This is a genomic window from Oceanicola sp. S124 (genome assembly GCF_000220565.1).
Taxonomy (GTDB): domain Bacteria; phylum Pseudomonadota; class Alphaproteobacteria; order Rhodobacterales; family Rhodobacteraceae; genus Pseudooceanicola.
This window is the reverse complement of the sequence record NZ_AFPM01000034.1, coordinates 1-47,267: the sequence shown is the minus strand read 5'-3', so window position 1 is coordinate 47,267 and position 47,267 is coordinate 1. Positions and strand designations below refer to the sequence as shown.

General features: G+C 67.4%; 48 protein-coding genes and 1 pseudogene. 27 read left to right on the top strand and 22 right to left on the bottom strand.

The window, feature by feature from the left end:
• Positions 1-399: 399 nt before the first annotated feature.
• The 4 genes from lepB (at position 400) to era (ending at position 3,903) form a co-directional block, all read left to right on the top strand.
• Positions 400-1,242: a signal peptidase I gene (gene lepB, locus OS124_RS0103090; RefSeq protein ID WP_010137866.1), complete on the top strand. Its 843-nt coding sequence runs from the start codon at positions 400-402 to the stop codon at positions 1,240-1,242.
• A 97-nt stretch (positions 1,243-1,339) separates the two neighbouring features.
• Positions 1,340-2,026, top strand: coding sequence for a ribonuclease III (gene rnc, locus OS124_RS0103085; RefSeq protein WP_010137865.1), 687 nt, complete (start codon positions 1,340-1,342; stop codon positions 2,024-2,026).
• Between the two features lie 27 nt (positions 2,027-2,053).
• Positions 2,054-2,929 (top strand): DMT family transporter, encoded by an 876-nt coding sequence (locus tag OS124_RS0103080; RefSeq protein WP_010137864.1) that lies wholly within the window; start codon positions 2,054-2,056, stop codon positions 2,927-2,929.
• Between the two features lie 65 nt (positions 2,930-2,994).
• The gene (era, locus tag OS124_RS0103075; RefSeq protein WP_010137862.1) at positions 2,995-3,903 is read left to right on the top strand and encodes a GTPase Era; all 909 of its coding nucleotides are present in this window, start codon (positions 2,995-2,997) and stop codon (positions 3,901-3,903) included.
• Between the two features lie 7 nt (positions 3,904-3,910).
• Here the strand turns inward: era and OS124_RS0103070 are convergent, their stop codons facing one another.
• The gene (locus OS124_RS0103070; RefSeq protein WP_010137860.1) at positions 3,911-4,093 is read right to left on the bottom strand and encodes a hypothetical protein; all 183 of its coding nucleotides are present in this window, start codon (positions 4,091-4,093) and stop codon (positions 3,911-3,913) included.
• A gap of 147 nt (positions 4,094-4,240) precedes the next feature.
• Between OS124_RS0103070 and OS124_RS0103065 the strand changes: the two genes are divergently transcribed.
• Complete coding sequence (locus OS124_RS0103065; protein WP_010137859.1) at positions 4,241-4,570, top strand: DUF1491 family protein; 330 nt, start codon at positions 4,241-4,243, stop codon at positions 4,568-4,570.
• Between the two features lie 10 nt (positions 4,571-4,580).
• Here the strand turns inward: OS124_RS0103065 and OS124_RS0103060 are convergent, their stop codons facing one another.
• Positions 4,581-5,219, bottom strand: a complete 639-nt coding sequence (locus OS124_RS0103060) for a Pr6Pr family membrane protein (protein ID WP_138919406.1) — start codon at positions 5,217-5,219, stop codon at positions 4,581-4,583.
• Between the two features lie 38 nt (positions 5,220-5,257).
• Here OS124_RS0103060 and recO point away from each other — a divergent pair, with 38 nt between their 5' ends.
• Positions 5,258-5,998: a DNA repair protein RecO gene (gene recO / locus OS124_RS0103055; protein ID WP_010137857.1), complete on the top strand. Its 741-nt coding sequence runs from the start codon at positions 5,258-5,260 to the stop codon at positions 5,996-5,998.
• A 27-nt stretch (positions 5,999-6,025) separates the two neighbouring features.
• Here recO and OS124_RS0103050 read toward each other — a convergent pair whose 3' ends face one another.
• Positions 6,026-6,559 (bottom strand): TetR/AcrR family transcriptional regulator, encoded by a 534-nt coding sequence (locus OS124_RS0103050; protein WP_010137856.1) that lies wholly within the window; start codon positions 6,557-6,559, stop codon positions 6,026-6,028.
• A 215-nt stretch (positions 6,560-6,774) separates the two neighbouring features.
• Entirely contained in the window at positions 6,775-7,464 is a 690-nt protein-coding gene (locus OS124_RS0103045; protein ID WP_010137855.1) for a fumarylacetoacetate hydrolase family protein, read from the bottom strand.
• Positions 7,465-7,579: 115 nt separating this feature from the next.
• On the opposite strand from OS124_RS0103045, the gene ade reads away from it, so the two are divergent.
• The 4 genes from ade to OS124_RS0103025 all read left to right on the top strand — a co-directional run bounded on the left by ade (position 7,580) and on the right by OS124_RS0103025 (position 13,734).
• Entirely contained in the window at positions 7,580-9,280 is a 1,701-nt protein-coding gene (ade, locus tag OS124_RS0103040) for an adenine deaminase (RefSeq protein ID WP_010137854.1), read from the top strand.
• 108 nt (positions 9,281-9,388) lie between these two features.
• Entirely contained in the window at positions 9,389-11,482 is a 2,094-nt protein-coding gene (locus OS124_RS0103035; protein ID WP_010137853.1) for a 3-hydroxyacyl-CoA dehydrogenase NAD-binding domain-containing protein, read from the top strand.
• Positions 11,483-11,485: 3 nt separating this feature from the next.
• A complete protein-coding gene (locus OS124_RS0103030; RefSeq protein ID WP_010137852.1) occupies positions 11,486-12,670 on the top strand; it encodes an acyl-CoA dehydrogenase family protein in 1,185 nt (394 codons plus the stop codon).
• A 2-nt stretch (positions 12,671-12,672) separates the two neighbouring features.
• On the top strand, positions 12,673-13,734 hold the full coding sequence (locus tag OS124_RS0103025) for an acyl-CoA dehydrogenase family protein (RefSeq protein WP_010137850.1): 1,062 nt from the start codon (positions 12,673-12,675) through the stop codon (positions 13,732-13,734).
• A gap of 156 nt (positions 13,735-13,890) precedes the next feature.
• On the opposite strand, the gene OS124_RS0103020 is transcribed toward OS124_RS0103025, so the two are convergent.
• Together OS124_RS0103020 and mutY are read right to left on the bottom strand one after the other, a co-directional pair.
• Positions 13,891-15,030 (bottom strand): alkane 1-monooxygenase, encoded by a 1,140-nt coding sequence (locus OS124_RS0103020; protein ID WP_010137849.1) that lies wholly within the window; start codon positions 15,028-15,030, stop codon positions 13,891-13,893.
• A gap of 24 nt (positions 15,031-15,054) precedes the next feature.
• Positions 15,055-16,119: an A/G-specific adenine glycosylase gene (mutY, locus tag OS124_RS0103015; protein WP_010137848.1), complete on the bottom strand. Its 1,065-nt coding sequence runs from the start codon at positions 16,117-16,119 to the stop codon at positions 15,055-15,057.
• 114 nt (positions 16,120-16,233) lie between these two features.
• On the opposite strand from mutY, the gene OS124_RS0103010 reads away from it, so the two are divergent.
• The 4 genes from OS124_RS0103010 to OS124_RS25905 all read left to right on the top strand — a co-directional run bounded on the left by OS124_RS0103010 (position 16,234) and on the right by OS124_RS25905 (position 18,561).
• Complete coding sequence (locus OS124_RS0103010) at positions 16,234-16,746, top strand: DUF721 domain-containing protein (protein WP_010137847.1); 513 nt, start codon at positions 16,234-16,236, stop codon at positions 16,744-16,746.
• Positions 16,747-16,763: 17 nt separating this feature from the next.
• Positions 16,764-17,435: a DsbA family protein gene (locus OS124_RS0103005; protein ID WP_010137846.1), complete on the top strand. Its 672-nt coding sequence runs from the start codon at positions 16,764-16,766 to the stop codon at positions 17,433-17,435.
• 164 nt (positions 17,436-17,599) lie between these two features.
• A complete protein-coding gene (locus OS124_RS0103000) occupies positions 17,600-17,962 on the top strand; it encodes a hypothetical protein (RefSeq protein ID WP_010137845.1) in 363 nt (120 codons plus the stop codon).
• Positions 17,959-18,561, top strand: a complete 603-nt coding sequence (locus OS124_RS25905; protein WP_010137844.1) for a DedA family protein — start codon at positions 17,959-17,961, stop codon at positions 18,559-18,561. The genes OS124_RS0103000 and OS124_RS25905 overlap by 4 nt, the downstream gene beginning before the upstream one ends.
• 29 nt (positions 18,562-18,590) lie before the next feature.
• Here OS124_RS25905 and OS124_RS0102990 read toward each other — a convergent pair whose 3' ends face one another.
• Positions 18,591-19,613: an NADP-dependent oxidoreductase gene (locus OS124_RS0102990; protein WP_029375123.1), complete on the bottom strand. Its 1,023-nt coding sequence runs from the start codon at positions 19,611-19,613 to the stop codon at positions 18,591-18,593.
• 100 nt (positions 19,614-19,713) lie between these two features.
• Between OS124_RS0102990 and smpB the strand changes: the two genes are divergently transcribed.
• The 4 genes from smpB (at position 19,714) to OS124_RS0102970 (ending at position 23,095) form a co-directional block, all read left to right on the top strand.
• Positions 19,714-20,187 (top strand): SsrA-binding protein SmpB, encoded by a 474-nt coding sequence (gene smpB, locus OS124_RS0102985; protein WP_010137841.1) that lies wholly within the window; start codon positions 19,714-19,716, stop codon positions 20,185-20,187.
• Between the two features lie 78 nt (positions 20,188-20,265).
• A complete protein-coding gene (sseA, locus tag OS124_RS0102980; protein WP_010137840.1) occupies positions 20,266-21,138 on the top strand; it encodes a 3-mercaptopyruvate sulfurtransferase in 873 nt (290 codons plus the stop codon).
• Positions 21,139-21,226: 88 nt separating this feature from the next.
• Positions 21,227-22,411: an amino acid aminotransferase gene (locus OS124_RS0102975; protein ID WP_010137839.1), complete on the top strand. Its 1,185-nt coding sequence runs from the start codon at positions 21,227-21,229 to the stop codon at positions 22,409-22,411.
• Between the two features lie 96 nt (positions 22,412-22,507).
• On the top strand, positions 22,508-23,095 hold the full coding sequence (locus OS124_RS0102970) for a VOC family protein (RefSeq protein ID WP_010137838.1): 588 nt from the start codon (positions 22,508-22,510) through the stop codon (positions 23,093-23,095).
• Here the strand turns inward: OS124_RS0102970 and OS124_RS0102965 are convergent, their stop codons facing one another.
• Both OS124_RS0102965 and dapA read right to left on the bottom strand, forming a co-directional pair.
• Positions 23,096-23,914, bottom strand: coding sequence for a zinc-dependent peptidase (locus OS124_RS0102965; protein WP_010137837.1), 819 nt, complete (start codon positions 23,912-23,914; stop codon positions 23,096-23,098).
• A 192-nt stretch (positions 23,915-24,106) separates the two neighbouring features.
• A complete protein-coding gene (dapA, locus tag OS124_RS0102960; protein WP_010137836.1) occupies positions 24,107-24,994 on the bottom strand; it encodes a 4-hydroxy-tetrahydrodipicolinate synthase in 888 nt (295 codons plus the stop codon).
• A gap of 160 nt (positions 24,995-25,154) precedes the next feature.
• On the opposite strand from dapA, the gene OS124_RS0102955 reads away from it, so the two are divergent.
• The gene (locus OS124_RS0102955) at positions 25,155-27,134 is read left to right on the top strand and encodes a lytic transglycosylase domain-containing protein (RefSeq protein ID WP_010137835.1); all 1,980 of its coding nucleotides are present in this window, start codon (positions 25,155-25,157) and stop codon (positions 27,132-27,134) included.
• Here the strand turns inward: OS124_RS0102955 and OS124_RS0102950 are convergent.
• Entirely contained in the window at positions 27,099-27,965 is an 867-nt protein-coding gene (locus OS124_RS0102950) for a DMT family transporter (RefSeq protein WP_010137833.1), read from the bottom strand. The genes OS124_RS0102955 and OS124_RS0102950 overlap by 36 nt on opposite strands.
• Positions 27,962-28,642: a tRNA (5-methylaminomethyl-2-thiouridine)(34)-methyltransferase MnmD gene (gene mnmD / locus OS124_RS0102945; protein ID WP_010137832.1), complete on the bottom strand. Its 681-nt coding sequence runs from the start codon at positions 28,640-28,642 to the stop codon at positions 27,962-27,964. Before mnmD ends, OS124_RS0102950 begins: the two co-directional genes overlap by 4 nt.
• Positions 28,643-28,691: 49 nt before the next feature.
• On the opposite strand from mnmD, the gene OS124_RS0102940 reads away from it, so the two are divergent.
• Positions 28,692-29,726 carry an NAD(P)/FAD-dependent oxidoreductase gene (locus OS124_RS0102940; RefSeq protein ID WP_010137831.1) on the top strand — a complete coding sequence of 345 codons (1,035 nt, stop codon included), beginning with the start codon at positions 28,692-28,694 and terminating at the stop codon, positions 29,724-29,726.
• A 168-nt stretch (positions 29,727-29,894) separates the two neighbouring features.
• On the opposite strand, the gene OS124_RS0102935 is transcribed toward OS124_RS0102940, so the two are convergent.
• From OS124_RS0102935 to OS124_RS0102895, 9 genes are read right to left on the bottom strand one after another with little or no spacing between them, the layout of a single operon-like run.
• Positions 29,895-30,296: a PaaI family thioesterase gene (locus OS124_RS0102935; RefSeq protein WP_010137830.1), complete on the bottom strand. Its 402-nt coding sequence runs from the start codon at positions 30,294-30,296 to the stop codon at positions 29,895-29,897.
• 8 nt (positions 30,297-30,304) lie between these two features.
• Positions 30,305-31,336: a phosphotransferase family protein gene (locus tag OS124_RS0102930; protein ID WP_029375121.1), complete on the bottom strand. Its 1,032-nt coding sequence runs from the start codon at positions 31,334-31,336 to the stop codon at positions 30,305-30,307.
• 9 nt (positions 31,337-31,345) lie between these two features.
• Positions 31,346-32,008, bottom strand: coding sequence for a histidine phosphatase family protein (locus tag OS124_RS0102925; RefSeq protein WP_010137828.1), 663 nt, complete (start codon positions 32,006-32,008; stop codon positions 31,346-31,348).
• Between the two features lie 8 nt (positions 32,009-32,016).
• Complete coding sequence (locus OS124_RS0102920) at positions 32,017-33,219, bottom strand: acetyl-CoA C-acyltransferase (protein WP_010137827.1); 1,203 nt, start codon at positions 33,217-33,219, stop codon at positions 32,017-32,019.
• 21 nt (positions 33,220-33,240) lie between these two features.
• Positions 33,241-34,167 carry an SDR family NAD(P)-dependent oxidoreductase gene (locus tag OS124_RS0102915; protein WP_010137826.1) on the bottom strand — a complete coding sequence of 309 codons (927 nt, stop codon included), beginning with the start codon at positions 34,165-34,167 and terminating at the stop codon, positions 33,241-33,243.
• Entirely contained in the window at positions 34,164-34,628 is a 465-nt protein-coding gene (locus OS124_RS0102910; RefSeq protein ID WP_010137825.1) for a MaoC family dehydratase, read from the bottom strand. Before OS124_RS0102910 ends, OS124_RS0102915 begins: the two co-directional genes overlap by 4 nt.
• A complete protein-coding gene (locus tag OS124_RS0102905) occupies positions 34,625-35,452 on the bottom strand; it encodes an SDR family NAD(P)-dependent oxidoreductase (protein WP_010137824.1) in 828 nt (275 codons plus the stop codon). The genes OS124_RS0102910 and OS124_RS0102905 overlap by 4 nt, the downstream gene beginning before the upstream one ends.
• On the bottom strand, positions 35,452-36,576 hold the full coding sequence (locus tag OS124_RS0102900) for an acyl-CoA dehydrogenase family protein (RefSeq protein ID WP_010137823.1): 1,125 nt from the start codon (positions 36,574-36,576) through the stop codon (positions 35,452-35,454). The genes OS124_RS0102905 and OS124_RS0102900 overlap by 1 nt, the downstream gene beginning before the upstream one ends.
• A 9-nt stretch (positions 36,577-36,585) precedes the next feature.
• Positions 36,586-37,779, bottom strand: a complete 1,194-nt coding sequence (locus OS124_RS0102895; RefSeq protein ID WP_010137822.1) for an acyl-CoA dehydrogenase family protein — start codon at positions 37,777-37,779, stop codon at positions 36,586-36,588.
• 141 nt (positions 37,780-37,920) lie between these two features.
• Here OS124_RS0102895 and OS124_RS0102890 point away from each other — a divergent pair, with 141 nt between their 5' ends.
• The 6 genes from OS124_RS0102890 (at position 37,921) to OS124_RS0102865 (ending at position 43,928) form a co-directional block, all read left to right on the top strand.
• Positions 37,921-39,159, top strand: a complete 1,239-nt coding sequence (locus OS124_RS0102890) for a branched-chain amino acid ABC transporter substrate-binding protein (protein ID WP_010137820.1) — start codon at positions 37,921-37,923, stop codon at positions 39,157-39,159.
• Positions 39,160-39,243: 84 nt separating this feature from the next.
• Positions 39,244-40,176 carry a branched-chain amino acid ABC transporter permease gene (locus tag OS124_RS0102885; protein WP_010137819.1) on the top strand — a complete coding sequence of 311 codons (933 nt, stop codon included), beginning with the start codon at positions 39,244-39,246 and terminating at the stop codon, positions 40,174-40,176.
• The gene (locus OS124_RS0102880; RefSeq protein ID WP_010137818.1) at positions 40,173-41,432 is read left to right on the top strand and encodes a branched-chain amino acid ABC transporter permease; all 1,260 of its coding nucleotides are present in this window, start codon (positions 40,173-40,175) and stop codon (positions 41,430-41,432) included. The genes OS124_RS0102885 and OS124_RS0102880 overlap by 4 nt, the downstream gene beginning before the upstream one ends.
• Positions 41,429-42,187 carry an ABC transporter ATP-binding protein gene (locus OS124_RS0102875; RefSeq protein ID WP_010137817.1) on the top strand — a complete coding sequence of 253 codons (759 nt, stop codon included), beginning with the start codon at positions 41,429-41,431 and terminating at the stop codon, positions 42,185-42,187. The genes OS124_RS0102880 and OS124_RS0102875 overlap by 4 nt, the downstream gene beginning before the upstream one ends.
• A complete protein-coding gene (locus OS124_RS0102870; RefSeq protein WP_202799063.1) occupies positions 42,184-42,906 on the top strand; it encodes an ABC transporter ATP-binding protein in 723 nt (240 codons plus the stop codon). The genes OS124_RS0102875 and OS124_RS0102870 overlap by 4 nt, the downstream gene beginning before the upstream one ends.
• A gap of 224 nt (positions 42,907-43,130) precedes the next feature.
• Positions 43,131-43,928, top strand: a complete 798-nt coding sequence (locus OS124_RS0102865) for a hypothetical protein (protein ID WP_010137815.1) — start codon at positions 43,131-43,133, stop codon at positions 43,926-43,928.
• Positions 43,929-43,979: 51 nt separating this feature from the next.
• Here OS124_RS0102865 and OS124_RS0102860 read toward each other — a convergent pair whose 3' ends face one another.
• Complete coding sequence (locus OS124_RS0102860; RefSeq protein WP_010137814.1) at positions 43,980-45,620, bottom strand: long-chain-fatty-acid--CoA ligase; 1,641 nt, start codon at positions 45,618-45,620, stop codon at positions 43,980-43,982.
• Positions 45,621-45,875: 255 nt separating this feature from the next.
• Here OS124_RS0102860 and OS124_RS0102855 point away from each other — a divergent pair, with 255 nt between their 5' ends.
• Entirely contained in the window at positions 45,876-46,841 is a 966-nt protein-coding gene (locus OS124_RS0102855) for an NADPH:quinone oxidoreductase family protein (RefSeq protein ID WP_010137813.1), read from the top strand.
• Between the two features lie 234 nt (positions 46,842-47,075).
• On the opposite strand, the pseudogene OS124_RS27250 reads toward OS124_RS0102855, so the two are convergent.
• Positions 47,076-47,267, bottom strand: a pseudogene (locus OS124_RS27250) (hypothetical protein); the annotation flags it as partial.

The window sequence follows — 47,267 nt, the reverse complement described above, 5'->3', positions numbered from 1 at the left end:
TGATCGAGGCGCGCCCGGTCACGGGCTAGGCGTGCTGAGTTGTCGGATGCCTCCGGCGGCAGTGTGAGCGGCGTCCCGGAAACGCTCCGGGGAAGCGTTTCAGCCTCGAACGGGCGGAGCCCTGGGCCGTCGGATAGATGCAAGAGGTCCTTCCATCTATCCGATGGCTGAAAATACTGCGGGGGACTCCGCGAAGCGGAGGGGGGCCACGGACCGCCCTCCCCGGACCGCCCTCGTCGAGCGCCCTCCGACCGAGCCTGAGCCCATTGCAACACGTTCCCGAGACTGCCCGGCGGAAAACCCCGCCGCTCTGTTGACTTGATCCCGTCGCCCCCGCATGAAGCCAAGGCTGTCCCCGGGGATGGGGCAGGGGCGAAACAGCAGAAGGACCGGGTGGTCATGGCGCGTAGCAGCAGCGGCGAAAGCAGTTTCATCTGGGAAACCATCAAGACGGTCTTCTGGGCGCTGATCATTGCGGGGGTCTTCCGCAGCCTCTTCTTCCAGCCCTTCTGGATCCCCTCGGGCTCGATGAAGGACACCCTGCTGGTCGGAGACTTCCTCTTCGTCAACAAGATGTCCTACGGCTATTCCTACGCCTCCTGCCCGAACATCCGCATCCAGCGGATCGGGGTCGACCTCGACGCCCGCGACATCTGCTTCTTCCTCGACGGCGACAACACCCGGGTGCTCGGCTCCGAGCCCGAGCGCGGCGACGTGGTGGTGTTCCGCCATCCGGCGACCGGCGAGGACTACATCAAGCGCGTCATCGGCCTGCCCGGCGACAAGATCCAGATGATCGACTCGGTGCTGCACATCAACGGTGAGGCCGTGAAGATGGAAGAGGCCGGCATGTTCGTCGAGACCTACGAGCCGCAGGGCCCGCAGGGCCGTCCGCCGCGCTGCTTCAACGCCCCCGTCGGGCTGGGCGGCGAATGCCTGAAGGAGCGCTACACCGAGACCCTGCCGAATGGCGTCAGCCATGACGTGCTGAACGTCGGCTATTCCCCTTCGGCGGATGACACCGGCGTCTTCGAGGTGCCCGAGGGCGAGTATTTCATGATGGGTGACAACCGCGACAACTCGACCGACTCGCGCTTCCCGCGCTCGCGCGACGGCGTCGGCTTCGTCCCCTACGAGAACATCATCGGTCGCGCCGACCGGGTCGTCTTCTCGTCCGGCGGACGGTCGCTGCTGTACTTCTGGCAGTGGCGCAAGGACCGCTTCCTCGAAAAGATCTCCTGATCCCCGGATCGGAAGCAAATTGCCAGCCGCGGAGGGTGCCCTTGCACCTGCCGCGGCTTTGCGCTTTCTAGGACGGCATTGCAGACCCGAGGCGCCGATGAAGATTTCCGCAGAGATGAAGGCCTTTCAGGACCGGCTGGGCCATGAATTCGCCCGGCCCGAGCTGCTGCAGCGCGCCGTGACCCATTCCTCGGTCTCCTCGCCGACCCGGCCCGACAACCAGCGGCTCGAGTTCCTCGGAGACCGCGTGCTGGGGCTGGTCATGGCCGGGGCGCTGCTGAAAGAGGACCGGGGTGCCAGCGAAGGCCAGCTTGCGCCGCGCTTCAACGCCCTCGTGCGCAAGGAGACCTGCGCCGACATCGCCCGCGAGATCGAGCTGGGCGAGGTGCTGAAGCTGGGCCGGTCCGAGCAGATGTCGGGCGGGCGCCGCAAGCAGGCCCTGCTGGGCGACGCGATGGAGGCAGTGATCGCCGCCGTCTACATGGACGCCGGTTTCGACGCGGCGCAGGCGATGATCCTGCGGCTCTGGGGCAAACGCATCGCCGAGGTCGAGGACGACGCCCGCGATGCCAAGACCGCGCTGCAGGAATGGGCTCAGGCCCGTCGGATGCCGCCCCCCGCCTATGTCGAGACCGACCGCACTGGGCCGGATCACGCGCCGGTCTTCACGATCTCGGCCCGGCTGAAATCCGGCGAAGAGGCCAGCGCCACCGCCGCCTCGAAACGCGCCGCCGAACAGGCCGCCGCCGCCGCGCTGCTCGAGCGTCTCGAGGCTGGCAAGTGATCAGTGCCAAGGCATGAGCGACAGCGAATGAGCGGCAATCTCAGGGGCAGCCTGTTCATGGTGCTGGGCATGCTGGCCTTCGCCATCGAGGATGCGATCTTCAAGGGCCTGGCCCGGGACCTGCCGCCGGGCTTCACCACGCTGCTCTTCGGGCTGACCGGCGCGACGCTTTTCGCCGGGCTCTGCATCGCGCGGGGTGAGGCGCCGCTGACCCGCGAGGCCCTGCGGCCGCGGCTGCTGATCCGCTCGGCGATCGAGCTGGTCGGCCGGCTGTTCTTCGCCCTAGCCCTGGCCTTCACGCCGCTCAGCTCGACCTCGGCGATCCTGCAGGCCGCGCCGCTGGTGGTGACCTTCGGCGCCGCGATCCTGCTGGGCGAGAAGGTCGGCCCGCGACGCTGGACGGCCATGGCCGTCGGCTTCCTCGGGGTGCTGCTGATCATCAAGCCAACCCCCGCCGCCTTCGAGCCGGCCTCGATCTTCGCCCTGCTGGGAATGATAGGCTTCGCGGGCCGCGACCTGGCCACCCGGATGGCGCCGCCGACCGTCTCGGGCTGGCAGCTCGGCACGCTGGGGTTCCTGGTGGTCTTCGTCGCCGGGGTGATCTTCATGGGCTTCGACAGCGTCCCGCCCCGCCTGCCGCACCCGGACGAGGCCCTGCGGCTGCTGATGCTGGGCGTGATCGGCGTCTCGGGCTATGCGGCGCTGACCGTCGCCATGCGCTCGGGCGAGGTCTCGGTGGTGGCGCCCTTCCGCTATTCGCGGCTGCTGGCGGCGCTGGTGCTGGCCTATCTCTTCTTCGGCGAGCGGCCCGACCTCTGGACCCTCGCAGGCGGGGCGCTGGTCGTCGTCTCGGGCAGCTACACGCTGATCCGCTCGGGCAGGGTTGCGGCCAAAAGCCAGTAAAGACAGGGCTGGCGCGCTGCGGTAAAAGGCCGTAGAGAGCGCACTTCGCTTCAAGGATGCAGAACATGAACACCAAGGCCGGTTTCGTCGCCCTGATCGGGGAACCCAATGCGGGCAAGTCCACCCTGACCAACCGGATCGTCGGGGCCAAGGTCTCGATCGTGACGCACAAGGTGCAGACGACGCGGGCACGGATCCGGGGCGTGGCAATCGAGGGCGACAGCCAGATCGTGCTGGTCGACACCCCCGGCCTGTTCAAGCCGCGCCGGCGGCTGGATCGCGCCATGGTCGCCGCCGCCTGGGGCGGGGCGGCCGATGCCGACGTGATCGTCCTGCTGATCGAGGCGCATCGCGGCATCACCGATGGCGTCGGCAAGATCCTGGAAGGCCTGGCCGAACTGCCCAAGGGCCGCCGCGTGGCGCTGGCGATCAACAAGATCGACCGGGTCGAAGCCCGCGTGCTGCTGGCGCTGACCAGCGAGATGAACGAACGCTACGCCTTCGAGCGCACCTTCATGATCTCGGCCGAGAAGGGCCACGGCGTGCAGGACCTGCGCGAATGGCTGGCGGGCGAGATGCCGGAAAGCCCCTGGCTTTACCCCGAGGACCAGATCGCCGACCTGCCGATGCGCATGATCGCCGCCGAGATCACCCGCGAGAAGCTGACCCTGCGCCTGCACCAGGAACTGCCCTACCAGCTGACCGTCGAGACCGAGCACTGGACCGAACGCGAAGACGGCTCGGCCCGCATCGACCAGATGATCTACGTCGCCCGCGACGGCCACAAGGGCATCATCCTCGGCAAGAAGGGCGAGACGATCAAGGCGATCTCGAAGGCCGCCCGCGAAGAGCTGGAAGAGTTCCTCGGCCGCAAGGTGCACCTGTTCCTGCAGGTCAAGCTGCGCGAGAACTGGCTGGAAGAGGCTGAGCGCTATTCCGAGATGGGCCTGGATTTCAAGGACGGCAACCGCTGAGTCGGCTCTAGTCCTGGCGCTGGCGGGCCCGTTTGCGGCGCGCCATGCCGGACCAGAGCACCCCGAGGATCAGCAGCAGCGCGCCCGCGACGTTCAGCCCGGCGCCCTTCAGGCCCGGCACCATGCCGGTAAAGAAAGCGGCGCTGGCCGCGATGCCGAGGGCGATCAGGAAGAGGGCGGGCAGGGGCATGGGGGCTCCGTCGCGGGTCTGGACAGGTCTTGGCGCGGTCAGGCTAGGGCCTGACTTCGGCGAAAGAAAGGCATCGTTTTCGCGGGATTTTCCGGTAATCGTGACCACCTGGCCCCGTCACGGGGCAGCGAACCCGAGGAGCCGCAGATGCGCCTGACCACCCGTTTCTGGATCGATGCCTACCTGACCCGGCTGCGGCTCTACGATATCCCGGCCTTCGTCACCGCCCATGGCGATGACACTGCCGGCGCCGTGCTGATCAAGATGAACACGCTCGACGGCCAGGGGGCGCTCTATGAACGCCGCTTCGACCTGATGACCGGCGACCGCCGCTGGATGGTGCTGGCCGAGGGCGACGAGGCCGAGGTGGACGCGGCCGCCCGCCGTCAGCAGGGTTACGACCCGGATCTCTGGGTGGTCGAGGTCGAGGACCGCCAGGGCCGTCACCTGCTGGACGAGCCGGGCCTGTCCGACTGACGACGAAGGCTCAGCGCCGGATCAGCCGCGCCAGGAAGATCAGCACCAGCCCGCCGGCGAAGAAGGTCAGGCCGATGATGCCGGACCAGACCGCGACTCCGTCCCAACGAACCTGTGCGGGATCGAGGAAGAAATAGGGGTACTTGCCATCCGCATTGCCCCGCGCCAGCGCGTAGCCGATGTAGAGCGCCGGCCAGCACAGCCAGGCGATGGCCGCGCCCATGCGCAGCGGTGTCTTGCGCCCGAAGCAGGCCCACCACAGGAAGACCGAGACCGGCAGCGCCGTGTGCAGCCCATGGCTGGCCCAGAAGTCGATGCCGGTCAGGGGGCGCGCCAGCAGGGCGTGATAGATCACCCCGGTCATGGCCTGCCAGAGGGTCAGCCCTCCGATCCACAGCCGATGCACGCCGCTGCCGGTCATGCCCATGCCGAGGAAGGTCAGCAGGCTGAGCATCGCGGTCAGGTTGGTGAAGTAGCGCGCCCGGTTCCAGAGCACCTGTCCAAGGCTGTCATCCGGGTTCGCGGCCATGGTCGCCAGCACCTGTGCGACAAGAGCCGCGCAGGCCAGAAGGGCGATCAGGCGGGCGGTGGCCCTGGCAGGCGACGAGAGGGCGTTGCTGCGAAAATCCATGGGCGGAAGCTGCGCCATCTTGTCCCCCGTCGCAAGCCCGGTGATGATGCATCGGCATGGAATGGCGCGACGAGGGAATCCTGCTGGCGGTACGTCCGCACGGCGAAAGCGCGGTCATCGCCGAGGTCTTCACCCCGGCGCGGGGCCGCCATGCCGGACTCGTGCGTGGCGGGGCCTCGCGCCGGCTGGCGCCGGTGCTGCAGCCGGGGGCGCAGCTTGACATCAGCTGGCGCGCGCGGCTCGAGGATCACCTGGGCAATTTCACCGTCGAGCCGATCCGCTCGCGCGCCGCGGCCAGCCTTGGCGACCGGCTGGCCCTGGCCGGGCTGGGCGCGGTCTGTGCCCTGCTCAGCTTCAGCCTGCCCGAGCGCGAGGCCCATCCCCGTCTCTATCGGCAGACCGAACAGCTTCTGGACCTGCTGGAGCAGGGCGAGGTCTGGCCGCTGGCCTACCTGAGGTGGGAACAGGCACTGCTGGAGGATACGGGCTTCGGCCTCGACCTGAGTGCCTGCGCGGTGACCGGCGCGACCGAGGGGCTGGCCTATGTCTCTCCGCGCACGGGACGGGCGGTGACGGTGGCGGGGGCGGGGGAGTATGCCGACCGGCTGCTGCCGCTGCCGCCGGTGCTGCGCGGCGAGGGCGAGGCCCCCGATGCCGAGGTCTTCGAGGCGCTGCGGGTCACCGGGCATTTCCTCGAGAACCACCTGGCGCCCGATCTGGGCACCAGGCCGCTACCCGATGCGCGGGCGCGGCTGGTGCGGTTGATCGGCAAGCGGGTGGCGGTGGCGCCGGAGTGAACACCCGGCGCCGGTGGCGGCTGGCGCCTAGCGGAGGGCCAGCACCAGATCGACCAGCGTATCGAGCGCCGCGGGGCCCTCGGTCTGGTCATCGTCGCTGATCTGCCCCATGCCGATCTGCGCGGCATAGAGCAGCCGAGCGATGGCGGGATTGGTCACGCCGATCTTCACCAGCAGCTCTTGCAACTGGGCCAGTCGGGCGGCGTCGATCTCGGCCATGGTCTCGGCGGCGGCGGCATCCGTACGGGCCCAGGCCCGCATTGCGCCCTCGGCCGCGCGGTCTTCGCCGAAACCGTTGCGGACGATCTCATGCAGGCGACTGACCGCGGCCTGCCGGTCGTCAGGGGTCTCTTCAAGGTTTGCGGCCTCGCTGCCCCAGAACTGGAGCAGCGCCTTGCGGTAGGCGGGAACATCGGGGAAATGCCAGTAGAACGAGCCCTTGGTGGTCTCGAGATTACGGGCAAGGGCTTCGGCCTTCAGAGCCTCGGGACCGGAGGCTGAGAGGGCGTCCAGACCGGCGCGAAGCCAGTCATCTGGGGAAAGACGGGACCGTTTACTCATCCCCGAAGCCTAGCCGAGCCGCCGCAGCGCAGCAATCAAGACCAAGGATGCACTCGGCGCGAAACGGCGGTCCTGCGCCCATGCTACCTGAGATTGAGCGATTTGTTGCCGAATCAATGGGCAGTTCGGGCCTGAACGGGCGCCATGCACCTGCGCATGGCGCCCATTCGCGTCAGTTCGGGGAGCTGCCGGAGCGTCAGCCCCGGCGCGCGCGATCACTCGGCTTCGGTCAGGGTCAGTTCGACCGGGGCCAGCCCCTCAACCTCGCCGCGCAGGGTGGCGCCGGCGGTGACGGCGCCGATGCCCTCGGGGGTGCCGGTGAAGATCAGGTCGCCCGGTTGCAGGTGGTAAAAGCCCGACAGGTGCGCCAGCAGTTTCGGCACCGGGTGGACCATCTTGTCGATGGTCGAAGCCTGCCGTGTCCTGCCATCGACCGAGAGGCTGATCCGCTGCGCCGCAAGCGGGCCGAAGTCGGCGGCCCTGGTCATCGGGCCGACCACGGCGGCGTTCTCGACGTCCTTGGCGATATCCCAGGGCAGGCCGCCATCCTTGGCCACCGCCTGCAGGTCGCGGCGGGTCATGTCGAGGCCGGTGGCATAGCCGTAGACGGCAGCCATGGTTTGATCGGGAGTGGCCTTGAACAGCGGCGCGCCGAGGGCGACGACCAGCTCGATCTCGTGGTGGTAGTCGCCGGTGCCCGAGGGGTAGGGCACCGTCGCGCCCGAGAGGATCAGGTGGGCCGGAGCCTTGGTGAAGTAGAAGGGCACCGCCGGGGCTTCGTCGCCCATCTCGGCGGCATGGGCGGCATAGTTGCGTCCAACGCAGAAGATCCGGCGGACCGGGTAGCCTTCGGTTTCACCGGCGACGGGGATGTCGGGCACGGCGGGCAGATCGAAGAGAGGCATTGGGGGCTCCTGTTGGGGCGGGCTGTGTCTGGTTTGGCGGACGGTAGCCGGGGCGGCGTCGCTGGACAAGCGGCAGGGGATCGGGCCTTCTGGGGCAAAGCGAAAGAGGTGCCCGATGACCCAGCCCAGCCTGTCCGACCTGATTGCCGCCGGACGCGGCGATGCCCCCGCCGATATCGTCCTGCGTGGCGGGCGTGTCTGGGACATGGTGACGGGCCTCGAGATCCCCGGCGATGTGGCCATTCGCGGCAAGTGGATCGTCGGCATCGGCGCCGACTACGAGGGCACTCGGGTCATCGACGTCACGGGCAAGCTGCTGGTGCCGGGCTTCATCGACACCCACCTGCATATCGAAAGCTCGATGGTCACCCCCTACGAGTTCGACCGCTGCGTGGGCCCCCGCGGTATCACCACCGCCATTTGCGACCCGCACGAGATCGCCAACGTGATCGGCGTGCCGGGGATCGAGTACTTCCTGGCCTGCGCCAGCCGCACCCTGATGGATATTCGGGTGAACCTGTCGTCCTGCGTCCCCTCCAGCCACATGGAGACCGCAGGCGCTGAAATCAGCGCCGCCGACCTTGCCCCCCTGCGCGACCATCCGCAGGTGACCGGGCTGGCCGAGTTCATGAACTACCCCGGCGTGATCTTCCGCGACCCCGGCTGCCTCGAGAAACTCGAGCTGTTCCGCGGCGCCCATATCGACGGCCACTGCCCGCAGCTTCTGGGGCGCGACCTGAACGCCTATGTCTCTGCCGGCATCCGCACCGAGCACGAGGCGACCACCGCCGAAGAGGCGCGCGAGAAGCTGCAGAAGGGGATGCGGGTGCTGATCCGCGAGGGCTCGGTCTCCAAGGACATGGTGGCGCTGCAGCCGCTGCTCAACGACATCACCTCGGCCTACATGTGCCTCTGCACCGACGACCGGAACCCGCTGGACATCGGCGAGCACGGGCACCTGGATTTCATGATCCGCGAGCTGATCCGCATGGGCTGCCCGCCGCTGGCGGTCTACCGCGCCGCCTCGCTGTCTGCCGCCGAGGCCTTCGGGCTGAAGGATCGCGGCCAGATCGCCCCCGGCAAGCGCGCAGATATCGTGGTGATCGACGATCCCGCAACCTGCCAGGCCGAGATGGTGCTGGCGGGTGGTGTCGTCGTCGGCGACGCGGCCTTCGCCGCGCGCGAGGTCATCGAGCCCGTGGGCCGCAACTCGGTCAAGGCGCCGGTGGTGACGGGCGCCAGTTTCCGCAGCTCAGCCAACCGCGAAGAGACCGACGTGATCGGCATCATGGAAGGCAAGATCATCACGCAGCACCTGCACGAGGTGATCCCGATCGACAACGGCGACAAGCGCCCCGACCCCTCCCGCGATCTGGTCAAGATCGCCGTGGTCGAGCGGCATGGGCGCAACGGCAATATCGCCACCGGCTTCGTCAAGGGCTTCGGGTTGCAGCGCGGGGCCATCGCCTCGACCGTCTGCCATGATCACCACAACATCGCCTGCGTCGGCGTGGATTACGACGACATGGCCCTTGCCGCGACCCGGCTGGGAGAGATCGAGGGCGGTTTCGTCGTGGTCGAGGGCGGCCGCGTGCTGGCCGAGCTGGCCCTGCCCGTCGCCGGTCTGATGAGCCTTCAGCCCTTCGAGCGGGTCCGGGATGCGCTGGTGGACCTGCGCGCCGCCGCCAAGGGGTTGGGCGTGACGCTGGAAGAGCCCTTCCTGCAGCTCGCCTTTCTTGCCCTGCCGGTCATCCCGGCCCTGAAGATCACCGACCGTGGCATGGTGGATGTGACGAAGTTCGAGATTATCTCCTAGGGTCATTTCGCATTGCGAAAACAAATTCTGCATTCTTGACCCTCCCGGCCCGAGGGCATACCCTCTGGTCCGAACGGGCGCCCTGCGTCCGCAGCAAGGGAGGAATCCATGCCGGATGGCGTTGTGGGAGAGGTCGTCTCGACCGAGGTCGTGGGCGATGTGGCGCTGGTCTGCATCGACAATCCGCCGGTGAATGCCAGCGGTCACGCGGTACGCGTCGGGCTGGTCGGGGCCATCGAGGCGCTGAACGCAGAGGCGGCCGTCAAGGCCATCGCCATCTGGTGCGCCGGGCGCACCTTCATGGCGGGCGCCGATATCCGCGAGTTCGGCAAGCCCTCGAAAGAGCCGGTGCTGCCCGAGGTCTACAATATCCTCGAAGCCTCCCAGATCCCCGTGGTCGCCGTGATGCATGGCACCGCGCTTGGCGGCGGCTTCGAGTTGGGCCTGGCGGCCCACGCCCGCGTTGCCATCGCCGGATCGAAGGTTGGCCTGCCGGAAGTGCTGATCGGCCTGCTGCCCGGTGCCGGTGGCACGCAACGCCTGCCGCGACTTGCGGGGGTGGACTTCGCGCTCGACATGTCCCTGTCGGGACGCCAGGTCTCGGTCGAAGAGGCCCAGGCCGCGGGGGCCATCGACCGGGTGGTCGAAGGCGCGCCCCGTGACGTGGCGCTGGCCATGGCGCAGGAGGTCGTGGCGGGCACCCTGCCGACGCGCCGCACTTCCGAGATCACCATCGAGATCGACCATACGGCGCTGGACGGCATTCGCGCCGCAACGCAGAAAAAGTCTCCGCACCTGGTCAACCCGCTGAAGTGCATCGACGCCATCGCGGCGGCGGACCAGCCGATTGCCGAGGGCCTGAAGGTCGAACGCCAGTGCTTCCTCGACTGCATGGAGACCCCGCAACGCGCCGGTCTGATCCACGCCTTCTTCGGTGAACGCGCTGTCTCCAGCATCCCCGAGGCCAAGGGCGAAACCCGTGACATCCAGTCCGTCGGCGTGATCGGCGGCGGCACCATGGGATCGGGCATCGCCACCGCCTGCCTGTTGGCCGGTCTGCCGGTGACGCTGGTCGAAGTGGCGCAGGAGGGGCTGGATCGCGGCGTTGCCACGATCACGAAGAACCTCGAAGGCGCGGTGTCGCGCGGCAAGATGAGTGCGGCGAAGAAGGACGCCGCGCTGACCTCGCTGACCCCGGCGCTGCAACTCGACGCGCTGGCGGATGTCGACCTGGTGATCGAGGCGGTCTTCGAGGACATGGGCGTCAAGCGTGAGATCTTCGGCAAGCTTGATGCGATCTGCAAACCGGGCGCGGTTCTGGCCTCCAACACCTCCTACCTGGATGTGAACGAGATCGCCTCTTGCACCTCTCGGCCCGGCGATGTGCTGGGGCTGCACTTCTTCAGCCCGGCCCATGTGATGCGCCTGCTCGAGATCGTGCAGGGCGAACAGACGGCCCCGGATGTTCTGGCCACGGGCTTTGCCCTTGCGAAGCGCCTGAAGAAGGTCGGCGTGTTGGCCCAGGTCTGCGACGGCTTCATCGGCAACCGCATCCTGGCGCATTACGCCCTGTGCTCTGGCTACCTGGTGCTGGATGGCGCGAGCCCGGCGCAGGTGGACGCGGCACTCGAGGGTTTCGGCTTTGCCATGGGCCCGCACAAGGTCGGCGATCTGGCCGGGCTCGACATCGGCTGGATGACCCGCAAGCGCAAGGCCGCAACCCGCGATCCCGCCGAGCGCTACGCCGGCCAGATCCCCGATCGCATTTGCGAAAATGGCTGGTTCGGGCGCAAGGCGGGCAAGGGCTACTACCTCTACGAGGGGGGCGCCCCGGTGCCCAACCCCGAGGTCGCCACGATCATCGACGAGGTGCGCGCCGAGCAGGGCATCACGCCGAAAACATTCACCGATGACGAGATCGTCGAGCGCTACATGACCGCGATGATCTCCGAGGCCGCCCGCGTGGTCGAAGACGGCACCGCCAAGCGGCCGCTCGACGTCGATATGGTCTTCCTCTTCGGCTACGGCTTCCCGCGCTTCCGCGGCGGCCCGCTGCACTACGCCGATACGCTGGGTGCCGCCGAACTGGTGGCCCGCATCGAGCGCTACGCCGAGGAAGACCCGCACTACTGGCAGGTGCCTGACATCCTGCGCCGTATGGCTGCCGATGGCACCAGCTTCGCCGATTTGAACAAGGGGTAAGACATGGATCTGAGTTTCACGCCTGAAGAGCAGGCCTTCCGCGAGGAGGTCCGCACCTTCTTCGCCGAGAACCTGCCTAAGGAGATGTCCGATGCCGTCCGCGCAGGCGGCGAGCTGACCAAGGACATCATGGATCGTTACCATGCGCTGCTGAATGCAAAGGGTTGGCTGGCCAGCACCTGGCCGGAAGAGTTCGGCGGTCCGGGCTGGTCGCCTGTGCAAAGGCATATCTTCGAGGAAGAGGCCTGTCGCGCCTATGCCCCCCGGATCGTGCCCTTCGGCCTCGCCATGCTGGGGCCGGTGCTGCAGAAATTCGGCACGAAGGCGCAGCAGGACCACTACCTGCCGCGCATCCTGTCCGGCGAGGACTGGTGGTGCCAGGGCTATTCCGAACCCGGCGCGGGTTCCGACCTTGCCAGCCTGAAGACCCGCGCCGTGCGTGATGGCGATCACTACGTGATCAACGGCCAGAAGACCTGGACCACGCTGGGCCAGCACGCCAACTGGATCTTCTGCCTTGTCCGCACGGACCCGGACGTGAAGCAGCAGGAGGGCATCAGCTTCCTCCTCGTCGACCTTGCCACGCCGGGTATCGAGATGCGCCCGATCAAGCTGATCGAAGGCGGCCACGAGGTGAACGAGGTCTTCTTCACCGATGTCCGCGTCCCGGCGGAAAACCTCGTCGGCAAAGAGAACCAGGGTTGGACCATCGCCAAGTTCCTGCTGACGCATGAGCGCACCAATATCGCCGGCGTCGGCTTCTCGATGCAGTCGCTGGAAGAGGTCAAGGCGCTGGCCCGCAAGGTGATGCGCAATGGCCGCCCGCTGATCGAGGACCCGCTGTTCGCCGCCCGCGTGGCGCAGGTGGAAATCGACCTGGAGGCGATGAAGCTGACCAACCTGCGGATGCTCTACAAGGCGCAGAAACAGGGCGCTCCGGGGCCCGAGACCTCGATCCTCAAGATCAAGGGTACGGTCATCGGGCAGGAACTGAAGGATCTCGCCCGCCGGGCGCTCGGCCCCTCTGCCGCACCCTTCCCGGGGATGCTCTCGGCCAACCTCGACCCCGCGCCCGAGGATGCGGCGCACAATGCCGCGCGCTACTTCAACAACCGCAAGACCTCGATCTTCGGCGGATCGAACGAGATCCAGCGGAACATCCTGACCAAGACCATGCTGGAGCTGTGACCATGGATTTCGATCTGACCGAAGACCGGCAGATGCTGTCGGACAGCCTGACCCGCTACCTGCGCGAGAAATACCCCTTCGAGGCCCGCAACAAGGCGGCCTATGAGGCCCCATACCATTCGCAGGCGCATTGGGAAGCGCTCTCGGAGCTCGGCACCCTCTACGCACTGGCCCCGGAAGAGGCGGGTGGCTTCGGCGGCAGCGGCTTTGACATCTCGGTGGTCTTCGAGGCCATGGGCGGCGCCCTCTGCCCCGAGCCGGTGCTGGGCGCGCTTATGGCTTCCCGGCTGCTCTCGGCGGCGGGGGTGGACCAGGACGCACTGCTCTCGGGGGCCGAGAAATACGCGGTGGCGACCGGGGAGATCGACGCCTGGTACGGGCTGGATGCGATCGGAACGCAGGCCAAGCCCGCTGGCGACGGCTACACCCTCTCGGGCCGCAAGAGCGTCGTCTACGGCGGCCAGGCGGCAGATCAGCTGCTGGTGGCGGCAGAGCTCGACGGCAAGGTGGCGCTGTTCCAGGTCGCGGCCGATGCGGCCTCGGTCAACGGCTACGGCATGATCGACGGCGGCGGCGCTGCCGAGGTGATCCTCGAAGACACGCCCGCCACGCTCCTGCTGGCCGATGCCGCCGAGGCCCTGGCGGATGCGGCCAACGCCGGCATCGTCGCGCTCTGTGCCGAGGCCGTCGGCGCGATGGACGTCTTGCAACAGATGACCGTCGAATACCTGCGTACCCGCAAGCAGTTCGGCGTCGCCATCGGCAAGTTCCAGGCGCTTCAGCACCGCGCCGTCGACATGCTGACCGAGATCGAGCAGGCGCGCTCGATCACCATCAAGGCGGCGGCGGAGCTGGGTGGCCCCGAGGCCGCGCGCTATGCCTCGATGGCGAAGAACCTGATTGGCCGCGCCGGTCGGCTGGTGGCCGAAGAGGCGATCCAGATGCACGGCGGCATCGCGATGACCTGGGAGTATCCCGGCTCGCACTACGCCAAGCGGCTGGTGATGATCGACGCCCAGCTGGGCGATACGGATTACCACCTGTCCCGCGTCATGGCGGCCTGAAAGGGCGGGGGCTCTGCCCCCATCCACTTCGGAGAGTCCCCCGGCATATTTCCGGCAATCTGAAAGAACAGGGGCCCGCCAGATGCGCGGGCCCTTTCCTCTATCCGATGGCTGAAAATACTGCGGCGGGAGCCGCAGGCGGGGGGCAGCGCCCCCCTACCCGGCAAGCCCTTCGTGCCGACCCGTCTTGTAGGGCGCCCAGTCGGTGATCTCGGGGTAGTACATCTTGCGCCAGTTGCGCACGCGTGGGTTCATCTTGCGACGCCAGAGCGGCGGGATCATCGCCATGATGGTCATCGCCGGATAGCCGAAAGGCAGCTGCGGTGCTTCGCCGTTGCCGTAGGTCTGCAGCAGCGGGAAGCGGCGGTCGGGCTTGGTATGGTGGTCCGAGTGGCGCTGAAGGTTGATCAGCAGCCAGTTGGTCGCCGTATGGGCGGCATTCCAGCTGTGATGCGGCTTCACATGCTCGAACCTGCCGTTGCCGAGGTACTTTCGCGTCAGCCCGTAGTGCTCGACGTAATTGGTCAGCTCCAGCATCCAGACGGCGACGAAGGCCTGGTAGAGGAACAGCAGCAGCCCCGGCAGCCCGCCGAGGATCAGCGCCAGCAGCAGCATCCCGCCCTGCAGGGCGGCGTAGCGCCAGAAGGGGTTGCGCGGGTCGGTGGCGGGCATGTCCTTGCGCTTCAGCTTCGCCACCTCGGCATTCCAGGCCGAACGCGGGCAGTCGCGCAGCACGCGCCAGAAGAAATGCGGAAAGCTCTCGTTGTAGCGGGCGGTGACGGCGTCCTTCGGCGTGCCGACCGCGACGTGATGGACCAGCAGATGCTCGCTGCGGAAATGGCAATAAAGCGCCATCGACAGCAGGATATCCCCCAGCCAGCGTTCCTCGCGGTTCTTCTGGTGCATCAGTTCATGGGCGTAGACGATGCCGATGGCGCCGGTCATGGCGCCGACGCCGTAGAACAGGATGATGACCTCCAGCAGGCCCAGGGTGTCGGTATGGGTGGTGTACCAGATCACCCAGAACAGGGTGAGGAACTGCACCGGCGCCCAGATCAGCGTGACGGCGCGATACCAGAACAGGTCGGCCTCTTCGGTCTGGGGATCGGCGTTCTCGCTGTTCAGACCCAGCAGCCTGTCCAGCACCGAGAAAAGGCCGAAACCATAAAGCGGCACGAGCAGGACGGTCCAGCCGCCCACCGTGCCCCCGATGACGATCAGCGGCACCATCAGCAGCGACAGCCAGAAGGGCGCGGCGCGGGTGAAGCGGTTCAGATCGGCGGTGTCGGACATCATCTGCCCTCCCCTGCGGGACATGCGTTAGTCGAGTTCTACGAACTGCCCGCGCGCCAGGTCAAATGCCTTCCGCATCACCGTCGGCAGATCCGAGGGGCGAAAGGTCGCGGCAGGCAGGAAGGCGCCGCGTTCGGGATTGGCGCCCATGGGCAGGCGGGCCACGCGGATCGCCAGGCACAGGTGGAAGTGGGTGAAGGTATGGCGCGCCTCTTCGCCCAGATCCTGCCAGTCCGCCGCGACGGGCGGGGTATGCGCGGGCAGCGCCTCGGCCCAGTCCGAGCCGGGCCAGCCCAGCATGCCCCCCAGCAGGCCCTTGTCGGGACGGGTCTCCAGCAGCCAGGCGCCGTCCTCGCGCCGCGCCACATAGGCGACGCCGAGGCGTATGGGCTTGGGCTTCTTCGGGGTCTTCTTCGGCAGCTCGGGCGCGGTGCCGGCGGCGCGGGCGGCGCAGGGGGCCCGCCAGGGGCAGATGCCGCAGGCCGGATTGCGCGGAGTGCAGATCGTGGCGCCAAGGTCCATGACGGCCTGGGCATAGTCTCCGGGGCGCTCTTCGGGGGTCAGGGCAGCGGCGCGCTCGGTCAGCTCGGGCTTTGCGGCGGGCAGCGGAGTGTGGATGTCGTGCAGGCGCGCCATGACCCGCTCGACGTTGCCATCGACGACCACCTCGGGGCGGTCGAAGGCGATCGAGGCGATGGCCGCGGCGGTATAGGGCCCCACGCCGGGCAGCTTCAGCAACCCCTCGCGGGTGTCGGGGAACTGCCCGCCGTGGTCGCTGACCACCACCCGGGCGCATTTCAGCAGGTTGCGGGCGCGGGCGTAGTAGCCAAGGCCGGCCCATTCGCCCATGACGCGGGCGTCTTCCTCGGCGGCGAGGGCCCCGACCGTGGGCCAGAGCGTGGTGAACCGGGTGAAGTAGTCGCGCACGGCGGCGACGGTGGTCTGCTGCAGCATCACCTCGGACAGCCAGACGTGATAGGGGTCGGGCCGCTGGCCTGCGGCCCGCTCGGCCGGACCTGTCCGCCAGGGCATCTGGCGCGCATGCCGGTCGTACCAGGAAAGCAGATCTGCCGCTTGCGCCGTTTCACGCATTCTTTATGCCTCGTCACGATGGGTTGCCGCCTTTGGGCTGGCGTGCCTTGTTCCGGTGACTAGAATAGCGCTGCAAGACAGGTTGCAACCCTCCGGCCGGCGAAAGGCCCTTCCATGGCGCGACGCGCGACGACCACCTACGGCTTCAAGCGGACCTACGGCCTGCTGGAAACCCGCATCCGCAAGGCGGGTGAGGCGCGTGGCTTTGCGGTCTCGCGGTTGCTGACCCATTGGGACGAGGTGGCCGGCGCCGATATCGCCGCCATGGCCCGCCCGGTCGAGGTCAAGTACGGGCGCAGCGGCAACATGGGCGCGACCCTTGTGCTGCTGACCACCGGCGCCCACGCCCCCGTGCTGGAGATGGAGAAGGAGCGCCTGCGCGCCAAGGTGAACTCGGTCTACGGCTACAATGCCATTGCCAAGGTGCGGATCACCCAGACCGCGCCGACGGGCTTCTCGGACGGGCAGGTCGCCTTCCAGCGCAAGCCGCAACCGAAGGCCAAAGAAATCCCCGACCCCCAGACCCAGGCAAAGGCGCGCGACGTGGCCACCGGGATCCAGGACGGCGGGCTGCGCGAGGCGCTGGAGCGTCTCGGCCAGAACATCATGAAGACATCACGGACTTGAGAAAGGACAGGAACGACATGGATCGCAGGTTCCTCATCGGAGGCGGCGCGGCCGTCGTCATCGCGGCTGCAGGCGGCGGCTACTGGTACATGAAGAACCAGCAGCAGACCCCCATCGACCCGTCGGCCGGCGCGGCTGCGGCAGAAGAGATCGACACCTCCTCGGTGGTCGAGATGACCCTGGGCGCCGAGGATGCGCCGGTGACCCTGGTGGAATACGCCTCGTTCACCTGCCCGCATTGCGCCGATTTCCACGAGCGCGTCTTCGACCGCCTGAAGGCCGAGTACATCGACACCGGCAAGGTGCGGTTCGTCTACCGCGACGTCTACTTCGACCGCTATGGCCTCTGGGCGGCGATGCTGGCCCGCTGCGCCGGTCCCGAGAAGTTCTTCGGCATCGCGGGGATGTACTACGAGCAGCAGCAGAACTGGCTGCGCGGCGCCAGCTCCGAGGCGCAGATCGCCGACAACCTGCGCAAGATCAACCGCGTCGCGGGCATGGACGACGAGACCATCGAAGCCTGCCTGAACGACGTGCAGACCGCGCGGACCCTGACCGCCTGGTACCAGCAGAACGCCACCGCCGATGACGTGACCGGCACGCCGACCCTACTGATCAACGGCGAGAAGCACTCGAACATGACCTGGGCCGACCTGAAAGAGGTCCTGGACGCCAAGCTGGCGGGCTGAGGATCGTCCCCGGGGGGCTTGTCCCCTGCCTGCGTTGCGATCGCATCCGACACCCCCGCGGGCAACCGTGGGGGTGTTTGCATGTCGGCCGGGGCAGGCGCTTTCCTTGCGGGTGGATCGGGCGCTAGGATGGCGGTGATGGGCAGGACAGGCGCGGAACGGGCATGACGGGCTTTCTGAAATTCGTATGGCGCGAGCATCGCGTGCTGGGGCTGGTCACCGCCGCGGCGCTGGCCGCGTTGACCCTATTCTCGGCGCAATTCGTGGCCGAGGCGCTCTACTTCGCCAATCCCGCCAACCAGGAACGCCCGGTCGAGCCCTGGATGTCGCTGCGCTACGTCGAACGCTCTTGGGATCTGACCAAGCCAGACATGTTCGCCATCATCGGCTTTGACCCCGACACCCCGCCCGGCAAGGTGCCCCATTCGGTCGGAGAGTTCCTGCGGGAAAGTGGCATGAGCCTCGAGGCCTTCCAGGCCCGCGTCGAAGACGCCCAGGAACAGCGGCCGCGGAAGGGCGTCGAATGACCGAGGCCCTGCTGGCGCTCATCCCGACCTATGGTGTCTGGTTCATCCTCGTGTCGGTGGTGCTGTCCTGCCTGGCGCTGCCGGTGCCCTCGTCGATGATGGTCATGGTGGCCGGCGGGTTCGCCGCCACCGGCGACTTCGCCTTCTGGAGCCTCGCGGGCTTCGCCTTCGCCGGCTTCGTGATCGGCGACCAGATCGCCTTCTGGCTGTCGCGCCGCCTGGGCAAGCCGCTGCTGACCGGGCTGGAACGCCGCCCGCGCAGTGCGGGCGTGATCCACAAGGCGCGCGAGCTGCTGGAGCGGCGGGGTCTCTGGGCGGTGCTGCTGTCACGCACCGTGCTCAGCCCGCTGGGGCCCTACGTGGGCTATCTCTCGGGCGCGCTCGGGATGCCCTGGCTGCGCTTCACGGCCATGGCGGTGCTGGGGGCGATGACCTGGTCCATGGGCTATGCCTGGCTGGGCTTCACGTTCTCGGACCAGATCACCCAGATCGCCGACCTGATCAGCAATTCAGTCGGCATCATCATGGCCGGCGCCGTGGCCCTTGGCGGGCTGGCCTGGATGCGGCGGACCTATCGCAGGTCGCGCCGCAGGGGCTGAGTCCGCGCACCGGCCGGGCCAGTCCCGGTTCAGACCTTGACCACCTGCTTGCCGGTATTGCCGCCCTTCAGCATCGAGAAGAAGGCGGCGGGCATGGTCTCGAGCCCGTCCGAGACATCTTCGAGGTAGGCAATCTTGCCCTCTTTGACGAGGGGCGTGACCTCGGCCGCGAAGTCCCTGAAGCGGGCGACGTGATCGGTCTGCAGCAGGCCCTGGATGGTCAGCCGCTTGACCAGCGCCATGCGCCAGACCTTTTGCAGCGGGATCGCGCCCGTCTCGTCGCTTTCGCCCGAGTACCAGGCGATCATGCCGCAGACGATGATCCGGCCATGCAGGTTCATGTTCGGCAGCACCCCGCCGAGAACCGGGCCGCCGACATTCTCGAAATAGATGTCGATGCCATCGGGACAGGCTGCGGCCAGCGCCTCGCGCATCTCGGGGACGGACCGGTGGGCGCGGTGATCCACCGCCGCGTCGAAGCCGAAGCGCTCGCTCAGCAGGGCGCACTTTTCGGCCCCGCCCGCGATGCCGACCGCGCGCAGCCCCCTGCGCTGCGCCAGCTGCCCGACCATCGAGCCGACCGGCCCGGTGGCGGCGGCGACGGCCAGGGTTTCGCCTTCGGCCATGCGGCCATAGGCCTCGAGCCCGGACCAGGCGGTGAAGCCCGGCATCCCCAGCACCCCGAGCGAGGTCGAGGGCGGCAGCGCGGGGTCCAGCTTGCGGCACTGGTCGGCGGGCGCCACGCCGTGGCTGGCCCAGCCGAACATGCCGAAGGCCAGGTCGCCTTCGCGGAACTTGTCCGACCGCGAGGCGATGACCACGCCCGCCCCGCCGCCGCCCATGGTCTTGTCCAGCTCCTGCGGGGCGGTGTAGCTGGCCACATCGTCCATGCGGCCGCGCATGTAGGGATCCAGCGAGAGGTGGCTGCAGGCCACCAGGATCTCTCCCTCGCCCGGCTCGGGCAGGGGCACCTCTTCCAGCCGGAAGTCCTCGGCCACCGGGAAGCCGTTCGGGCGGCGGGCCAGGACCCAGCGTTTCATCATCTCTGTCATCTTGAAATCCTCCGTTCCAGCCACAGGTTAGGCCCTTCCGGCACAGGGGCAAGCGGCATCGGTGGACGGGGCTGCCGGAACGGATTAAAGAGACGCGATCATGGCCAAGAAACCAGAAAACCCGAACTACAAGGTGGTGGCAGAGAACCGCCGGGCGCGCTTCGACTACGCGATCGAGGACGATATCGAATGCGGCATCCAGCTGCATGGCTCCGAGGTCAAGTCGCTGCGCATAGGCCAGTCCAACGTCGCCGAGAGCTACGCGGCGGTCGAGGACGGAGAGCTCTGGCTGGTCAATTCCTACATCGCCCCCTACGAGCGCGCGATGTTCAGCCATGAACCGCGCCGTCGTCGCAAGTTGCTGGTTTCAAAGAAGGAACTGGCGAATCTCTGGAATGCGACGCAGCGCAAGGGCATGACCCTCGTGCCCATGGTGATGTATTTCAACCACCGCGGTATCGCCAAGATCAAGCTGGGCATCGCCAAGGGCAAGAAGAACCACGACAAGCGCGCCACCGAGGCCAAGCGCGACTGGGACCGGCAGAAGCAGCGGCTGCTGAAGGACCACGGCTGAGGCCCGCCCGGGCTTTTCCTTGCGCTTGCGGGGAGGGAAGGCTAGGGAAACGGCGGTTTTCCACGGAAAGGCGACCCCATGCAGGACGATCCAAGGGCACTGGTTTCGACCGACTGGCTGGCAAAGCACCTGAAGGATCCCGATCTGCGGGTGCTGGACGCCAGCTGGTATCTGCCCGCCATGGGACGCGATGCGAAGCGCGAATACGATGAGGCGCATATCCCCGGGGCGCGGTTCTTCGACATCGACGAGATCTCGGACCAGCGCTCGGACCTGCCGCACATGGCTCCGACGGTCGAGAAGTTCATGTCGCGGCTGCGCGCCATGGGCGTCGGCGACGGTCACCAGGTGGTGGTCTACGACGGTGCCGGGATCTTCTCGGCGGCGCGGGTCTGGTGGACGCTGCGCCTGATGGGCCAGTTCGACGTCGCCGTGCTGGACGGCGGCCTGCCGAAATGGCGGCAGGAGGGGCGCCCGCTGGATGACCTGGATCCGGTGATCCGCGATCGCCACATGACCGTGCGCCGGCAGCACCATCTGGTGAAGGACGTGACCCAGGTCAGCGCCGCCGCCAAGCTGGGCGACTACGAGATCGTCGACGCCCGTCCCGCCGAACGTTTCCGGGGCGAGGTGGCCGAGCCGCGGGCCGGCCTGCGCGCCGGTCACATTCCGGGATCGAAGAACGTGCCCTTCGGCGAGCTGCTGGTGCAGGGTCAGACGATGAAATCGCCCGACGAGATCCGCCGGGTCTTCGAGGGCGCCGGGGTCGACCTGTCGAAGCCGGTCATCGCCTCCTGCGGATCGGGCGTCACCGCCTGCATCCTCGCGCTGGCGCTTGAGCGGATGGGCAAGACCGACCACGCGATCTACGACGGCTCCTGGGCCGAGTGGGGGGCCTTCCTCACCCTGCCGGTGGCCAAGGGCCCGGCGAAGCAGGGTCCCATGACGTAGGGCCCCCATGAACAAGGCCCGCTGCGACAGGGCCTGAAGCGACAAGGTCCAGTGCAACAAGGCCCCGTGAACAAGGGAAAGTGAGAGAATGTTCGAGAACCTCAAGGAACAACCCGCCGACAAGATCCTCCAGCTGATGGAGTTCTACAAGGCCGATCCCCGGGCCGAGAAGATCGACCTGGGCGTGGGCGTCTACAAGAACGCCGAGGGCGTGACCCCGGTCATGCGCGCCGTGAAGGCCGCCGAGAAGAAGATCTGGGAAGAACAGTCGACCAAGTCCTACACCGGCCTGGCCGGTGATCCGGCCTTCGCCGACGGCATGGTCTCGCTGGTGCTGGGCGATGCGGTCGCGCGCGGCCAGGTGGCCGCCGCCGCCACGCCGGGCGGCACCGGCGCCGTGCGCCAGGCCTTCGAGATGATCCGCCTTGCCAACCCCGAGGCGCGTATCTTCGTCAGCGATCCGACCTGGCCGAACCACCTGTCTATCCTGAAGTTCATGGACATGCCCGTGGTGTCCTATCGTTACTTCGACAGTGCAACCGGCGGCGTGAACTTCGCCGGGATGCTGGAAGACCTTGGCCAGCTGAAGGCCGGCGATGTCGTCCTGCTGCATGGCTGCTGCCACAACCCGACCGGCGCAAACCTGACCATGGAGCAATGGCAAGAGGTCGTCGATTGCCTGAACAAGGCCGGCGCCATGCCGATGATCGACATTGCCTACCAAGGCTTCGGCGACGGGCTGGACGAGGACGCGGCGGGCACCCGCCTGGTTGCCTCTTCGGTGCCGGAATGCCTGATCGCGGCCTCCTGCTCGAAGAACTTCGGCATCTACCGCGAGCGCACCGGCCTCTTGATGGCGGTCTCTGCCGATGCGGCAAAGACCAAGGTGGCACAGGGCACGCTGAACTTCCTGAACCGTCAGAACTACTCGTTCCCGCCGGACCATGGCGCCCGCGTCGTGGCGACGATCCTCGGTGATCCCGCCCTGCGCGCCGACTGGGCCGCCGAGCTGGAAGAGGTCCGCCTGGGCATGCTGGAGCTGCGCAAGCAACTGGCCGGCGAGCTGGCACGCCTGACCAACTCGGACCGCTTCGCCTTCCTGGCCGAGCACCGCGGCATGTTCTCTCGCCTCGGCACCACGCCCGAGCTGGTCGAGAAGATGCGCGCCGACAGCGGCATCTATATGGTCGGCGACTCGCGGATGAACATCGCGGGCCTGAACACCCAGACCGTGCCGGTGCTGGCCCGGGCCATCGTCGACGCGGGCGTTTGATCTCTGCAGGGCTCCACAGTCTCTGTGGAGCCCTGATGCTTGACCGGCGCGCCCCGCTGGCCGACCATCCCCGCAACCAGCGGAGGAGAGGACGCAATGCGGAAACTACAGGTGCAGGGGGTGCATCATATCACCCTCACCGGCGCCGACCGGCAGACCAGCATCGACTTCTGGGAAGGGGTGCTGGGCATGCCCTTCATTTTCGACCAGCCCAACCTGGATGACCCGAACCAGGGGCATCTCTACTTCGATCCCGGCGACGGGCGGCTGATCACCATCTTCACCAACGAGGACCGCAAGCGCGTGCATGACCGCACGCCGATGGATCCCGGCTGCGTGCATCACATCGCCTTCAACGTCTCGGCCGCCACCTTCGCCCAGACCGTCAAGCGGCTGGACGAGCGCGACATCTACCACTCGGGCGTCAAGGACCGGGGCTTCATGGACTCGATCTACTTCAAGGATCCCCTCGGCCTGCTGATCGAGCTGGCCAGCTACAAGTTCTTCCCGCCCGAGGGCTCGACCCATGCCGAGGTGCTGCTGGAAGCGCACAGGATCCGCGTCGCCCGGGGCGATTACAACATCGCCGAAGAGCACCTGGCCGATGCGATCGAACTTATCGTCGAACGGCGCACCGGCACGCTGTCCGACAGCCGCGCGCCGGCCGATCCCTACAGGTCGTGACTACCGGGGCGGGGACCACTCGGCCGGATCGAGGGCGAAGAACCGGCTGAGTTGGGCATAGACCTCGGGCGCATGGTCGCGAATGCGGTGCGGCGTCTCGAAGAAGGCCTCGACGGCGACGGCGAAGAACTCCTGCGGGCCTTCGGCGCCATAGGGATCGAAGAGGGTCTGACGGTGGTTCTCGACCCGGTAGAGGTGCTGCCCATAGGCCTCGTCGAAGACATGCCGCCACGCGTCCGGGTCCTGCCCGGGGGCCAGCTCGGGCATCCCGTCGGTCGAGCCCGAGAGGTCGTCCAGCTGATGCGCGAACTCGTGGAACACCACGTTGTGCCCGTCGTGCGGCAGGTCGGCGCCGCGCTGCGTGTCCTCCCAGGACAGCACCACCGGTCCGCGTGACCAGCTCTCGCCGGTGCGCACGCTGGTATGTTCCGTCACCACGTAGCCGTTGTGGTCCTTCAGGCGGGACCGGAAGGCGCCGGGATAGACCAGCACGCTGCGCAGCGTGTCGTACCAGGCGCCGGAATTGGCCACCAGCAGGCAGGCCTGGGCGGCGATCGACAGGCGCATCTCTTCGGTCACTTCCAGCCCGTCGCAGCCGACGAAATCCACCTGGTCGAGAAAGTCGGTGATCCGCGCCTCGTAGCCGGCGCGCAGATGCTCGGGCAGGGCGCGTGACAGGGGCACCTCGGCCGCGACGATGGCGCGCTCCTCCTCGCTCAGACCTGCGCTGCGCCGTGCCTCCCGGGCCTTCTGGCGGGCGAAGCTCCAGCTGGCGAAGGCCGCGACAAGAAGCAGGACGACAAGCAGGAAGGGGATCATGAGGGCCTCGCGGTGGAACTGTTCCTACCTAATCACCCGCACCGCAAAGACAAAGGCGGACAAGCCGGGCGTCACGCCCCTGCCCATCACCAGGCGGAAAATACTCATGGCGACACCGGCCCCTGGGCGCGCAGTCAAACGAAAAGGGCCGCCCCGAAGGACGGCCCCGATCTGTCATGACGGCGCAGCCGCTCAGGCGGCAGCGGCCTCGTAGAGACCGGCATGGCGCATCGCGGCGCGGATCTTTTCCTTCACCGGGTCCGAGACCTCCAGCAGCGGCAGCCGGACCTCGCCCGAGCACAGGCCCAGCTCGGCCATGGCGAACTTGGCACCGCAGAGGCCGGGCTCGAGGAAGATCGCCTCGTGCAGGGGCAGCAGCAGGTCCTGGTATTCCAGCGCCTTGGCATAGTCGCCCGCCAGGGTCGCGGCCTGCATCTGGGCGCAGAGCTTCGGCGCGACGTTGGCAGTGACCGAGATGCAGCCGACGCCGCCCATGGCGTTGAAGCCGACCGCGGTCGCATCCTCGCCCGAGAGCTGGCAGAAGTCGGCGCCGCAGAGCATCCGGGTGAAGGCGACACGCTCGAGGCGACCGGTGGCATCCTTGACGCCGACGATGCGCGGCAGCTCGGCCAGCACTGCCATGGTCTCTGGCACCATGTCGACCACGGACCGACCGGGGATGTTGTAGATCACGATCGGCAGGTCCGCCGCATCGTGCATCGCCGTGTAATGGGCGATCAGCCCGGCCTGGGTCGGCTTGTTGTAATAGGGCGTCACCACCAGCGCGGCATCGGCCCCCACCTCGGCGGCGTGCTTGATCAGGCGGATGCCCTCGGCGGTGTTGTTGGCACCGGCGCCGGCGATCACCGGGATACGGCCGGCGGCATACTTGACCACCTCTTCCACCACGATCTCGTGCTCGCGCAGGGACAGGGTGGGGGACTCGCCGGTCGTGCCGACGGGCACCAGCCCGTTCGAGCCTTCCGCCACGTGCCAATCCACGAGTTTCTTCAGCGTATCCAGATCCAGCTCGCCGTCCTTGAACGGCGTGACCAGGGCAGGAATGGACCCCTTGAACATGACACGCTCCTTTTCATCGTGGCGGGCGGCGGCGGAAAACCGCGCGGACCCGGGGGGGAAACCGTCCTGTCCGAGATGTGAGTTGAGGGACAGGCACGGCGCTTTATCGTTGGGTCGGAATATCCTTGGAACGGGGCCAAAACAAGTGATAGCGCGACGTTTGACGCCGGTTTTCGCCGCTCTTCTGGCGATGACCCTTTCGGCACGGGCCCTTCCGGTGCAGGCCGAGGGGCCGTCGCGCATGGCGCCACGGCCGCTGGCCTGGGCCTTCAGCGCCATGGCGCGGGGCGACTGGGACAGGGCGCGCGACATCGCGCTGCGCGACGGCGCCATCGGCCCCGAGATCATCGAATGGCAGCGCCTGCGCGCCGGACGGGGCAGTGCGACCGAGGTCCTGGTCTTCCTGGCTGCCCATCCCGACTGGCCCGGCCTGGCCCTGCTGCGCCGCCAGAGCGAAGACGCCTTCCGCGAGGCCAGCGACGCCCAGGTTCTGGCCTTCTTCGACGGCGGCGCGCCGGGCACGCCCGAGGGCACGGTCCGCTATGCCCAGGCGCTGGCGGGCGCCGGTCGCAGTACCGAGGCCGAGACGCAGCTTGTCCGCGCCTGGCGCGAGATGCCCATGCCCGAGTCTCTGGAAACCCGCCTGCTGGCCGATCACGCCGCCCTGCTGGCCCCGCATCACGCCGCCCGCGCCGAGGCGATGTTCTGGGAAGGCGCCAGTGACGACCAGCAGCGCATGGCTGACCGCCTGACGGGCGATGCCGCCAAGCTCTCGGAAGCCCGCCGCCTTGCCCGCGCAGGGGACGACGAGGCCGATGCCGCGATTCGCGCCTTGCCGAAGACGCTGCGCAGCGATGCCGCCCTGACCTACGCCCGCTTCAGAGCCGCGATGAACGCCGACCGCGATGCGGATGCCCGCAAGATCCTGCTGGAGCAGAGCGAGCTTCCCGAGGGTCTCGGCCGGGGCGATCTCTGGGCGCCCGAACGCCGCCTCTGGGCCCGCGAGGAGATGTGGGAGGGCGATCCGAAACTGGCCTATCAGCTTGCCGCCCAACACCAGCTGAGCGGGGGCGCCAACTTTGCCGATCTGGAATGGCTGGCGGGCTACATCGCCCTGCGCCAGCTGGACCAGCCGCGTGTCGCGCTCGGCCATTTCCAGCGGCTGACCGAGGGGGTCGAGACGCCGATCTCGCTGGCCCGCGCGCAGTACTGGGCCGGGCGCGCGCAAGAGGCGCTCGGCAATGCCGAGGGCGCCCGCGCCGCCTATGCCGCCGGGGCCGAGCACCAGACGACCTTCTACGGGCTGCTTTCGGCGGAACGCGGCGGGCTGCCTTTCGACGAGGGGCTGGGGGCGACCGGCCCGCAGGTGGCATGGCGCGGCACCCCGGTGGAAAGCGCCGAGCTGCGCCAGGCGGCGATGCTGCTGGATGCCTCGGGCCAGTCCTACCTGGCCGAGCTGTTCCTGCTGCACTATGCCGAGGGGCTGGACGAGACCGGCCAGCGCCAGCTCTCGGCGCTGCTGGAATCCGGCGGCCACCCCCACCTGGCCGTGCGCATGGGCAAGTTGGCTGCCTCGGGCAGCGTGATCCTGCCGCGCGCCTATTTCCCGCTGCACCCGATGGCCGACATGTCCCTGCCGATCGCCAAGGAGATGGCCCTGGCCATCGCCCGCCGTGAAAGCGAATTCGATCCTGCCGCGCGCTCTCATGTCGGGGCCTCGGGGCTGATGCAGCTGATGCCGGGCACGGCGGTCAATGTCGCCGCCGGGCTGGGTATCGACCATGAGCCCGAGATGCTGACCCGCGACTGGCCGCACAACGTGACGCTCGGCTCGGCCTACCTGGCCGAACTGGCCGGGGAATTCCGGGGCAATGTGGTGCTGATGTCGGTGGGCTACAACGCCGGGCCGCATCGCGCCCGCGCCTGGATCGAGCGCAACGGCGATCCCCGCGACCCGGAGGTCGACATCGTCGACTGGATCGAGGCGATCCCCTACCGCGAGACCCGCAACTACGTGCAGCGCGTGGCCGAAAGCCTGCCGATCTACCGCGCCCGGCTGGGCCGGGATCCGCTGCCGGTGCCGTTCAGCGCCGAGCTGGCCGGCTCAACGCTGATGCCGCTCTCGCCAGAAGGTGAATAGGCCCGCGCCGATGATCAGCGCCGCACCAAGCGCGACGTTGAGGCGGATGGTCTCTCCGAAGACGGGGATCGCGACCATGGCGCCGAAGGCCAGCTGGAAGTAGGCGAAGGGCTGCACCGCCGAGGCCTCGGCCAGCTCGTAGGCCTTGATCAGGGTGAAGTGGCCCAGCACGCCGGTCATGCAGAGCAGCGACATCCAGGCCCAGTCCGGGGCGATCATCGGCTCCCAGAACCAGATGCCGATGACGGTCATCACCGCCGCGCCGACGGTGCCGGTCCAGAAGAAGGAGGTCGCCGCGCTGTCCTTGCGCGCGACATAGCGGTTGGCCAGCCCGTAGCCGGCGAACATCACCGCCGAGATCAGCGGCAGGGTCGCGGCGGGGGCGAAGACGCCGATGCCCGGTTGCAGGATCACCATGACGCCGATGAAGCCGACGCCGATGGCGCTCCAGCGGCGCCAGCCGACCTTTTCGCCCAGCACCGGGCCGGAGAGGGCGGCGATGATCAGCGGGTAGCAGATGAAGACCGCCTGGCTTTCGATGATGCCGAGGTAGGTGAAACCCAGCACCATGACGCAGACCTCAAGCGCCAGAAGGGCGCCGCGGAAGCTCTGGATCAGCGGCTGGCTGGTCCTGGCGGCGGCGCGGATGCTGCCGGCATTGCGCCGGGCGATCACCAGCACGAAGGCGGCGAAGAACCAGTAGCGGATCATCACCACCATCCAGACGTTGTACGTCCCCGCCAGGTGGCGCGAGAGCGCGTCCTGGCAGGCGAAGATGAAGGTGGTGAAGAGCATCAGCGCGATGGCGCGCCGGGTATTCTGTTCGGTCATCTGCGGCGTGCCTGCGTCATGTGTCTCTTGCGCCCGTACCCCGGCGCGCGGGTCACGTCAAAGCCTGCGGCCTCCAGCCCGCGCCGCACATGGCCCGCCGCCGTATAGGTCGCCGCCGTTCCGCCGGGGGCGGTATGGTCATGGACGGACTGCATCAGGTCCTCCCCCCAGAGTTCGGGGTTCTTGGCGGGCGAGAACCCGTCGAGGAACCAGGCATCGGCCTGTGCGGCCCATGCGGGCAGGGTTTCGCGCGCATCCCCGGTGATCATGCGGAAGCTGAGGCCGGGCAGGTCGAACCTGTCGGCGCCGAGATGCGGGGCCATCAGCGCGGCTTCCTCGGCGATCTCGGGGAAGGCCGCCTGGGCGCGGGCCATGTCGGCGGGCGCCATGGGGAAGGCCTCGAAGGTGGTGAACTGCAGGGTGCCGGTCTGCCCGGTCTCGCGCCACAGCTTCCAGGCGGCCAGCAGGTTCAGACCGGTGCCGAACCCCAGCTCGGCGATGTGGAAGCCGTCGCGGAAGCGCCCGGGCAGGTCATTGCCCGCAAGGAAGACGTGATGCGTCTCGGCCAGCCCGTTGCCGAGGCTGAAATAGGGGTCGTCGAAGCGGGTGGCGACGGGGACATCGCCCTCTTTCCACGCAAGCTCAGGCTGCGACTTTTCAGGCTGCTGGCCCTGCATCGTCTTATCCTCTAGGAGTTCGGCGCGAAGATGAGGTGAGGGCTCGGGAATGGCAAGCGCAGAGGTGACGATACGCGGGGCGGGGATCTTCGGGCTGAGCTGCGCCTGGGCCTGCCTGCAGCGCGGCGCGCGGGTGCGGGTGGTCGATCCCTTCGGCGTCGGCGCCGGCAGCTCGGGCGGGGTCGTCGGCGCGCTGGCGCCGCATGTGCCCGAGACCTGGAACGACAAGAAGGCCTTCCAGCTGGACAGCCTGCTGATGGCGGAAGGCTTCTGGGCCGAGGTGGCCGAAGTGTCGGGCCTGTCCCCCGGCTACGCCCGCTCGGGGCGGCTGCAGCCGCTGGCGGATGAGCGCGCGGTCGAACTGGCGCGGGGCCGTGAGGCCACGGCGGCCGCGCTCTGGCAGGGGCGCGCCACATGGCAGGTGGTCGCCGCCAGCGGCGCGCCTTGGGAACCCGCCAGCCCGACGGGCCTGCTGGTGCATGACACGCTGACCGCCCGGATGCACCCCCGCCAGGCCTGCGAGGCGCTGGCCGCCGCCTGTCGTGTGAAGGGCGCCGAGATCGTTCCTGAGGCTCCGGATGAGGGCGCCGTCATCTGGGCCACCGGCGCTGCCGGTCTGGAGGAGATGAGCCGCCTTGCAGGCCGCCAGATCGGCGTGCCGGTCAAGGGACAGGCCGCCGTGCTGCGCCATGATGCGGGCACCGTGCCGCAGATCTTTGCTGCCGGTGTCCACGTGGTGCCCCATGCCGACGGCACCGTCGCCATCGGCTCGACCTCCGAGCGTGACTTCGACGGTCTCGGCACCGATGCGCAGCTTGACGAGGTCATTGCCGCCGCCCGCGCCGCCGTGCCGGTGCTGCGGGATGCCGAGGTGGTCGAGAGATGGGCAGGGCTCCGCCCTCGCGCCCGCAGCCGTGCGCCGATGCTGGGCGCCTGGCCGGGCCGGCCGGGGCACTTCATCGCCAACGGCGGCTTCAAGATCGGTTTCGGTATGGGGCCGAAGGTCGGCCAGGTCATGGCCGAGCTGGTGCTGGAGGGAACCGACGCCATCCCCGAAGGCTTCCGGGCCGAGGCGCTTTTCTGACACCGTCGCCGGACGGCGACAGTAAGATAGGAAGACGGGGGGTCTGCCCCCGTCCGCCAAGGCGGACTCCCCCGCAGTATTTATGGCCACCGGATAGATATAAGAGGTATTTTCCCTATCCGATGGCTGAAAATACTGCCGCCGGAGGCTTCGGCCGCGAGGCCGAAATCAGCCCCCCTGCCGGACCCGGAACACGCCGGTGCCAGTGGCGGCCAGAACGCCTGTCTCATCGCTGATCTTCGCCTCGGCGAAGAAGGTCTTCGCCCCGCCGCCAGTGCGGAAGCCTTCCGCGATCAGCAGCTTGCCCTTTGTCTGCGCCAGGAAATTCACGCTGAGATTCAGCGTCATAGCCAGCGCGCGGGCCTCGGGATCCCCGGTGTAGCAGCCGGCAAAGCCCATTACGGTGTCGCACATCAGCGAATGCACCCCGCCATGCAGGATGCCGTAGCGGTTCATCAGGAAGTCTTCCATCGGCAGTTCGAAGCGCGCGTAGTCCTTGCGCCATTCGGCGATGCGGAAGCCCAGGTGGGATTGCAGCGGATAGGGATCTTCGACCAGGTTCGGGTCCATCGGGCCTCTCAGACAGTTTGTGCGGCGTCCAGACCGGCGCGGGCAAAGCGGGGCACCAGCGCCCCCATCTGCCGGCCGCGTTCCGGGTTCGAGGCATTGCCGTCGAGCGCGCGCTTGTAGACGCCCTGGATGATGCCAGCCATGCGGAAGAAGGTGAAGGCCAGGTAGAAGCCGAAGCCCTCGATGCCGGGGATCCCGGCGCGGGCGCAGTAGTCGGCGAGGAACTCCTCGTCCTCCATCACCCCCTGTGCCCGGCGGTCGACGCCCGCAAGGCCGCGCCCGTCCGGACCCGAAGGCATCGACCACTGCATGATCACCGCTGCTACGTCGGCGTATGGATGGCCGGTGGTCGAAAGCTCCCAGTCCAGCACGGCGGCGATGCGGGGGGCGTCCTTTTCGAACAGCATGTTGTCGATCCGGTAGTCCCCATGCGCCAGCGTACGCAACCCGTCATCCTCGGGGATGTTGCCATCGAGCCAGTCCATCAGGGCGTCCATCTCGGGGCGGGTCTCGGTCTCGGCGGCGCGGTACTGCTTGGTCCAGCGGTCGATCTGGCGGCGGTAGTAATTGCCCTCGGGGCCGTAGTCCGACAGGCCCGTCGCGGCGAGATCGACACCATGGATGGCGGCCAGAACGCGGGACATTTCCTGCTGGATCGGGCGTCGCTGGTCGCGATCCAGTTCGGGCAGGTCGGGCAGATTGAAATGGCGTCCCTGCACCTCGTCCATGACATAGAAGGCCGAGCCGATGACCTCGGGGTCCTCGCAGAGCACATGCATCTTCGCCACCGGGACCCCGGTGCCGGCCAGCGCCTTCTGCACGCGGAACTCGCGCTCGACCGCATGGGCGGATTTCAGCAGCACGCCGGGGGGCTTGCGGCGCAGCACGTAACGGTGCGAGGGGGTCGTCAGGCGGAACGTCGGATTGGACTGCCCGACGTTGAATTTTTCTGCGCTGACAGGCCCTTGGAAGCCGGGCAGGGTGTCCTTCAGCCAGCGCTCCACGGCGGGCAGGTCGAGGGTCTGGGTGTCGCTGGTCATCATGGCCTCTCAGGAATAGGTCAGCAGCGGATCGTCGGGCGAGGTCAGGAACGGCGTGTCATTGAACCCGTTCAGGTAGTGGCCCCGGCGGGTGAAGACGAAGCGCGCGACGGCGCAGTTCCGGGTCTGCAACTGCAGGTCGATCTGGGCCTTTCCCGGGGCGCCAAGCGTGGCCGCGATCATCTGGCTGATCGCCCCGCCGGAAGAGACCGCGAAGACCGTCTCGGCCCCCTCGCGCATCAGGTGGGCGCGGGCCGCCTCCACCCGGGCGGTGAAGGCTGCCCAGCTCTCGGGGGCGGCCGCGATCTCGTCCCGCTGCCACATCAGGACGGTGTCGCGCAGGGTGCGGAAGTGGCTGCGCCGGTCATCGTGCAAACCGGTGGGGGCCGGCTCGGCGGCGAAGCGTGCGTCGAGCAGCGCCTTGAAGTCGAACTCGCTGAGGCCGGGATGCTCCTCGGCTGAGCCGTTGGAATCCATACCGGTAAGTATGGATTCCAGCGTTTCCCGTTGGCGTCGCAGCCCGCCATGGGCCAGGCGGTCCGGCCGGATCCCCTGGGCCGCGAACCAGCGACCCAGGGCGCGCGCCTGCGCATGACCCGTTTCCGACAGGACGTCGTAGTCTGCGGCGCCGAAAGACGCCTGGCCGTGACGGATGAGATAAAGCGTACCCATCCGTATGCTCAGAGCACTTCGAAGAGCCCGGCAGCGCCCATGCCGCCCCCGACGCACATGGTGCAGACCACATAGCGCGCGCCGCGCCGCTTGCCCTCGATCAGCGCATGGCCGACCATCCGGGCGCCGGACATGCCGTAGGGGTGGCCGACCGAGATCGCGCCGCCGTTGACGTTCAGCAGGTCCTTGGGGATGCCCAGAACGCGGGCCGAATGCAGCACCTGACAGGCGAAGGCCTCGTTGAGTTCCCAGAGGCCGATATCGTCGATCTTCAGTCCATGGGCGTCCAGCAACTTCGGCACCGCATGGATCGGGCCGATGCCCATCTCGTCGGGGTCGAGACCCGCCGCCATGACGCCGACATAACGACCCAGCGGTTGCAGCCCGCGCTTCTCGGCCTCCTTCGCCTCCATCAGCACCGAGGCAGAGGCCCCGTCGGACAGTTGCGAGGCATTCCCTGCGGTGATGTATTTACCTTCCTTGACCTGCTGGCCATCCTTGAAGACGGGCGCCAGACTCGACAGGCCCTCAAGCGTGGTCGAGGGCCGGTTGCCTTCGTCCTTGGCCAGGGTGACCTCGTGGAAAGAGATCTCCCTGGTCTCCTTGTCCATTACGCCCATGGTGGCGGTCATCGGCACGATCTCGTCGTCGAACCTGCCGGCCTCTTGCGCGGCCGCGGTGCGTTGCTGGCTGCGAAGCGCGTAGGCATCCTGGTCTTCACGGCTCACGCCATAGCGCTCGGCGACGATTTCGGCGGTCTCGAGCATGGACATGTAGAGATCCGGGCGGTGCTCCTGGATCCAGGGGTCGCGGGCCCGATCTGTGCGCATATTCTGGTTCTGTACCAACGAGATGGACTCGACCCCGCCGCCGATGGCGACCTGCATGCCGTCCTGGGTGATCTGCTTGGCGGCCGTGGCGATGGCCATCATGCCCGAGGCGCACTGACGGTCCAGCGACATGCCGGCAACACTGGTCGGCAGACCGGCGCGGATCGCGGCCTGTCGCCCGATATTGCCGCCGGTCGACCCCTGCTGCAGCGCCGTGCCGATGACGCAATCCTGGATCTCGGGTCCCTCGAGCCCGGCGCGGGAAACGGCGTGCTTCACCGCGTGGCCGATCAGGGCCTGCGCCTGGGTGTTGTTGAAGGCTCCGCGAAAGGCCTTGCCGATCGGGGTGCGGGCGGTGGAGACGATAACTGCATCACGCATTAGGAAATCCTTCCGGGAAGTTCACTTTTCTTCGAGGTCGATGCCGCGCAGCGCGGCGGCCATTGCGGCGTACTTGCGGGTCTGGGCGAAGGCGCCGGGCATGATCTGCTGACCCTCTTCGCTGCGGATCTTGTCCATACGGCTATGGATGGTGTCGGGATCCAGCTCATCGTCGGCGAAGGCCAGGCCGGGGGTTTCGTAGATCCGGGTCTCGGTGAAGCAGCCGCCGCCAGCGCCGAGGATCATCCGAGAGGGCGCGTCTTCGTGCAGCAGGGTCAGCAGGCCGGGGGTGATCGTCTCGGGGCGCAGAAGATCAAGAACCTGTTGTGGCAGAAGGCCTTCCGTCATCCGGGTCGCGGCGGTCGGCGCCAGCAGGTTGGCGCGGATGTCGTACTTGGCGCCCTCCTGGCAGAGGACATTCATCAGCCCGACCAGCGCCGCCTTCGCTGCGCCGTAGTTCGCTTGCCCGAAGTTGCCGTAGAGGCCCGACGCCGAGGTCGTGTAGACGATGCGACCATACTGTTGCGTCCGGAAATGTTCCCAGAGCGCCTTGGTCGGCACGACCGAACCCATGAGGTGCACGTCGACCACCGAAGAGAAGTCGGACAGTTCCATCTTGGCGAAGGTCTTGTCGCGCAGGATGCCCGCGTTGCAGACGAGGATGTCGACCTTTCCCCAGGTCGCGATCGCCTTGTCGACCATATCCTGCACCTGCGCGGCGTCGGTCACATTGGCGCCATGGGCCATGGCCTCGCCGCCGGCCGCGCGGATTTCCTCGACCACCGATTGCGCCGCGGCAGAGCTTTCGCCGGTGCCGTCGGTCGCCGTGCCGAGGTCATTCACCACGACTTTCGCGCCGCGCGCCGCGAGGCCCAGGGCGTGGCTGCGGCCCAGGCCAACCCCCGCGCCGGTCACGATGGCGACACGGCCATCAAATGCTATGCTCATGATTCATCTCCGAAATATCGTCTGCCAAGCCATTCCGCCACAAGCGCTGGCTTGTCCTGACCCTCAATCTCGACGGTCACATCCGTTACCGTCTGGATTTCGCCGGGTCGGATTTCGTCGACGGACTTCAGGATAAAGCGCCCGCGAATGCGGCTGCCCGCGCGGACCGGAGAGATGAAGCGCATGCGGTTCATCCCGTAGTTCACCGACATCGCGGTGCCCGTAATCTGCGGCAAACCATAGGCCATGGTCGAGAGCAGCGAGAGGGTCAGGAAGCCATGCGCAATGGTGCCGCCGAAGGGGCTGGCCGCCGCGCGCACCGGATCGGTGTGGATATACTGATCATCTTCGGTGCAGCGGGCGAAATCGTCGATGCGCTGCTGGCTGACCTCGATCCAACCGGACACGCCCAGCTCCTGCCCGACGAGCGCTTCGTATTCCGTACGCGTAAGAATGGTCATGAGTCGTCCTCCAGGAAGGCGGCCTTCGCCGTGGCGACCTGCATCCCCCCCGAGAGCGGGATCACCGCGCCCGAGACATAGGAGCCGCCCCTGCCGCAGAGGAACTGCATGACGCCGGCGACGTCTTCCTCTGCGCCGACCCTACCCAGGGGTACGGTGGCGGCGGTCTTGCGGCGGCCCTCGTCATGGCCGATGGCGAAGGCCATCATCTTTGACATGAAGGGGCCGGGTGCGATGGCATTTACGGTGATATGTTCAGGGGTTAGCTCATTGGCGAGGATGCGGGTCATGTGATGTACCGCGCCCTTCGAGGTCGCGTAGGAATACGCGCCCTGGCCCTTGGGGATCTCGCCCATGACCGAACCGACGTTGACCACGCGTGCCGGGTCTTCGGGCAATGCTGCAGCGCGGAGAAGCGGCAGCAGGGCCTGCGTGAGGTGGAACATGCCGCTGACATTGAGGCCCAGCACCTTGGTCCAGGCGTCGTAGGGGAACTCTCCGAGCGGCGCGCCCCAGGTGCGCCCGGCATTGTTCATCAGGATATGCAGCTTTTCCGTACGTTGGCGCACGGCATCCGCCAGCGCGGCGATCCCGGCTTCGGAGCCGACGTCCCCGGCGAAACCCTCGGCGGAGCCTGGCAGGTCGAGGGCGTTGATCTCGGCGGCGGCGGCCTCGCAGGCCTCGGCCTTGCGCGAGGCGATCAGCACGCGGGCCCCGGCCGAGGCGAGGCCCTCGGCCGCCATGCGGCCAATGCCGGTGGCGCCGCCGGTGACCAGGGCGACCTTGCCGGTCAGGTCGAAAAGATCGTTCGGTTTCAGGGACATCATATACCTCTCGCGGCGGATACCCGGGCGGCGTGATAGCCGTAGTCGCCCAACCATTCGGCGCCGACGCGGGCGCGTTTCATGTAGAACCCCATATCGAATTCATCGGTCATGCCGATGCCGCCATGCATCTGGACGCCTTCACAGACGGCGAGCTGCGCGGTCTGGGTGGCATGGGCCTTGGCGACCGAGACGGCTAGGTCGGCGGCCTCGGGGGTGGCATCCAGCACGCGGCCCGCATTGGCGACGGCCGAGGCGGTGATCTCTATCTGGGTCCAGAGATGTGCGGCGCGATGCTGCAGCGCCTGGAACGATCCGATGGTACGCCCGAATTGCCGGCGCTCGCGCAGGTAGCCGGCGGTCATGGCGAAGGCCCCGGAGGTCAGCCCCAGAAGCTCGGCGGCCATGCCCGCCTGGCCTGCGTTCAGTGCCGTATGGATTGCGGCCATTCCGTTGTCGATTTCACCGATGATATCGGCGCCGGTGGCCTCGACGTCCTCGAAGATCAGCGTGGCGTGGTCGCGGCTGTCGATCGACCTGCTGCGATGCGGCGTAACGCCTGTCCGCGCTGCGTCGATGTCGAAGAGGGTCAGGCCATATGCCTCACCCGGGCTGCCCGAGGTGCGGGCCAGAACCAGCAGGCGATCTGCGCTGCTGCCCTCGGCGACGAAGCACTTGCGCCCGCTCAGTCGGTAGCTATTGCCCTGTCGCATGGCCTGCAAGGCACTGCGCTCAGGAGAGAATTTCGACCTTTCGTCGACCGCGAGCGCATAGGTGACGCTGCCGTCGGCGATCTGGGCGAGCCGGTCGCTGCCCGCCTGCCGCAGGGCGGTTGCGGCGATCACGGCGGTCGAGAGGAAGGGCGAGGCGGCCAGCACCTCTCCCATTTCCTCGGCCAGGATGCCGGCTGCGCGGTGGCCCATGTCGGACCCTCCGGCCTCTTCCGGTACCAGCACGCCGGTCCAGCCAAGCTGCGCGATCTCGCGATAAAATCCGGCATCGTATGGTTTGCCGCTGTCGCGATTGCCGCGCAGCGCAGAGACCGGGCTGGCCTCGGCCAGAAAGCTTCGGGCCGCGTCGCGCAGCAGGGTTTCGTCCTCGGTCGGGACCAGGGAAAGGGTCATGGAGGTCTCCTATTGCGAGGGCAGGTCGAGGACGCGTTTGGCGAGGATGTCGAGCATCACCTCGGAGGTGCCGCCTTCGATCGAATTCGCCTTGGTGCGCAGCCATTCCGAGGGAAGCGAGCCATGGGCCCCGTCCCAGTCCAGCCCGTCCGACCCGGTGACGGACATCAGCAACTCGTAGCGGCGCTTGTTCAGCTCGGTTCCGGCGTATTTCAGCATCGCCGAGGCATGGCCGACGCCGCCCTGCTTCGCCATGTCCCTGTACCGCTCAAGCGTCATGGCGGTGGCGAGGCTGTCGACTTCCAACGCCATGGCGCGGGTCTTCAGCACCGGATCCTCGAGCACCTCGGGGTCGAGATCCGCCAGGAAGGCGCCAAGCGATCGGGCGCCCAGAAGCCCCTGCGCGCCGCCGCCGATCATCTCGCGTTCATGGGTCAGCAGGTGCTTGGCGACATCCCAGCCGCGGTTCAGCTCGCCCACGATGCGGGACAGGCCGACGGGGTCTTCCTTGGGCACGACGACATTCTCGAAGAAGGTCTCGCAGAAGGGGGACGCGCCGGAGATCAGGCGGATCGGGCGGGTTGTGACTCCTTCCGCTTCCATGTCGATCAGCATGAACGAGATGCCGCGATGCTTCGGGGCCTCGCGGTCGGTGCGCACCAGGGCGAAGATCCAGTCGGCCTGGTCGGCGTAGCTGGTCCAGATCTTCGAGCCGTTGACCAGCCAGTGATCGCCCCGGTCCTCCGCACGGGTCTGGACCGAGGCCAGGTCCGAGCCGGCGCCGGGTTCGGAGTAGCCCTGACACCAGCGGATTTCGCCGCGGGTGATCTGCGGCAGGTAGTGCCGTTTCTGCTCGTGCGTGCCGAAGGCCAGCAGGGCGGGCCCGAGCATCCAGAGGCCGAAGCTCTCCAGCGGGGTGGGGGCGTTCAGGCGTGCCAGCTCCTCGCGGTAGATCTTCTCTTGCAGGCGGCTCAGCCCGGCGCCGCCGTAGTCGGTGGGCCAGCGTGGTGCGGTCATGCCGATGGCGGCGGCGGCGCGCATCCAGTCCTGCTGCGCCTGCGAGGCGAAGGTGAAGCGCCTGCCACCCCAGCAGATCTCGCGCTCTGCCTGGGGAATCGCCCTCAGCGCGGGGTCGCAATGGGTCTCGATCCACGTGGAAACATTGGCCCGGAAGACCTCCGGGTCGTCGCTGAAATCCAGCATACCGTCCTCCCCAACGGTTTGTCTTTCGCATTGCAGAATAGAATTTCACACATTGCTTGACAAGCCGCTGCGGAGGCCTTTTCCTCTTGGCAGGGAAATGGGGCGTGCATACCCTGTTTTCCATCTAGGGAGGAGAACAACATGAAATCGACCGTGAAAGCCGCGCTTGCGGCTGCCGTGTCCCTGTGCGCCGTCACTGCCGCGCAGGCCGAGACGATCAAGATGGCCTTCATCGACCCGCTGTCGGGCGCCATGGCCTCTTCGGGCGAACCCGCATACCAGAGCTTCATTCTTGCCGCCGAGCACATCAACGCCAATGGCGGGGTGAACGGCGACATGATCGAGGTGGTCGGCTACGACAACAAGGTCAGCCCCAAGGAATCGCTGGTCCAGCTGCAGAAGGCGATCGACAGCGGGGCGCGCTACATCCTGCAGGGCAACGGCTCGTCCGTGGCCGCCGCGATCATCGACGCGGTGAACAAACACAACCAGCGCAACCCCGGTGAAGAGGTTCTGTTCTTCAATTACGCCGCGGTGACGCCCGAGTTCACCAACGAGGCCTGCAGCTTCTGGCACTTCCGGTTCGACGCGCATACCGACATGAAGATGAACGGGATCACCGACTGGATCGCGGCGCGGGACGACATCAAGAAGGTCTACCTGATCGGCCAGGATTACGTGCACGGCGAAGCCGTCGCCCATGCCGCCGAGACCCAGCTGGCCGCCAAGCGCCCCGATATCGAGATCGTCGGCAACGAGCTGCATCCCCTTGCCAAGGTGAAGGATTTCACCCCCTACGTGCAGAAGATCATCAGCTCGGGCGCCGATGCGGTGATCACCGGCAACTGGGGTCAGGACATGACCCTGCTGGTCAAGGCCTCCGCCGACGCGGGGCAGCAGATTCCATACCTGACTTTCTATGGTGGGTCTAACGGGGCCGTGGCGGCGCTTGGCGACGGTGCCGTGGATACGCTCTACCAGGTGTCGGAACTGGCGGCGAACATGGAGGGCGTCAGCCCCGAGCAGAACGCCCTCGTGGAAGAGTACAAGGCGCGGTTCCCGGACTACGACTACTACTACCACCGGGCCTTCGTGGCGCTGAACATGTTCGATGCCGCGGCCGAGAAGGCGGGCAGCAACGATCCCATCGACGTGGCCTATGCGCTCGAGGGGCTGTCCATCGAGGACGGCTACGGCACGGCGACCATGCGGGCCGAGGATCACCAGATCCAGCAGCCGCTCTACATCACCACCGTCGCCCATGACATGACCTATCCGGTCGACAACACCGACCTGGGCTGGCGCCTGGTGGAGGGCGGCACGATCTCGGCCGAAGCCGCGATGGAGCCCTCGACCTGCGAGATGCAGCGGCCCGAGTAAGGCCCCAGTCACAAACCGGGCGCCACGCGGTCCCTTCGTGTGGCGCCTGACCCCTTCGGGGCGGACAAACTTCGGGAATGAACCATGGAAACTCTGGTCTTCGCGCTGCTCAACGGCGTGATCTACGGGCTTCTGCTCTTCATGTTGTCCAGCGGTCTGACGCTGATCTTTTCCATGATGGGCGTGCTGAACTTCGCACATGCCAGCTTCTACATGCTGGGCGCCTACCTTGCCTTCACGATCATGGAGGGCACCTCCTTCTGGATCGCGCTCTTCCTCGCCCCGGTCCTCGTCGGACTCGTGGGCATGGTGGTCGAGCGCTACGGGCTGCGGCGCGTCCATGCGCAGGGGCATGTGGCCGAACTGCTCTTCACCTTCGGCCTGGCCTACCTGATCGACGAGGTGGTCAAGATTTTCTGGGGCCGAACGGCGGTGAACTACCGCGTGCCCGAGTTGCTGGATTTCCCGTTGTTCACCCTCTACGGGGCGCAGTACCCGGCCTATCGTATCTTCATCCTCTTCGTGGCGGCCTTCATGCTGGTGGCGCTGTGGTACCTGCTGAAGAAGACCCGCGCCGGTCTGATCATCCAGGCGGCGCTGACCCATCCGCACATGGTCGGCAGCCTCGGCCACAACGTGCCGCTGATCTTCATGTCCGTCTTCGGCGTCGGCTGCGCGCTGGCGGGCCTGGCCGGCGTGATCGGGGGCAATTACTTCGTCACCGACCCGGCCATGGCGGTGCAGATGGGCCCCATCGTCTTCGTGGTGGTGGTCGTCGGCGGGCTCGGCAGCCTCGAGGGCGCCTTCGTCGCCGCCATGCTGATCGGCTTGCTGCAGACCTCTGCCATCTCGATCAACGCCTCGCTGGCCGATATCTTCGGCTTCCTCGGCCTTGGCCCCCATACCGAGGTCGGAGAGATCACCATCGCCTCCATGGCGCCGATGCTGCCCTTCCTGCTGCTGGTGCTGATCCTGATGATCCGTCCGCGCGGACTGATGGGAGAACGTGAAGTATGACCGACATGACCGCTACCTACGCCGCGCTGGAACCGACCCGCGCCGAGAAGTTCCGACAGCGCACCGTGCCGCTGATCCTCTTCGCGGTGGTGCTGCTGGTGATCCCGCTGTTCAACCCGTCGCGCAGCATGGTGACGCTGCTGAACCACATGGGCATCACCATCGTCTTCGCGCTCAGCTACAACATGCTTCTGGGCCGCGCCGGCCTGCTCAGCTTCGGCCATGCCGTCTACATGGGCCTTGGCGGCTACTTCGCCGTCCATGTGATGAACTGGGTGGCCGAGGGCTCGGGCTTCTGGGGGGCGGTGCCGATCTTCTCGATGCCCGCCTTCGGCTTCGGCGCCGGGGCGCTGGCTGGGGCCATCATCGGCTGGCCCTCCTGTCGTCGCTCGGGCACCCCCTTCGCGATGATCTCCCTCGGCGTGGCCGAGCTGGTCGCGGCGGCGGGCTTCATGTTCGACAGCCTCTTCGGCGGCGAGATGGGCATCTCGGCCGACCGCATGGGCGGGCCCGAATTCGCCGGCCTCTCTCTGGGGCCGGTCGACGAGGTCTACTGGTTCATCGCCTTCTGGACCTTCATCGGCGTGCTGGGCACCTATGCCTTCACCCGCACCCCGCTGGGCAAGCTGTCGGAAGCGACGCGCGACAATCCCGAACGGGTCGAGTTCGTTGGCTACAATCCCCAGCGGGTGCGCTACCTGGTCTTCATCTTCGCCGGCGCCTTCGCCGGGATGGCGGGCGGCATGTCGGCGGTGCAGGACGAGATCTTCACCCCCGAAAGCCTGTCGCTGATCCCCTCGGGGGCGATCCTGATCGCCACCTACGTCGGTGGCATCCGCTACTTCACCGGCCCGATCATGGGCGCCATCGTCATGACCTACATGGGCTCTAACCTGTCGGACTACACGGTGGGCTGGCTGCTCTACCTCGGGCTGATGTTCGTCGGCGTGGTGATGTTCCTGCCCAACGGGATCGCGGGCATCGTCTACGGCACCGCCGACACCCTCCGTGCCGGTCGTCTCGGCGAGGTCTGGCAAAGCTGGCTGCTGCGGCTGGCCGGGTTGGCGCTGATCGCCACCTCGGTGATCACCATCGTCGAGGTCGCCTTCCGCTGGTCCGAGGGCTACGGCGAGGTCTTCGAGCCCTTCGGCCTGCATCTTGGCACCGACAACCCGCTGACCTGGGCCCTTGGCGTACTGCCGCTGGTCCTGGGCGTCGTCATGGTGATGAAAGCCGCCAAGGGAGAGAGCAAATGACCGCATCCCTCGAACTGACCGACCTGCACAAGAGCTTCGGCCCCGCCAAGATCATCCAGGGCGTCAACCTCAGCGTCGCCAGGGGCGAGCGTCACGCGATCATCGGGCCGAATGGGGCGGGCAAGTCCACCCTGTTCAACCTGATCTCGGGCCGCTTCATGCCCTCCTCGGGAGAGGTGCGGCTGAACGGCGCGCTGATCAGCGGCAAGAAGCCGTTCGAGATCAACCGCATGGGGCTGTCGCGCAGCTTCCAGGTGTCGAACATCTTCACCAACATGACGGTGCGCGAGAATGTCCGCTGCGGCGTGCTGCACTCGATGGGCTACGGCTATTCCTTCTGGCGCAATATCGGCAACCTGCGGGAGGTGTCGGAAAAGACGGCGCATATCCTGAACGAGGTCGGCTTGCTGGAAAAGGGCAACACCCCCGCCGCGTTGCTGCCCTATGCCGATCAGCGCACGCTCGAGATCGCCATCACCATCGCGGGCGGCGCCGAGGTCATCCTGCTGGACGAACCGACGGCGGGGATGAGCCACTCGGAAACTGACCGTGCCGTGGCGCTGATCGAGAAGGCCAGCAAGGGCAAGACCCTGCTGATCGTCGAGCACGACATGGGCGTGGTCTTCAACCTCGCCGACCGGATCTCTGTGCTGGTCTACGGCGAGATCATTGCCACCGGCACGCCAGAGCAGATCCGCGGCGATGCCAGGGTGCGCGAAGCCTATCTGGGCGAAGAGGCGGAGGACGCGGCATGAGTCTGGACACCACCCAGGAGCCGATGCTGCAGGTCAGTGGCCTGCATGCCTACTACGGCAAGTCCCACGTGCTGCACGGGGTCGACATGCAGATCATGCCGGGCGAGGTCATCGCCCTGCTGGGCCGCAACGGCGTGGGGCGTTCGACCACCGCCAAGGCGATCATGGGCGAGGTGGCACCGCAGGGCTCCATCCGCTTCCGGGGCCAGGAGATCGCTGGCCTGCCGAACCACAAGATCGCGCGCATGGGCCTGGGCTACGTGCCGGAAAGCCGGGACATCTTCCCGACGATGACGGTGCGCCAGAACCTGATGCTGGGCATCAAGAACATGCGCAAGCCCGGGCGCTGGTCGATCGAGCAGATGCTGGAGATGTTCCCCAACCTGGCCCGTCGTGCCGACAACGCGGCGGGGGTGCTTTCGGGCGGCGAGAAGCAGATGCTGACCATGTGCCGGACCCTGATGGGTGACCCTGAGCTGATCATCATCGACGAGCCGACCGAAGGCCTCGCCCCGCTGATCGTCACCCAGGTGGGGGAGATGATCGCCGAAATCGCCAGGGCCGGGGTTTCGATCCTGCTGGTCGAGCAGAAGCTGTCCATCGCCCTGAAGATCGCCGACCGGGTCTATGTGATGGGGCACGGAGAGATCGTCTATTCCGGCACCCCGGCCGAGTTCGCCACCCGCGACGACATCCGCAAGGAGTGGCTGGAGGTGTGAAACCCCGAACCCGGGGCCGTCGGCCCCGGGCAAAGGCTCCGGGGGAGCCTTCCGGAACAACACCGGCGTAGTCCTGTCCGGGAACGGTGACGATCCCCAACCGATACCCCGGCAGGCGGTCTGCGGACGCGTGATGACGCAACTTGTCATGACATCTCAGGGCCTCCGCGCTTGACCGGCGCGGGGGCTTTCTGCTGCCATGGGGCAACAGGGGGGAGCAACTCATGAGGACGGACGCACTGGTCGCGCTCTGCGCGGCGCTTTTTCTGGGCCCGGCGATGGCGCGGGCGGAGGCCCATGTGAGGCTCGAGGTCGGAGCCTGGGCGATCCTCGGCGACTGGTGGGGCGACAGCGGAGAGTTCCGCTGCACCGCCTTCAACGTCTCGGCGGGGCCGACCCTGGCGATCCGCGAGGGTGCGCAGGGGCTGGTGCTGTCGACCGACGCCTATTTCGAGGTGCTGCCGGATCAGCAGGTCTCGGTCGATGGCAGGCTCTTCCCCGTGATGCTGGGCGAGGAGGAGTGGGACCGGGTGATCGACGGCGGCGCGGCGCTGGCCGAAGCGCTCGACGGGGCGGCCTGGATCGACCTGCACCCCGAGTGGGAGGACGGCGGCGGCATCTTCCGGCTGACCGACCTGCCGGCGATCCGGCGCGGGCTGGCAGACTGCGCCGGGGCCGCCGAGGGCCCGGCCTACGAGGCCGACCTGACCGAGGTGCCCCTGCTGGGCGAGGGCTGCCCGGATCCGGCCTCGGTCCCGGTCGGCGAAGAGGGCTGGACCTTCTTCCACCTCCGCAACGACAGTGGCGCCCCGGCGCTGGTCTACCAGTTCACCGGAACCGAGGAGGTCGTGCCCGAGGGCGCGATGAAGGAGAGGATGCGGCTGGAGGGCGCCCCGGGGCAGGTCTATGTCCTAACCGACATGGCGGGGCGCTGCCTCTCGGCGCCGAAGGCGGTGCCGGATCTCGCGGCCCCGGCCATGGGGACCGTGGACGACCCCGGGCCGCTGCTGGTCTTCCCGTGAGCGACGAAAAAGGGCGCCCCGGGGCGCCCTTTCCTGTCCTACTCTCCGCGCTCAGGCGGTTTCGCGCAGCTCGGGGTGTTCGTAGTCGACCAGCTGCTTGCGCAGGTTCAGCTTGCTGACCTTGCCGGTGGCGGTCATCGGCAGGGCATCGACCCAGATCACGTCATCGGGCAGCTGCCACTTGGCGAAATGGGGCGAGATATGTTCGCGGATCTCGTCCAGCGAAGGCCGCGCCTCGCCCGAGGCCACGGCGACCAGCACCGGGCGCTCATCCCAGCGGGGATGCGGTACGCCGATGGCGGCGCAATTGGCGATGCCGGGCAGGGACATGGCGGCATTCTCGAGGTCGATCGAGGATATCCACTCGCCGCCCGACTTGATCAGGTCCTTGGCCCGATCCTGGATCACCAGGAAGCCGTCCGGGTCGATCGAGGCCACGTCGCCGGTGCCGAACCAGCCCTCGGCATCCAGCGCCTTGGCGCTGGCCTCTTCATTGCGGAAGTAGCCCGAGACCACGGCATTGCCGCGCACGAAGAGCTCTCCGATGGCCTTGCCGTCCTGCGGTTGCGGGCGGCCGTCCTCGTCGACGATCTTCAGGTCGACACCATACACCCGGCGGCCCTGCTTGGCCTTGGCGGCGATGCGCTCCTCGAAGGGCAGGGCCTCCATCCACTGGGGCAGGCAGCCGTGGGTGCCGACCGGCGACATCTCGGTCATGCCCCAGGCGTGACCAACGGAGATGTCCATCTTCTCGAAGCCCTCGATCATCGCCTTCGGTGCCGCTGAGCCGCCGATTACCACGTCACCGAAGTTCTCGGGCTTGCGGCCCTGGGCGCGGATCTCGGCCAGCAGGCCCATCCAGACGGTGGGCACGCCCCAGGCGGAATAGACCTTTTCGCGGTCCATCAGGGCAAAGAGGCTGGGCCCGTCCAGCGCAGGGCCCGGCATCACCAGCGAGGCCCCGACCAGCGGCGCCGCATAGGGCAGGCCCCAGGCATTGACATGGAACAGCGGGACGACGGGCAGGATGGCGCGCCCCTCGCCGAAGCTGTGACGCAGGGAGATGGCGATGGTGAAGGCATGCAGCACCGTCGAGCGGTGCGAATAGAGCGCGCCCTTGGGATTGCCGGTGGTGCCGGAGGTGTAGCAGAGGCTGCAGGCGGTGTTCTCGTCGAACTCGGGCCAGGTGATCTGCCCGGGCTGGCCCTCGAGCAGCTCTTCGTAGCAGAGCGCGGGGAAGGGCGTGTCGGGCATATGCGCGCGGTCGGTCATGATCACATAGGTCATGTCCTCGGGCAGGTGCTCCTTCACCGCGGCGATGATCGGCACGAAGGTGGTGTCGAGGAAGAGGATGCGGTCCTCGGCATGGTTGACGATGTAGATCAGCTGCTCGGCCGAGAGCCGGGGGTTGATCGTGTGGCAGACCGCGCCGATGCCCGAGATGGCGTAGTAAAGCTCGAAGTGCCGGTAGCCGTTCCAGGCCAGGGTCGCCACGCGGTCACCCAGCGTGATGCCGCGCGCCTGCAGCGCATGGGCCAGCTGGGCGATCCGCACGCCCGCCTCGGGGTAGTTGTAGGAATGCGTGTCCCCCTCGGTGCGCACCGAAGTGATGCCGGCTTTCCGGTGGGCGTTCATCGCATATTCGAGAATCGTCGACACCAGCAGCGGCCGGTGCATCATCATGCCTTCCATGGCGTGTCTCCTCCCAGAGTCATGACGGAAATGTAGCCCCGGTTGGCCGTTCGCCCAAGGGGATACACCCTGTCTGCGGAATATTTTTCCACTCAAATTCCGCAGTCCGGAAGGTTGCTGCGGCGCAGCATGACTGGTGGGCGAAAATTTACTCATTCATGAATGTTTTCAATGATATAAATTGGGCGATGGCCTAGCCTGCCGGGGCGGTGACACGGCGCTGTCCGGCCCGCCGAATCACGAGGGAGGAACGACGTGAAAGCCATCATCTGCCATGAATTCGGACCCTTGCAGGACCTCGCCTGGGACGAGGTCGCAGACCCGGTTCCCGGACCCGGCGACGTGCTGATCGCCACCGAGGCGGCCGGGGTGAACTATCCGGACGGGCTGCTGGTGCAGGGGCTCTACCAGTCGCGTCCCGACCGGCCCTTCACGCCGGGAATGGAGGTTGCCGGCCGGATCGAAGCGGTCGGCGAGGGCGTCTCGCTGCGCCCCGGCACGCGGGTGCTGGCGGCGGTCTCGACGGGGGGCTACGCGGAAAAGGCGCTCTGTGCGGCGGATCGGGTGATGGAGATCCCGGCGGAGATGGACGCCGCCGAGGCCTGTGCCCTGCTGGTGGCCTATGGCACCTCGCATCACGCGCTGAAGCAGCGCGGCGCGCTGCGGGCGGGGGAATGGCTGATGATCTTCGGTGCGGCAGGGGCCACGGGGATCGCGGCGATCCAGATCGGCAAGGTGATGGGCGCGAAGGTCATCGCGGTCTGCTCGACCGAGGAGAAGCGGGCGCTCGCGCTGGAAAGCGGCGCCGATCACGCCATCGGCTACGACGACCTGAAGGCGCAGGTGAAGGAGATCACCGGCGGCCACGGGGTCGATGTGCTCTATGATCCGGTGGGCGGGGCGGCCTTCGACGCGGGCTGCCGCTGCATGGCACGCAACGGGCGGTTGCTGGTCATCGGCTTCGCCAGCGGAGAGATCCCGAAGTTCCCGGTGAACCTTGCGCTGGTGAAGGAATTCGCAGTGGTCGGCGTGTTCTGGGGCAACTGGACCCGCGCAGAACCCGAGGCCTACAAGGCCAACATGGCCGAGCTTCTGGGCTGGCATGCGGCAGGCAAGGTCAAGCCGGTGATCGAGGGCCGCTACAGGCTGTCCGACGCCGCCGAGGTGCTGACCCGCGTGCTGGCGCGCGGTGCCACGGGGAAGATCGCGCTGGTGCCTTGAGGGAGTGGTGGGTTGGCACCCACCCTACGCGATTGGAGCGCTTCGGTCTGAAGGGCTCCCCTTCTTTCTCTATCCGATGGCTGGAAATACTGCGGGGGAGCCAGCCGCAGGCTGGCGGGGCAGAGCCCCCTCCCGGCTTCCGACACCTCCGACGTGGCGAGGGGGCTCTCGCCCCCGCCGCGCTCCGCGCGTCTCCCCCGCAGTATTTCCAGCCATCGGATAGAGGGAAGGTGGTCAGTACCCGGTGCGGCTGACCATGCGCGACAGTTCGACCAGCTTGGGGCCGAGCTCGTTCTCCAGCCGGTCTTTGGGCAGCGAGAAGGCATAGCCGCCGAGGTTGAAGGACAGCATCGGCGTATCGGCCTGGGGGCTGCGGTAGGGGACCGAGACCGCGTGCACGTCGCGCTGCCACTCGCCGATATTGGC

Coding starts and splice junctions, on each gene's coding strand:
- OS124_RS0102935 (WP_010137830.1), bottom strand. CDS start 30,296: ATGGACCCGAACCTGGTCGAAGATCCCTATCCGCTGCAATCCCACCTG.
- rnc (WP_010137865.1), top strand. CDS start 1,340: ATGAAGATTTCCGCAGAGATGAAGGCCTTTCAGGACCGGCTGGGCCAT.
- recO (WP_010137857.1), top strand. CDS start 5,258: ATGGAATGGCGCGACGAGGGAATCCTGCTGGCGGTACGTCCGCACGGC.
- OS124_RS0102920 (WP_010137827.1), bottom strand. CDS start 33,219: ATGCGTGATGCAGTTATCGTCTCCACCGCCCGCACCCCGATCGGCAAG.
- smpB (WP_010137841.1), top strand. CDS start 19,714: ATGGCCAAGAAACCAGAAAACCCGAACTACAAGGTGGTGGCAGAGAAC.
- OS124_RS0102925 (WP_010137828.1), bottom strand. CDS start 32,008: ATGGGTACGCTTTATCTCATCCGTCACGGCCAGGCGTCTTTCGGCGCC.
- OS124_RS0103000 (WP_010137845.1), top strand. CDS start 17,600: ATGACGGGCTTTCTGAAATTCGTATGGCGCGAGCATCGCGTGCTGGGG.
- OS124_RS0103030 (WP_010137852.1), top strand. CDS start 11,486: ATGGATCTGAGTTTCACGCCTGAAGAGCAGGCCTTCCGCGAGGAGGTC.
- ade (WP_010137854.1), top strand. CDS start 7,580: ATGACCCAGCCCAGCCTGTCCGACCTGATTGCCGCCGGACGCGGCGAT.
- OS124_RS0103045 (WP_010137855.1), bottom strand. CDS start 7,464: ATGCCTCTCTTCGATCTGCCCGCCGTGCCCGACATCCCCGTCGCCGGT.
- OS124_RS0103050 (WP_010137856.1), bottom strand. CDS start 6,559: ATGAGTAAACGGTCCCGTCTTTCCCCAGATGACTGGCTTCGCGCCGGT.
- OS124_RS0103005 (WP_010137846.1), top strand. CDS start 16,764: ATGGATCGCAGGTTCCTCATCGGAGGCGGCGCGGCCGTCGTCATCGCG.
- OS124_RS0102865 (WP_010137815.1), top strand. CDS start 43,131: ATGAGGACGGACGCACTGGTCGCGCTCTGCGCGGCGCTTTTTCTGGGC.
- OS124_RS0102965 (WP_010137837.1), bottom strand. CDS start 23,914: ATGATCCCCTTCCTGCTTGTCGTCCTGCTTCTTGTCGCGGCCTTCGCC.
- OS124_RS0102915 (WP_010137826.1), bottom strand. CDS start 34,167: ATGAGCATAGCATTTGATGGCCGTGTCGCCATCGTGACCGGCGCGGGG.
- OS124_RS0103025 (WP_010137850.1), top strand. CDS start 12,673: ATGGATTTCGATCTGACCGAAGACCGGCAGATGCTGTCGGACAGCCTG.
- OS124_RS0102975 (WP_010137839.1), top strand. CDS start 21,227: ATGTTCGAGAACCTCAAGGAACAACCCGCCGACAAGATCCTCCAGCTG.
- OS124_RS0102950 (WP_010137833.1), bottom strand. CDS start 27,965: ATGACCGAACAGAATACCCGGCGCGCCATCGCGCTGATGCTCTTCACC.
- mnmD (WP_010137832.1), bottom strand. CDS start 28,642: ATGCAGGGCCAGCAGCCTGAAAAGTCGCAGCCTGAGCTTGCGTGGAAA.
- OS124_RS0102905 (WP_010137824.1), bottom strand. CDS start 35,452: ATGTCCCTGAAACCGAACGATCTTTTCGACCTGACCGGCAAGGTCGCC.
- OS124_RS0102940 (WP_010137831.1), top strand. CDS start 28,692: ATGGCAAGCGCAGAGGTGACGATACGCGGGGCGGGGATCTTCGGGCTG.
- OS124_RS0102900 (WP_010137823.1), bottom strand. CDS start 36,576: ATGACCCTTTCCCTGGTCCCGACCGAGGACGAAACCCTGCTGCGCGAC.
- OS124_RS0102880 (WP_010137818.1), top strand. CDS start 40,173: ATGACCGACATGACCGCTACCTACGCCGCGCTGGAACCGACCCGCGCC.
- OS124_RS0102860 (WP_010137814.1), bottom strand. CDS start 45,620: ATGGAAGGCATGATGATGCACCGGCCGCTGCTGGTGTCGACGATTCTC.
- OS124_RS25905 (WP_010137844.1), top strand. CDS start 17,959: ATGACCGAGGCCCTGCTGGCGCTCATCCCGACCTATGGTGTCTGGTTC.
- OS124_RS0102895 (WP_010137822.1), bottom strand. CDS start 37,779: ATGCTGGATTTCAGCGACGACCCGGAGGTCTTCCGGGCCAATGTTTCC.
- OS124_RS0103070 (WP_010137860.1), bottom strand. CDS start 4,093: ATGCCCCTGCCCGCCCTCTTCCTGATCGCCCTCGGCATCGCGGCCAGC.
- OS124_RS0102875 (WP_010137817.1), top strand. CDS start 41,429: ATGACCGCATCCCTCGAACTGACCGACCTGCACAAGAGCTTCGGCCCC.
- era (WP_010137862.1), top strand. CDS start 2,995: ATGAACACCAAGGCCGGTTTCGTCGCCCTGATCGGGGAACCCAATGCG.
- lepB (WP_010137866.1), top strand. CDS start 400: ATGGCGCGTAGCAGCAGCGGCGAAAGCAGTTTCATCTGGGAAACCATC.
- OS124_RS0102910 (WP_010137825.1), bottom strand. CDS start 34,628: ATGACCATTCTTACGCGTACGGAATACGAAGCGCTCGTCGGGCAGGAG.
- mutY (WP_010137848.1), bottom strand. CDS start 16,119: ATGCGTGAAACGGCGCAAGCGGCAGATCTGCTTTCCTGGTACGACCGG.
- OS124_RS0102890 (WP_010137820.1), top strand. CDS start 37,921: ATGAAATCGACCGTGAAAGCCGCGCTTGCGGCTGCCGTGTCCCTGTGC.
- OS124_RS0102930 (WP_029375121.1), bottom strand. CDS start 31,336: ATGACCAGCGACACCCAGACCCTCGACCTGCCCGCCGTGGAGCGCTGG.
- sseA (WP_010137840.1), top strand. CDS start 20,266: ATGCAGGACGATCCAAGGGCACTGGTTTCGACCGACTGGCTGGCAAAG.
- OS124_RS0103060 (WP_138919406.1), bottom strand. CDS start 5,219: ATGGCGCAGCTTCCGCCCATGGATTTTCGCAGCAACGCCCTCTCGTCG.
- OS124_RS0103010 (WP_010137847.1), top strand. CDS start 16,234: ATGGCGCGACGCGCGACGACCACCTACGGCTTCAAGCGGACCTACGGC.
- OS124_RS0102990 (WP_029375123.1), bottom strand. CDS start 19,613: ATGACAGAGATGATGAAACGCTGGGTCCTGGCCCGCCGCCCGAACGGC.
- OS124_RS0103080 (WP_010137864.1), top strand. CDS start 2,054: ATGAGCGGCAATCTCAGGGGCAGCCTGTTCATGGTGCTGGGCATGCTG.
- OS124_RS0102870 (WP_202799063.1), top strand. CDS start 42,184: ATGAGTCTGGACACCACCCAGGAGCCGATGCTGCAGGTCAGTGGCCTG.
- OS124_RS0103020 (WP_010137849.1), bottom strand. CDS start 15,030: ATGATGTCCGACACCGCCGATCTGAACCGCTTCACCCGCGCCGCGCCC.
- OS124_RS0102885 (WP_010137819.1), top strand. CDS start 39,244: ATGGAAACTCTGGTCTTCGCGCTGCTCAACGGCGTGATCTACGGGCTT.
- OS124_RS0103065 (WP_010137859.1), top strand. CDS start 4,241: ATGCGCCTGACCACCCGTTTCTGGATCGATGCCTACCTGACCCGGCTG.
- dapA (WP_010137836.1), bottom strand. CDS start 24,994: ATGTTCAAGGGGTCCATTCCTGCCCTGGTCACGCCGTTCAAGGACGGC.
- OS124_RS0103035 (WP_010137853.1), top strand. CDS start 9,389: ATGCCGGATGGCGTTGTGGGAGAGGTCGTCTCGACCGAGGTCGTGGGC.
- OS124_RS0102970 (WP_010137838.1), top strand. CDS start 22,508: ATGCGGAAACTACAGGTGCAGGGGGTGCATCATATCACCCTCACCGGC.